Origin of the sequence: Streptomyces sp. NBC_01591 (genome assembly GCF_035918155.1) — a bacterium.
GTDB lineage: Bacteria > Actinomycetota > Actinomycetes > Streptomycetales > Streptomycetaceae > Streptomyces.
Genome location: NZ_CP109328.1, coordinates 57,672 through 115,342 on the forward strand (window position 1 = coordinate 57,672; position 57,671 = coordinate 115,342).

48 protein-coding genes and 13 pseudogenes (2 of these 61 cut by a window edge) are annotated in these 57,671 nt (G+C 67.9%); 37 read left to right on the top strand and 24 right to left on the bottom strand.

The annotated features are described in order from the left end of the window. From OG978_RS41080 to OG978_RS41095, 4 genes are all read right to left on the bottom strand, one after another. Positions 1-212, bottom strand: partial view of a hypothetical protein gene (locus OG978_RS41080; protein WP_326763272.1) — the 5' portion only. The gene continues 16 nt to the left of window position 1, outside the view; the window shows 212 of its 228 coding nt (coding positions 1-212); its start codon is at positions 210-212; its stop codon lies beyond the left edge, outside the window. 1,032 nt (positions 213-1,244) lie between these two features. After that, positions 1,245-1,433, bottom strand: a complete 189-nt coding sequence (locus tag OG978_RS41085; protein ID WP_326763273.1) for a hypothetical protein — start codon at positions 1,431-1,433, stop codon at positions 1,245-1,247. A 266-nt stretch (positions 1,434-1,699) separates the two neighbouring features. Continuing rightward, on the bottom strand, positions 1,700-2,308 hold the full coding sequence (wrbA, locus tag OG978_RS41090; RefSeq protein ID WP_326763274.1) for an NAD(P)H:quinone oxidoreductase: 609 nt from the start codon (positions 2,306-2,308) through the stop codon (positions 1,700-1,702). 149 nt (positions 2,309-2,457) lie between these two features. Beyond that, positions 2,458-2,760: a muconolactone Delta-isomerase family protein gene (locus tag OG978_RS41095; RefSeq protein WP_326763275.1), complete on the bottom strand. Its 303-nt coding sequence runs from the start codon at positions 2,758-2,760 to the stop codon at positions 2,458-2,460. Between the two features lie 202 nt (positions 2,761-2,962). On the opposite strand from OG978_RS41095, the gene OG978_RS41100 reads away from it, so the two are divergent. Both OG978_RS41100 and OG978_RS41105 read left to right on the top strand, forming a co-directional pair. After that, positions 2,963-3,676 carry an SDR family NAD(P)-dependent oxidoreductase gene (locus tag OG978_RS41100; RefSeq protein WP_326763276.1) on the top strand — a complete coding sequence of 238 codons (714 nt, stop codon included), beginning with the start codon at positions 2,963-2,965 and terminating at the stop codon, positions 3,674-3,676. Between the two features lie 217 nt (positions 3,677-3,893). After that, positions 3,894-4,925 (top strand): nitronate monooxygenase, encoded by a 1,032-nt coding sequence (locus tag OG978_RS41105; RefSeq protein WP_326763277.1) that lies wholly within the window; start codon positions 3,894-3,896, stop codon positions 4,923-4,925. Between the two features lie 105 nt (positions 4,926-5,030). Here OG978_RS41105 and OG978_RS41110 read toward each other — a convergent pair whose 3' ends face one another. After that, complete coding sequence (locus tag OG978_RS41110) at positions 5,031-5,651, bottom strand: TetR/AcrR family transcriptional regulator (protein ID WP_326763278.1); 621 nt, start codon at positions 5,649-5,651, stop codon at positions 5,031-5,033. A 153-nt stretch (positions 5,652-5,804) separates the two neighbouring features. Here OG978_RS41110 and OG978_RS41115 point away from each other — a divergent pair, with 153 nt between their 5' ends. Continuing rightward, entirely contained in the window at positions 5,805-6,158 is a 354-nt protein-coding gene (locus OG978_RS41115; RefSeq protein ID WP_326763279.1) for a nuclear transport factor 2 family protein, read from the top strand. Between the two features lie 335 nt (positions 6,159-6,493). Here the strand turns inward: OG978_RS41115 and OG978_RS41120 are convergent, their stop codons facing one another. Beyond that, complete coding sequence (locus OG978_RS41120; protein ID WP_442817630.1) at positions 6,494-7,213, bottom strand: IS6 family transposase; 720 nt, start codon at positions 7,211-7,213, stop codon at positions 6,494-6,496. 171 nt (positions 7,214-7,384) lie between these two features. On the opposite strand from OG978_RS41120, the gene OG978_RS41125 reads away from it, so the two are divergent. Further along, on the top strand, positions 7,385-7,516 hold the full coding sequence (locus OG978_RS41125) for a hypothetical protein (RefSeq protein WP_326763281.1): 132 nt from the start codon (positions 7,385-7,387) through the stop codon (positions 7,514-7,516). 87 nt (positions 7,517-7,603) lie between these two features. After that, the gene (locus OG978_RS41130) at positions 7,604-8,629 is read left to right on the top strand and encodes a serine hydrolase domain-containing protein (protein WP_326769879.1); all 1,026 of its coding nucleotides are present in this window, start codon (positions 7,604-7,606) and stop codon (positions 8,627-8,629) included. 131 nt (positions 8,630-8,760) lie between these two features. On the opposite strand, the gene OG978_RS41135 is transcribed toward OG978_RS41130, so the two are convergent. Both OG978_RS41135 and OG978_RS41140 read right to left on the bottom strand, forming a co-directional pair. Next, complete coding sequence (locus OG978_RS41135) at positions 8,761-9,810, bottom strand: IS110 family transposase (RefSeq protein ID WP_326763282.1); 1,050 nt, start codon at positions 9,808-9,810, stop codon at positions 8,761-8,763. Between the two features lie 266 nt (positions 9,811-10,076). Then, entirely contained in the window at positions 10,077-10,319 is a 243-nt protein-coding gene (locus tag OG978_RS41140) for a hypothetical protein (protein ID WP_326763283.1), read from the bottom strand. A 1,250-nt stretch (positions 10,320-11,569) separates the two neighbouring features. On the opposite strand from OG978_RS41140, the gene OG978_RS41145 reads away from it, so the two are divergent. Both OG978_RS41145 and OG978_RS41150 read left to right on the top strand, forming a co-directional pair. Next, the gene (locus OG978_RS41145; RefSeq protein ID WP_266726502.1) at positions 11,570-11,953 is read left to right on the top strand and encodes a hypothetical protein; all 384 of its coding nucleotides are present in this window, start codon (positions 11,570-11,572) and stop codon (positions 11,951-11,953) included. A gap of 20 nt (positions 11,954-11,973) precedes the next feature. After that, positions 11,974-12,978 carry an IS3 family transposase gene (locus OG978_RS41150; RefSeq protein ID WP_326763270.1) on the top strand — a complete coding sequence of 335 codons (1,005 nt, stop codon included), beginning with the start codon at positions 11,974-11,976 and terminating at the stop codon, positions 12,976-12,978. A 13-nt stretch (positions 12,979-12,991) separates the two neighbouring features. Here the strand turns inward: OG978_RS41150 and OG978_RS41155 are convergent, their stop codons facing one another. Next, on the bottom strand, positions 12,992-13,855 hold the full coding sequence (locus OG978_RS41155; RefSeq protein WP_326763284.1) for a hypothetical protein: 864 nt from the start codon (positions 13,853-13,855) through the stop codon (positions 12,992-12,994). Positions 13,856-13,970: 115 nt separating this feature from the next. On the opposite strand from OG978_RS41155, the gene OG978_RS41160 reads away from it, so the two are divergent. The 7 genes and pseudogenes from OG978_RS41160 to OG978_RS41190 all read left to right on the top strand — a co-directional run bounded on the left by OG978_RS41160 (position 13,971) and on the right by OG978_RS41190 (position 20,038). Beyond that, entirely contained in the window at positions 13,971-14,489 is a 519-nt protein-coding gene (locus OG978_RS41160; RefSeq protein WP_326763285.1) for a tyrosine-type recombinase/integrase, read from the top strand. A gap of 151 nt (positions 14,490-14,640) precedes the next feature. Further along, positions 14,641-15,676 (top strand): annotated as a pseudogene (locus OG978_RS41165) (tyrosine-type recombinase/integrase). Further along, entirely contained in the window at positions 15,676-16,017 is a 342-nt protein-coding gene (locus tag OG978_RS41170; protein ID WP_326763287.1) for a helix-turn-helix domain-containing protein, read from the top strand. Before OG978_RS41165 ends, OG978_RS41170 begins: the two are co-directional and overlap by 1 nt. Continuing rightward, a complete protein-coding gene (locus OG978_RS41175; RefSeq protein WP_326763288.1) occupies positions 16,014-18,470 on the top strand; it encodes a site-specific integrase in 2,457 nt (818 codons plus the stop codon). Before OG978_RS41170 ends, OG978_RS41175 begins: the two co-directional genes overlap by 4 nt. 6 nt (positions 18,471-18,476) lie before the next feature. Beyond that, entirely contained in the window at positions 18,477-18,902 is a 426-nt protein-coding gene (locus OG978_RS41180) for a hypothetical protein (protein ID WP_326763289.1), read from the top strand. A 12-nt stretch (positions 18,903-18,914) separates the two neighbouring features. Beyond that, complete coding sequence (locus tag OG978_RS41185) at positions 18,915-19,523, top strand: hypothetical protein (protein WP_326763290.1); 609 nt, start codon at positions 18,915-18,917, stop codon at positions 19,521-19,523. Continuing rightward, positions 19,520-20,038 carry a DUF6262 family protein gene (locus tag OG978_RS41190; RefSeq protein ID WP_326763291.1) on the top strand — a complete coding sequence of 173 codons (519 nt, stop codon included), beginning with the start codon at positions 19,520-19,522 and terminating at the stop codon, positions 20,036-20,038. The genes OG978_RS41185 and OG978_RS41190 overlap by 4 nt, the downstream gene beginning before the upstream one ends. Before the next feature lie 178 nt (positions 20,039-20,216). Here OG978_RS41190 and OG978_RS41195 read toward each other — a convergent pair. Then, positions 20,217-21,448: pseudogene (locus OG978_RS41195) on the bottom strand (IS701 family transposase). A 167-nt stretch (positions 21,449-21,615) separates the two neighbouring features. Between OG978_RS41195 and OG978_RS41200 the strand changes: the two are divergent. The 3 genes and pseudogenes from OG978_RS41200 (at position 21,616) to OG978_RS41210 (ending at position 24,667) form a co-directional block, all read left to right on the top strand. Continuing rightward, a pseudogene (locus OG978_RS41200) lies at positions 21,616-22,021 on the top strand (type II toxin-antitoxin system PemK/MazF family toxin). A 165-nt stretch (positions 22,022-22,186) separates the two neighbouring features. Continuing rightward, a pseudogene (locus OG978_RS41205) lies at positions 22,187-23,537 on the top strand (IS630 family transposase). A gap of 473 nt (positions 23,538-24,010) precedes the next feature. Further along, positions 24,011-24,667, top strand: a complete 657-nt coding sequence (locus OG978_RS41210; protein WP_326763292.1) for a class I SAM-dependent methyltransferase — start codon at positions 24,011-24,013, stop codon at positions 24,665-24,667. Between the two features lie 66 nt (positions 24,668-24,733). Here the strand turns inward: OG978_RS41210 and OG978_RS41215 are convergent. Continuing rightward, a pseudogene (locus tag OG978_RS41215) lies at positions 24,734-25,958 on the bottom strand (IS30 family transposase); the annotation flags it as partial. Positions 25,959-26,032: 74 nt separating this feature from the next. Beyond that, positions 26,033-26,497, bottom strand: coding sequence for a MarR family winged helix-turn-helix transcriptional regulator (locus OG978_RS41220; protein ID WP_326763293.1), 465 nt, complete (start codon positions 26,495-26,497; stop codon positions 26,033-26,035). A 57-nt stretch (positions 26,498-26,554) separates the two neighbouring features. Here OG978_RS41220 and OG978_RS41225 point away from each other — a divergent pair, with 57 nt between their 5' ends. The 5 genes from OG978_RS41225 (at position 26,555) to OG978_RS41245 (ending at position 33,505) form a co-directional block, all read left to right on the top strand. Then, on the top strand, positions 26,555-27,421 hold the full coding sequence (locus tag OG978_RS41225; RefSeq protein WP_326763294.1) for an SDR family NAD(P)-dependent oxidoreductase: 867 nt from the start codon (positions 26,555-26,557) through the stop codon (positions 27,419-27,421). 173 nt (positions 27,422-27,594) lie between these two features. Beyond that, positions 27,595-29,829 carry an MMPL family transporter gene (locus OG978_RS41230; protein ID WP_326763295.1) on the top strand — a complete coding sequence of 745 codons (2,235 nt, stop codon included), beginning with the start codon at positions 27,595-27,597 and terminating at the stop codon, positions 29,827-29,829. Positions 29,830-30,027: 198 nt separating this feature from the next. Further along, the gene (locus OG978_RS41235; RefSeq protein WP_326763296.1) at positions 30,028-31,347 is read left to right on the top strand and encodes a sensor histidine kinase; all 1,320 of its coding nucleotides are present in this window, start codon (positions 30,028-30,030) and stop codon (positions 31,345-31,347) included. After that, a complete protein-coding gene (locus tag OG978_RS41240) occupies positions 31,344-32,021 on the top strand; it encodes a response regulator transcription factor (protein ID WP_326763297.1) in 678 nt (225 codons plus the stop codon). Before OG978_RS41235 ends, OG978_RS41240 begins: the two co-directional genes overlap by 4 nt. Positions 32,022-32,227: 206 nt before the next feature. Then, complete coding sequence (locus tag OG978_RS41245) at positions 32,228-33,505, top strand: metallophosphoesterase (protein ID WP_326763298.1); 1,278 nt, start codon at positions 32,228-32,230, stop codon at positions 33,503-33,505. Positions 33,506-33,950: 445 nt separating this feature from the next. Here OG978_RS41245 and OG978_RS41250 read toward each other — a convergent pair whose 3' ends face one another. After that, complete coding sequence (locus OG978_RS41250; RefSeq protein WP_442817631.1) at positions 33,951-34,133, bottom strand: hypothetical protein; 183 nt, start codon at positions 34,131-34,133, stop codon at positions 33,951-33,953. A 36-nt stretch (positions 34,134-34,169) separates the two neighbouring features. Between OG978_RS41250 and OG978_RS41255 the strand changes: the two are divergent. From OG978_RS41255 to OG978_RS41270, 4 genes and pseudogenes are all read left to right on the top strand, one after another. Continuing rightward, positions 34,170-34,593 (top strand): annotated as a pseudogene (locus OG978_RS41255) (ISAzo13-like element transposase-related protein); the annotation flags it as partial. Between the two features lie 437 nt (positions 34,594-35,030). Continuing rightward, positions 35,031-35,845, top strand: a pseudogene (locus OG978_RS41260) (IS110 family transposase); the annotation flags it as partial. 428 nt (positions 35,846-36,273) lie between these two features. Further along, a complete protein-coding gene (locus OG978_RS41265) occupies positions 36,274-37,515 on the top strand; it encodes an IS110 family transposase (RefSeq protein WP_326769881.1) in 1,242 nt (413 codons plus the stop codon). 23 nt (positions 37,516-37,538) lie between these two features. Beyond that, positions 37,539-37,928, top strand: a pseudogene (locus OG978_RS41270) (transposase); the annotation flags it as partial. Positions 37,929-37,950: 22 nt separating this feature from the next. Here OG978_RS41270 and OG978_RS41275 read toward each other — a convergent pair. Next, positions 37,951-38,346 carry a hypothetical protein gene (locus OG978_RS41275; protein WP_326763299.1) on the bottom strand — a complete coding sequence of 132 codons (396 nt, stop codon included), beginning with the start codon at positions 38,344-38,346 and terminating at the stop codon, positions 37,951-37,953. Between the two features lie 624 nt (positions 38,347-38,970). Here OG978_RS41275 and OG978_RS41280 point away from each other — a divergent pair. Continuing rightward, positions 38,971-39,681, top strand: coding sequence for a hypothetical protein (locus tag OG978_RS41280; protein ID WP_326763300.1), 711 nt, complete (start codon positions 38,971-38,973; stop codon positions 39,679-39,681). Positions 39,682-40,017: 336 nt separating this feature from the next. On the opposite strand, the gene OG978_RS41285 is transcribed toward OG978_RS41280, so the two are convergent. Both OG978_RS41285 and OG978_RS41290 read right to left on the bottom strand, forming a co-directional pair. After that, positions 40,018-40,905 carry an alpha/beta fold hydrolase gene (locus tag OG978_RS41285; RefSeq protein ID WP_326763301.1) on the bottom strand — a complete coding sequence of 296 codons (888 nt, stop codon included), beginning with the start codon at positions 40,903-40,905 and terminating at the stop codon, positions 40,018-40,020. 2 nt (positions 40,906-40,907) lie between these two features. Beyond that, positions 40,908-41,357, bottom strand: coding sequence for a DUF6204 family protein (locus OG978_RS41290; RefSeq protein ID WP_326763302.1), 450 nt, complete (start codon positions 41,355-41,357; stop codon positions 40,908-40,910). Between OG978_RS41290 and OG978_RS41295 the strand changes: the two genes are divergently transcribed. The 6 genes and pseudogenes from OG978_RS41295 (at position 41,350) to OG978_RS41315 (ending at position 45,565) form a co-directional block, all read left to right on the top strand. Beyond that, positions 41,350-41,910, top strand: coding sequence for a GNAT family N-acetyltransferase (locus tag OG978_RS41295; RefSeq protein WP_266816616.1), 561 nt, complete (start codon positions 41,350-41,352; stop codon positions 41,908-41,910). The two genes, OG978_RS41290 and OG978_RS41295, sit on opposite strands and share 8 nt — an antisense overlap. A gap of 422 nt (positions 41,911-42,332) precedes the next feature. Further along, positions 42,333-43,397: a 2,3-butanediol dehydrogenase gene (locus OG978_RS41300; RefSeq protein ID WP_326763303.1), complete on the top strand. Its 1,065-nt coding sequence runs from the start codon at positions 42,333-42,335 to the stop codon at positions 43,395-43,397. A 1-nt stretch (position 43,398) separates the two neighbouring features. Beyond that, positions 43,399-43,953: a substrate-binding domain-containing protein gene (locus tag OG978_RS48580; protein WP_442817632.1), complete on the top strand. Its 555-nt coding sequence runs from the start codon at positions 43,399-43,401 to the stop codon at positions 43,951-43,953. Further along, a pseudogene (locus OG978_RS41305) lies at positions 43,893-44,750 on the top strand (IS256 family transposase); the annotation flags it as partial. The gene OG978_RS48580 and the pseudogene OG978_RS41305, both read left to right, overlap by 61 nt. A 138-nt stretch (positions 44,751-44,888) precedes the next feature. Continuing rightward, the gene (locus OG978_RS41310) at positions 44,889-45,320 is read left to right on the top strand and encodes an alpha/beta fold hydrolase (protein ID WP_326769882.1); all 432 of its coding nucleotides are present in this window, start codon (positions 44,889-44,891) and stop codon (positions 45,318-45,320) included. Beyond that, positions 45,317-45,565, top strand: coding sequence for an alpha/beta fold hydrolase (locus OG978_RS41315; protein ID WP_326763304.1), 249 nt, complete (start codon positions 45,317-45,319; stop codon positions 45,563-45,565). The genes OG978_RS41310 and OG978_RS41315 overlap by 4 nt, the downstream gene beginning before the upstream one ends. A 351-nt stretch (positions 45,566-45,916) precedes the next feature. Here OG978_RS41315 and OG978_RS41320 read toward each other — a convergent pair whose 3' ends face one another. Together OG978_RS41320 and OG978_RS41325 are read right to left on the bottom strand one after the other, a co-directional pair. Beyond that, positions 45,917-47,749: an alpha/beta fold hydrolase gene (locus OG978_RS41320; protein ID WP_326763305.1), complete on the bottom strand. Its 1,833-nt coding sequence runs from the start codon at positions 47,747-47,749 to the stop codon at positions 45,917-45,919. Beyond that, positions 47,746-48,339 carry a TetR/AcrR family transcriptional regulator gene (locus tag OG978_RS41325; RefSeq protein ID WP_326763306.1) on the bottom strand — a complete coding sequence of 198 codons (594 nt, stop codon included), beginning with the start codon at positions 48,337-48,339 and terminating at the stop codon, positions 47,746-47,748. Before OG978_RS41325 ends, OG978_RS41320 begins: the two co-directional genes overlap by 4 nt. 123 nt (positions 48,340-48,462) lie before the next feature. On the opposite strand from OG978_RS41325, the gene OG978_RS41330 reads away from it, so the two are divergent. Next, positions 48,463-48,789 carry a recombinase family protein gene (locus tag OG978_RS41330; protein ID WP_326763307.1) on the top strand — a complete coding sequence of 109 codons (327 nt, stop codon included), beginning with the start codon at positions 48,463-48,465 and terminating at the stop codon, positions 48,787-48,789. A gap of 30 nt (positions 48,790-48,819) precedes the next feature. Here OG978_RS41330 and OG978_RS41335 read toward each other — a convergent pair whose 3' ends face one another. Continuing rightward, positions 48,820-49,074 (bottom strand): hypothetical protein, encoded by a 255-nt coding sequence (locus OG978_RS41335; RefSeq protein WP_326763308.1) that lies wholly within the window; start codon positions 49,072-49,074, stop codon positions 48,820-48,822. Between the two features lie 11 nt (positions 49,075-49,085). Further along, positions 49,086-49,991: a PhzF family phenazine biosynthesis protein gene (locus tag OG978_RS41340; RefSeq protein ID WP_326763309.1), complete on the bottom strand. Its 906-nt coding sequence runs from the start codon at positions 49,989-49,991 to the stop codon at positions 49,086-49,088. A 62-nt stretch (positions 49,992-50,053) separates the two neighbouring features. Between OG978_RS41340 and yczR the strand changes: the two genes are divergently transcribed. Together yczR and OG978_RS41350 are read left to right on the top strand one after the other, a co-directional pair. Beyond that, complete coding sequence (gene yczR / locus OG978_RS41345) at positions 50,054-51,421, top strand: aminotransferase-like domain-containing protein (RefSeq protein WP_326763310.1); 1,368 nt, start codon at positions 50,054-50,056, stop codon at positions 51,419-51,421. Positions 51,422-51,573: 152 nt separating this feature from the next. Continuing rightward, positions 51,574-52,809: an IS110 family transposase gene (locus tag OG978_RS41350; RefSeq protein WP_326763311.1), complete on the top strand. Its 1,236-nt coding sequence runs from the start codon at positions 51,574-51,576 to the stop codon at positions 52,807-52,809. 576 nt (positions 52,810-53,385) lie between these two features. Here OG978_RS41350 and OG978_RS41355 read toward each other — a convergent pair. The 4 genes and pseudogenes from OG978_RS41355 to OG978_RS48590 form a co-directional block, all read right to left on the bottom strand. Continuing rightward, positions 53,386-53,610: pseudogene (locus OG978_RS41355) on the bottom strand (ISAzo13 family transposase); the annotation flags it as partial. Between the two features lie 97 nt (positions 53,611-53,707). Continuing rightward, positions 53,708-55,398: pseudogene (locus OG978_RS41360) on the bottom strand (ISAzo13 family transposase). Positions 55,399-56,010: 612 nt separating this feature from the next. Beyond that, positions 56,011-56,831: pseudogene (locus OG978_RS48585) on the bottom strand (ISAzo13 family transposase); the annotation flags it as partial. Continuing rightward, positions 56,777-57,106, bottom strand: a complete 330-nt coding sequence (locus OG978_RS48590) for a hypothetical protein (protein WP_442817875.1) — start codon at positions 57,104-57,106, stop codon at positions 56,777-56,779. The pseudogene OG978_RS48585 and the gene OG978_RS48590, both read right to left, overlap by 55 nt. Before the next feature lie 230 nt (positions 57,107-57,336). Between OG978_RS48590 and OG978_RS41370 the strand changes: the two are divergent. Beyond that, positions 57,337-57,671: pseudogene (locus OG978_RS41370) on the top strand (IS1380 family transposase); it runs 1,046 nt beyond the window's last position.

Consider the following 57,671-nt stretch of genomic DNA (forward strand, 5'->3'; position numbering starts at 1 on the left):
GAGGGCGCTGTCGTCGTGCGCATCGCCCTCAGCGAGCTGACGGCGACGTAGAGGGCGCCTGCGATGAACTCAAGAGCGCCGAACATCGGCAGGCCGGCCAGGGCGAGGGCTCCTGCCACGAGGATGACGACGAGGATGATGACCACCTCGCCGGGCGTCAGCGCGCCCGGGTAGGCGCTGGGCGAGGACGGCGGGAAGAGTGATGAACGCATGCGTGTCTCCAACTGGCGTCGCGTCAGAACCCTGAATAGGGCGCGGACTTGGGCTGCACCGTGAACAGCTGACGGGGACTTCCAGGTCCGGTCCGTCAACGTTCGGCGATCCTCTCACCAGTAACCCGACCATCACAATGCGTGGCCCTTCGGGCAAGGGCGTTGATTCATGAACGTCCAGAGCCCGGGTCCGCGATGCGGGCGAACGGGTGGACGAGCCGGCAGCCGGCTACCAGGAGGCTGCAGGTCAGGAGAATGAAACCAATTTTTTCATTCGTTTCCGTCCATCCGGCGTTGCCGAAGGCACGCACGCGATGACACCCTCCTAGCAACGCTGTCTCGGGTACTCGTACCCGAGGTCTCCCTGGCGTCGTGGCTGCACCATGGAACAGGGACCGGGCATCACCGCGTTCCAGCGCGGCGCCCCAGAGGGTGGCGCATCCTCACCGGATGCGGCCACCCTCCGCACCCTCATAAGCCAAAGCAGTCAACCGGTTCATGGAATCTGTCCCTGCACACATACGGCTTCACCCACGGCATAACGAACTCCCCCTCCCCCGACGGGCAGCACCCCCTTTCCGCAGCCGATCCACCAACCGGGCCAGGAAGTCCCCGTCCGAGCGGCAGCGGTGCCTGAGCGCGGGAAAGCCCCGGCTGGCCGGGGAAGACCGGCCGGGACCGTGAGGTGTGTGGGTGCGGAGGGTGGTCACCTCTCGGCGGAGGGCTCCATGGGGCTCCAGCCGAACGATCGACAGGGCTGCTCGGCGCGGGTGACGGCCCCGCTCACGGTCCACCGGGCCGTGCTGGCGCAGTGCACCGACCTCGCCGGTGACGGTTCTACCCCCGGCCGGGCGCAAGGCGCACCGGATGCCTGACCTCATGTGAGGTTCCGCTGGACGTGGTAGTGCCACCACACCAGGCCTCGCGAACTGCGGCGTTCGAAGGAGAGGCGATCTTATGGCTCAGGGCCTCGCACGCATCCAGGTGCGAGACCCTGAGCCGCGGCCCTCTACCATTCGGTCTGAATGGGGGTCACCAGCGGGAGTGGAAGTACAGGGCGTGGAAGGCGGCGCGCAGCGGGGCGGCTCCCGCGCCAGTGTCCGTCCAAGTGGAGCCGGCGTCATTGGAGTACGTCATCGCGTGCCTGCCCTTGGTCAGCACGCGCAGCTCGCTGTGGTCGATACCGGCTTCCTTGCGGTAGAGCACGATGTGACCGGCCACCCATCGCACCCTGGGCCATGAGCAGCGCGCCGATCCTGGTGCACCGGCCGTCGCCCACGGGTGGGCGTCGGGTCACCTGCTGCGGGCAGATTCTCGGGCTCGCGCACGGCGATGGGGCCACAGCACCGCTTTGCCGCCGTCGGGCGGCGAGCGACCGGAGTCGCTGTAGGCCCGGCCGGGTCCGCGCCCTGCGCCGGCGCGGTGACGCGTCGGCCGGCGCCGCCGGTGTGGCGGCGCCGGCCTGCCTGACGCGGCTGGTGGACGGGTCAGGCTGCCTTGAGCTGGGCCGCTATCCTCACGACGCGTTCGGCCTGGTGGCGGGCGGCGGCGCGGGTGGTGTCGTCCACCGGGTTCGTGCCCTGCCCGTCCACGTGCGAGGTGCCGTAAGGGTTGCCGTCGGCGAACTTGACCGGGTCCGTGAAGCCGGGGGCGACCACGATGCCGCCGAAGTGGTGGACGCTGGTGTAGAGCGCCTGGAGCGTCGTCTCCTGTCCGGCGTGGAGGGTCGCGGACGAGGTGAAGCCGCTGTAGACCTTGTCGGCCAGCTTCCCCTGTGCCCACAGCCCGCCGAGGGTGTCGATGAACTGCTTGAGCTGCGAGGAGAGGTTGCCGAACCGGGTGGCGGATCCGAACAGTACGGCGTCGGCCCACTCGATGTCCTCGGGTGTCGCCTCGGGGATGCCCGCGGTGGCGGCGTGGTTGGCTGCCCACGCCGGATTGGCCTCGATGGCCGCCCGCGGGGCCAGCTCGGCGGCCTTCACCAGGCGGACCTCGGCACCGGCCTTCACACCGGCATCGCGGAGCTCCTCGGCTATCTCGGCGATGGTGCCGGTGGAGGAGTAGTAGACGATCGAAAGCTTGACGGGAGTAGCCACGGCAGCGGCTCCGTTCCTTGTGGGGATTCTGGTGGGGTTGTCGCGAGACCGAACTAGACGACCGGTCCACTAATTCAAGGTAGACGACCGGTCCAGATGATTCAAGGCCGGGTGCCGCGGTTACGGCGGGAGCGACGAGGCCCGTGCGATCAGGCGGTGACGGCAGTCCTGCCCGGGTCGTTGGGGTGGGACTGCAGGACCGTCACCACCGAGGTCATCCACGGCCAGAGCGGCAGTGCGCCGAGCACCTTCTCGTACAGCTCACCCTCGTCGGCGGCCCGCCACAGACCGATGCTGCGCAGTTCGCCCACCGGGCGCCACAGCCTGACGAGGTGACCGGCCGCGGCCAGCTCCCCAGCCCTTACGGATTCCTCGGCGCGACGGCGGTCGACCTCCGCCGGGTCGGTGCCCTCGGGAACGGTGGTGGTGAGCTCGACCAGGAACTCCTTCATGGCACTTCTCCTTCTCTCTGCGGGGCCTACCGGCCCCTCGTGACGACGCACACGAGGCGGCGCAGCCGCCCTTCCGCGGGCGCACACCCTGCCGCCACGACGGTACGCACGCCTTTTGAAATATTTCGACCGGTCGTCTACTTTGACATAAGTGACCGGTCGGCTAGTCATCTCATCCTCATCTCCCTGGAAGAAGGTCATCATGAGCACGCAGGTTCAGAAGGTCGCGGTCGTCACGGGTGCGTCGCAGGGCATCGGAGCCGGGATTGTCACCGCCTACCGCAAGCTGGGCTATGGCGTCGTCGCCACCTCGCGCCGCATCCCCGCGTCGGACGACCCCGACGTCGTCACCGTCCAGGGCGACATCGCCGACCGCGCGACCGCAGAGCGCGTCATCGCCGCCGGCGTCGAGCAGTTCGGCCGTATCGACACGCTGGTCAACAACGCGGGGATCTTCGTCGCGAAGCCCTTCACCGACTACACCGAGGACGACTACGACGCGGTGCTCGGCGTGAACCTGGACGGTTTCTTCCGCATCACCCAGCTCGCGGTGGAGCGCATGCTCGAGCAGGGCGGCGGTCACGTCGTGCAGATCACGAGCACGCTCGCCGACCAGGCCAGCTCCAGTGTGACCTCCGTACTCGCCTCTCTGACCAAGGGCGGACTGCAGTCCGCCACCAAGGCGCTGGCCATCGAGTACGCCGGCCGCGGCATCCGCAGCAACGCCGTGGCGCTGGGCACCATCAAGACACCCATGCACCCCGAGGAGCATCACGCGGCACTCGCGGCACTGCATCCGGTCGGCCGTATGGGCGAGGTGAGCGACATCGTCGACGCGGTCGTCTACCTCGAGAACGCCCCGTTCGTCACAGGCGAGATCCTCCACGTCGACGGCGGCCAGAGCGCCGGGTACTGAGCGCGGGCACTCAACGCCTGGCTTCGCCCGCGCGGGCCCGAGGCGGGGCGCGCCACCGTGCCCGTGCCCTTGCCAGCCGCCCCGGAACCGGCTGCCGACGGCCCGGCGCCGACGACGAACCGGCCGGCACCGGCCCCCTCGGGGACCGGCCCGGGGCGGGCCACTGCCTCCTGCCGGACCAAGTCCGTCCCCATCTCACGAGGAGAGAAGACACTCCATGACCTCGCCACTCGACGGCCTCGCCGTGGACAACCCGGTTCTGGCCGCGCCGATGGCCGGCGGTCCCAGCACCCCCGCACTGGTCGTGGCGGCGGCCCGTGCGAACGGACTAGGGTTCCTCGCCGGCGGATACAAGACCGCCGACGCACTGGCCGAGCAGATCGCCGAGGTCCGACGCCACGACATCGCCTTCGGGGTCAACCTCTTCGCTCCCAACCCCCTGCCGGTCGATCCGGAGGCCTTCCGACGCTATGCCGCCGCGATCGCCCCCGAAGCCCGGGTCTACGAACTCGACATCCAGGCAGCGGAAATCGTCGAGGACAACGACCACTGGTCGGACAAGATCGACTTGTTGCTGTCCGCACCGGTACCGGTCGTCAGCTTCACCTTCGCCATCCCGGACACAGCCGTCATCGCCTCACTGCGCGCCGCCGGAACCCTGGTCGTCCAGACGGTCACGTCACCGGCGGAGGCCCGCCTGGCCGCGGACGCGGGCGCCGACGTACTGGCCGTACAGGCGTCGGCCGCCGGAGGGCACTCAGGCACACTCACCCCAGAACGTGTTCCGGCCTCCGTCCCACTGACCGATCTGCTGGGGCAGATACGGGAGGCGGTGTCGCTGCCGCTCGTCGCCGCGGGCGGGCTGGCCACCCCGGCCGGCGTGGCCGAGGCACTACGCGCCGGGGCCGAGGCGGTAATGGTCGGTACGGTCCTGCTGCGGGCGGACGAAGCCGGTACGTCGCTCCCCCACAAGGCGGCCCTGGCCGACCCGAAGCGCCGCCGGACCGTGGTGACCAGGGCGTTCACAGGCCGGCCCGCACGGGCTCTGGCCAACCGGTTCACCGACCACTACAGCGGCCTCGCCCCCTCTGGCTACCCCGCCCTGCACCATCTGACCAGGCCGATGCGCCAGGCCGCCGCCGCGGCCGGCGACCCCGAGCGGATCAATCTGTGGGCCGGGACCGGGTACCGCCAGGCCACCGCCGAGCCCGCCGCCCAGATCCTGCGGAGACTGGCCTCCCACGTCTGAACGCCCTCGGCGCCCGACGCACACCAAGGCACCGGCAGTCCGGGACCTCCGGGCCAACGGGACTCTGGCGCCCGACACTCCGACCCGCCGGCAGCGGACCGGGGCTCATGCCTCGGCCGCTGCCTCCTGCGGCGCCCGGGCGCCCAGCAGAGCCAGGCAGTTCGCCCAGAGAACGCTCAGCTGGGACGTGCTGTTGTAGAGCTTGGCGAACAGCACCTGTCCTTCGAGCTGCGCGACGACCGATCGCGCCGCCTCACGGGTGTCGGCGACAGTGACCTCGCCACGCTCACGCGCCTCGGCGACGACCGACTCCACCATGTCGACCTGGGCGTCGAAGATCTCCTGCAGGCGTCGGCGGATCGCTTCGGTCTGATTGCTCAGCTCCAACGTGAGGTTCCCGAACAAGCAGCCGGAGACGGTGCCACAGCTCTTCTGCCCCGCGCGCTGGATCGCCTCGGTCTCCTCGAAGAGCTGCCGCAGCCGCTGCAGAGGGTCGGCGTCGCCGCGCAGAACACGGGCCCACTCGCGACGCTGGTCGGCCCAGTGCTCGTCGAGCACAGTCAGCGCCAGAGCCTCCTTGGACTCGAAGAAGTAGTAGAAGCTCCCCTTGGGCACCCCGGCCGTCTTGCAGATCTCGGCCACGCCCAGCGCCGAGTAGCCACGCAGCTCGATGAGCGACTGCGCGGTGCTGATGATCTTTTCCCTGGCGTCACTGGTCCGTCCCATGGTTGCAAGTATACGACCGCTCGACTATTTTGTACTGGACCGGTCGGCTAGCAACTCCGCGGGACCACTCGGTCGCAATCCGCGACCGTCCGCAGCTGGAGCCGCTGCCCGCACACCCACGCGCAGATGAGAGCTAAAGCAATGACCCACCCGATGCATGACGTCCTTCGGCGCTGGAAGGCCGCTTTCGACGGCCACCAGCCCGACACCATGGCCGATCTGTTCACCCCGGACACCCTCTTCCAGGGCTTCGGACCCGCCGTCCTCACCGGCCGGGACGCGGTGCGGGGCTACTACACAGCCGTACCGGCCGACCGAAGGGCCGAGGCAACGATCCTGCACACATACACGATCGGCGAGCAGGTCGCCGGAGGCTTCGCGGACGTCACGTTCGGCGACGCGCACGACTGGGAGGCCCATGTACATCTGTCGCTGGTCCTCCGCCTCGACAACGCCGGCTGGCAGATCCGCCAGTACCACGTCTCCCGCGTCGACGCCGAGCACTAGGGCCTGCCTGGAGTCGTGATGACGTGGATCGAACATTCTGCGGCCACTCAACGATCACGCTTGACTGCTTTCCGTAAGCGCTCGCGAGAGCGGATCAGCGCCGAGATAGGGCACAACCTGTATGATTTCCGTGAGGACTGATTCGTCGGTTGCCGAACACATGTAGCAGAATGGCTGATTCTCGCCGCATATAACTCCCCGTCAATCACGATGTTTCAGCGCGCTGGTCAGTTCCCGATTGGCGGCCTGGGCCGCATCGGGCGTTGTCACGTTGTCGGGGGTATAGGCGTCTGGCGGTGCGTCAGGGCGTGGTCGAGGCGGCTGTCGGCTGTCGGTCAGGCCGTGGCGGGCAGGCCGGCGGTGCCGGTGATCTGGTCCCAGATCGTGAAGCGGACGGTCATCTCGAGGCGGTGGTCGGGTGCGGTGCGGTGGTAACGGCCGGGTCGGAAGTGGGGCGAGATACCGCTGAACGCGGCCAGGAATCTTTGGGCGCCACCGACGCTGCGGAAGCCCTTCATCGCGCGCTCGCGCTGCCTGGTGGGCTGGTGCGAGTTCTCCGCCCGGTTGTTCAGTCCTTTGTGGGAGCGGTGCTCGACCGAGGGCATCACCTCGCGGTGGGCGGCGCTGTAGGAGCGGAGCTTGTCGGTGACGACCACCCGCGGCACCGTGCCGGTCTCTTTGAGGAGTCTGCGGAAGAAACGCCTGGCCGCGGCCTTGTCGCGGCGGTTCTGGATCAGGATGTCGAGCAAGTTGCCGTCGACGTCGACGGCCCGCCACAGGTACTTCACCTCGCCGTTGACCTTGATGAAGACCTCGTCCAGGTGCCATTTATCGCCGGGCCGAGGACGGCGGCGCCGCAGGCTGTTCGCGTAGGCCTGGCCGAACTTCAGGCACCACCGGCGCACCGTCTCGTAGGACACCATGACGCCGCGCTCGAGCATCAGCTCCTCGACCTCGCGGAAGCTGAGCGGGAACCGGAAGTACAGCCACACGCAGTGGGAGATCACCTCGACCGGGTACCGGTGCCCCTTGTACGACGGCGGCGTACTGTCCACGGACAACCCCCTCCACCATGATCAACCCGAAGATCATCCCACCCGTCAGCCAACGTGACAGTGCCGTCCGTCGACCTGCGGCCCTTGAAGGCGGTCGCGGGCTCGGGGGGCAGCGGCTCCACCGCGGGGCCGGAGGGGATACCGACGACACGCGATCCGCGAGGTGACGGAATGTACGTCGCGGTCAACGGACCGGCGGCCGAGGCGGGTTGGGGCGACACTCTCCCCGCGGCGCGTGCGGTCAGGGTAAAGCGGTTGCTCGCAGGCGGACTGGTGACGATCATCATCACCGATGACTGGTGAACTTTCTTCTGTGAGGGGTCTGCGGTGACGATCGTGACGAGGGCTGACGGATTCGATCCGGCTTGCCTGGAGGAGGCCGTCTCCGCAGTGGCGCAGGAAAGGGGGTTCTCCGGCACGGTCCGGGTCACGCGTCACGGGGAGCCGGTATTCACCCGCGCGTTCGGGATGGCGTCACGGCGGTGGTCCATACCGAACACGTGCGACACGCGATTCCGGGTGGCGTCGGTGTCCAAGATGTTCACAGCGGTGGCCGTCCTGCAGCTCGTCGAGCGGAAGCAGGTCTGCCTCGACGACGCGCTGGTGGGCTTCGTGAAAGAGCACATGCCCCAGCTCGATCCGCGTGTCACGGTCCACCACGCCCTGACGATGACGGCGGGCATCGGCGACTGGTTCGAGGAGGGCAGCGACGACTGGGAGGCCGAATGGGCCGCCCTGACCTCCTCCCACCCGCTCTACCTGCTGCGGAGCAACAAGGACTACCTGTCGCTGTTCGCCGGTAAGCAGCCCCACTTCCCTCCCGGGGAGCGTCATCTGTACAACGGCGCCGGCTACATCCTGCTCGGCCTGCTCATCGAATCGGTGACCGGCCGCTCCTTCGAGGAGGTCATCGCCGACGATGTATTCGCCCGTGCCGGAATGAGCGCGGCAGGATTCCCGGCCCTGGACGACCTGGGGCCGGACATTGCCGAGGGATACCTCACCACCGCCGGCAGCCCCACCCCGTACCGGACCAATCACTACGCGACCACCCCCGGGGCCGCCGCCGACGGAGGGGCTACCTGTAGCGCCGCCGATCTGACGGCCTTCGCCCACGCACTGCGCCACGGGCGGCTGCTGAACGAGGAGACCACGCGCCTGGCTCTGACCCCGCAGGTCGACGAGCGTGAGGAGAAGGTCCGCGGCTACCAGTGGATGTACGGCTTCGGCCTCACCCACATCCTCGACGACGAAGGAACCATCGTCCGCTGGGGCCACACGGGCGAGGAGGACGGGGCCAGCGCCCGCCTCTATCACTACCCGCAGCAGGGCCTGGACGTCGCAGTCCTCGGCAACATCAGCTGGTGCGCCGGCGACATGGGGTGGGCCATCCACGACGCCCTGGTCGGCAACTGAGCAGCCGCGTGCCGCGTTCGCGACGCCGGGCGCTCAGCAGACCGGACAGGCATCGAAGGGTGGAACTGGACAGATCGAGCCCCAACAACAAGCTGAGATCTCTACCGAACCCGGGGTGCCTCTGTGTCTTGTCAAGTCCCTTGGATAGGGAGCGGCTTGGCTTTTCGCTCATCGGCGATCATGACGCGCCACACGTGGTCGGCCAGGCGGCGTTTCAGGCACCGCTTCGCTTCCTTCGGCGTCTTACCCTCGGAGAGTTTGCGCTGGTAGTAGGCGTGTCCGGGTGATTTCGGCATCCGTATCTGCACGACCGCGATGGTGTGGAGGACGGAGTTGAGCTGGCGGTCGCCGGAGCGGGAGAGCCGGTGGCGGGCTTTGTCCGCGCTGGCGATCTCCACCGGGGCGGCACCGGCATAGTTCGCGAATGCCGCCGAGGTGGAGAAGCGGTGAGCCCGTCCGGTGCGGCCGATCAGCCGAGCGGCCATGACCGGCCCGATGCCCGGGGTGTCCATCAGCGTGCTGCTCGATGCCTCTACCAGGCTCTGCATCCGGGCAGCGTTGTCCGTGAGCTGCTTGTCCAGTTTCCGGATCTCGGCGACCAGGTCCCAGGCGATGTCCTTCCGGACGGTCTCGATATCGCCGGCGGGGCGGACGGATCGCAGCAGTTTGGCGGCCAGGTCCGCGGACAGCTGTGGCGGGGCGCCGCCGGGCAGCAGGTCACGCAGCAGCGCGTGGAGCTGGTTGACCGTGCGCACCCGGGCCTGGGCCAGGTTCACACGCCGTTCGTCCAGGAGGGCCAGCGCCGTGGTGTGATCCTCGGGCGCGAGATCCCGCCCTTCTCCCTGCAGATAAGCAACGGTGGCTGCGGCCGCTGCGTCTATCTGGTCGTTCTTACGCCGTCCACCGCGGGAAAGTTCGCGCACCCGGCTGGTCGCCGCGGCAGGCACGTCGACGACGCTCTCACCGCGGGCGATGAGCCACTGGGCGAGATGCCGGCCCAGGCCGTTGGCGTTCTCCACAGCCCACTTCCGCTGTGGCCACCGCTTGGCCCAGGCCAGCAGCCGCCGGTAGTCCGCCAGACTGGCCTCGATCCGCATCGACCCGACCTGCTGGTTCGAGACCGGCTCGACGGCGGTGGCGGTGTGGGTGGACTTGTGTGGGTCGACACCGAGCAGTATCACGGGACCTGATTCCTCACAGTCGGACGACGGGGACAGCCACGGTCGACACGCCGACTTCCGGAACCAACCTGGCCGGGACACGCCTCTGCTGAGTCAGACCGCGGACGGACACCGGACCGGCGACATACCCCGGGAGAGCCAGCCCCGAAGAGCGGCAGACGGTTCACGAGTCACCCGGACTGGCGTCCTACGGCACGCTACGAGCGGCCAACCCGACCGCGTCCCGCTTTCCCCATATAAGTCGGCGGTTCAGACCTCCCCATTGCCTATTTCTTGGCAAACTCGATAACGGCTAACACCACTCCGACGACCCCTGCGATTTCAGCAGCTACGGTAAAAATAGAGCGCTTAGGGCCCTCGTCGATATTGTCCGGGTAGAGCCATACACCGACTGCCGCCAATAGACCGATGAAGATTGCTAGGGATCCGTCACCTTTATCCAAAGAATGCAAGACGAGAAATGTTGCGGTGCTAACTAAGAGGAATAACCCTACTTGCTTGTCAGTCACTGCTTCCCCCTCCGTCACAACCCCATGCGGCCGCCTTCTGGCTCCTGGCGAACAGCACAGACACCGGATCGTGCCACTCGGACGCTTGGTAGAGCTGAGCCGCCGTCACCTACCTGCATAGACTATTGGACAACGCCTTAGGGCTGTCCCGTATACGCCACCGCAGGCCAGCGCTCGGCACGTCGGGTGGCACGCATGCTGCTGGCCGCGCAACCGGAAGGAGCTCACGGAGAAACTCGAATTCGAGCATGAGCAGTGGTCGTATGCAAAGCACAGAGCCGACGGGTACACGCAGGACACCCTCTCCTTCAGCCTCACGTGATGCCGCGGCGCGCCGGGCCGTGGCCCGTTGCTATAAGAAGGGGCATGGGAATCTGGACCGACGCCTTCATCCCGCCCCCGGCACCAACTCTCGTGCGGTCGGAGGCGTTCGGCCGGCTCGCGGTCGAGCTGGCGCGAGAGCGTGTGGTCCGGACCCCGTGGGCGCTCCTCGCGGGGAACCTCTGCGTCAACGCGAGCCTCAACTGGGGCAGCGTCAGCGGCCAGGCCAACCGGGACCGGCCTCCCGTCGGTGCGGTGCTGCAGACCGAGGCGTACCCGTGGGACACAGAGGACCCGGACGACGCCCCCCGCCCCGGGGCCCCTCGCACGAGGAGGCCCGGCTGCTCGCCTCCGGCGAGAAGGTGCTCGACATCCTTCCGGCGCTGCGGGCCGCCCCGTACGGCGACGCGGACGTCGCCGTACTGGATCCTCAGCTCCCAGAGGAACTTCTTCGAGTTCCCCTTCGGCATCCGGCAGATCTCAATTCCAAGGGGGCGCCACGCCGTTCGTGCCCTTTCTGGCCCTGGGTCACGTCGAAAGGGCTCTGACTGATCCCCCGCCTCCGTGAGACTTCGGGCCCGGCCTTCCGCTCCGTCGAAGGACCGGGCCCGTGCCGTGTGCCGGCCCCGTACGACCGGTCTTGCCCGAAGTCCCCTTTTCCCCTGCCCCAGCAAAGACCGGCCCATGTCAGCCATCCCACTGCCGGCGCTTCCGCCTCAGTGAGGCAGCTCGGTGTCGAAGAGCTTGGTCACTGAGGTGACGAGCATCAAGGCGTACACGGTGTTGATACGCGAGTACTGGGCCTTGGAGACTCCGTGGGCACTGGGGTGTCTACCGAACGTGCGGGGGATCCCTCTCTGTCAGCCTTGGGTGAGACATCCCGTTCTGCGGGGTTAGCCTGAGAGGGCACGACAGGAGAACCGTCCCTTATGCCCAGTACAGAGCCCGTCGGGTCCGAGCCGGCGCCGAGGCCGAAGCGCCGCACTTTCACCTCGGAGTACAAGCTGCGAATCGTCGCCGAGTACGACGCCGCGCCCAGGAACGAGAAGGGTGCGGTCCTGCGCAGGGAACGGCTCTACCACTCGCATGTCAAGGAGTGGCGGGCCGCCCGGGATGCCGGGGCCCTGGAAAACCTGGTCGACCGCCGGACCAGCCCGGCCCGTGCGAAGAAGTCCGCCGCGGAGGTGGAGAACGAAAAGCTGCGGCAGCAGGTGGAGCGGTTGCAGAGGGACCTGGCACGGAACAAGGCCGCACTCGAGGTGATGGGAAAAGCTTCCGCGCTCTTGGAAATGATCTCCGAGAGCGCGGACTGAAGCCTGCCGCCGACCCTGTCGTGGACGAGGCGTTCACCAGCGTCGAGGTTCAGCTGGGCATCACGGCCGCCTGTCGGCTGACCGGCCGCTCCCGCGCCACGCATTACCGTCGGCTCCGGCCCCCACCACCACGCAGAACACGTGCCCCACAGATGCAGCCGTCGGCCCTGACGGCCGAAGAGCGTTCTGCGGTACTCGAGTTGATGAACGGCGACGAGTACGCCGAGCTGGCGCCCGCGCAGATCTGGGCCCGCGAGCTGGATGCCGGGCGCTATCACTGCTCCGTCTCGACGATGTACCGGATCCTGCGCGAGCAGGATCAGTCCGGTGAGCGCCGACGGCAGGCCACCCATCCCGCCAAGGCGGTGCCCGAGCTGGTCGCCACCGGGCCCTCGCAGGTGTTCACCTGGGACATCACCAAGGCGGCCGGGCCGGCCAAGGGCGTCTGGTATCACGCCTACGTGATCATCGACATCTTCAGCCGGTATATCGTCGGCCACACCGTCGAGCGAGCCGAATCAGCTGTGCGGGCCGAGGAGCTGATCCGCGAGACCATCGCCCGCAACGGCATCGTGCCCCAGACCGTGCACGCGGACCGCGGCACCTCGATGACGTCGAAGAAGGTCTCCCAACTACTGATCGATCTGGGCGTGACGCGGTCGCACTCGAGGCCGAAGGTCTCCAACGACAACCCTTACAGCGAGGCCCAGTTCAAGACCACGAAGTACATGTCGGATTATCCTGAACGGTTCGATTCGCTGGCCCACGCCCGCGAGTGGTTCGACGCGTTCATCGCGTATTACAACCATGAGCACCGGCACTCGGGTATCGGCTGGCACACACCAGCCTCCGTCCACTTCGGGACCGCCGAGGAAGTCCGCGACCAGCGCGCGGTCACCCTCGCCGAGGCATACGCCCGCCACCCCGAACGCTTCGGCCGCCGCCCCAGACCACCCGAGATACCCCAGACGGCCTGGATCAACGACCCGGCCAAACGCAGGGAACCCGCACCACAAACCTCATAGCGTCACGACCGTCTCACTGGACTTGAAATCTTCCGATCGTGCCTCCGTTCGCCGGGAAGTACTTGGCGTGCGCGTACCAGACAGGGGCGAACGTGCAGGCCGTCCTGAACTTGTAGGCGTCCAGCTTGAACTTGGCACCATTCTTCTTGAAGTCGTTCCTCGTGAGCTCGACTCTCAGTGCCTGGCTGAGGTGGCGCTGGAGGATGGAGTCAAGCAGGTTGGTCGCCAGGGCCTGGGCCGCGCTGGTGTGGCCGTCCCGCAACGCGTCCACGACGTCCAGGGCGAAGCTACGGACATCCTGAAGGTCGGGGTGCCTAACCTCTTCCAGGGCATCCTCGCAGCTGTTGACGATGCCATTCCAGCGCTGCCCGATGAGCCGTCTGCGGGCAGCGGCGTCGGGAGCCTCCAGGAGAACCTGAACCGTGCTTGGTCCGGGAACCCACATGAGCGGGATCCCCTCATCGACAAGGAGCGTCTCCATCTCGTCGAGCCTGGGCGCCAGCTCTCGCAGGTTCTCCGGGTAGATACTCCGGGCTGCTTCGGCCAGCGAGGAGAAGACCTGGTGCCAACGCGCGGTCTGGAAGGTCGCAGCTGTAAGCGGTGCGAGGGCCCGTGTGATCGCGTCGTTGAAACCAGTCAGGTCAACCATGTCGAAACGCATGGCCTCTACCGCGGCGGTGAGTTCCGAGGTTGGGATGGCCACACGTGGGACGGCAAGCCCGGCAACGAGCCTTGACAGATGACTCTGCTGCTCACGGTACGGATTGAGGATCGACTTGTAGAAGCCAGACAGGTCCGGCAGGACAATCCGGGAAAGGTCTATTCCTCCGAGCGTCTCGTCCTCCGGCTCCGGCTCCGGCTCACACTGCTTGTTCATGGCCGCATGCTCGCATATCGCAGACAGGGCAAGTCACCTATTTTCGGCAGCATCCAGAGCCCTGCCCTCGAACCACAGACACGGCGTTCCAGTCGTCGAAGGTGCCGGTCATGTAGTGGCCGACGAGCCGGGACCTGCTGTCGGGCTCACCGGCACCGGCATCTTCATCAGCCTCACCTACGGATCCCTCATCGCCTCGTCCGACGGCCACGGCTTCACCTACTGGCTGTTCATCACCATGCTCGTCGCCTGCAACATCGGTGCCTTCTGTGTGACTCTCTACGTCCTCGTCCGCGGCGCGGTCGGGCGCCGTCGAACCTGGGTGGATTCACTGCCCGAGTTCCTGGTCCCCACCGTGGTCACAGTCAAGGACCGCCAGGTCACCCAGATGCTGCCGTTCGACAAGGCTAAGATTTTTCCCTACGCCTACCGACACACCTACGCTCAGCGGCACGCTGACGCCGGCGTCGCTCCCGATGCTCTGCAGTCACTCATGGACCATCGTCAACTGACGACCACCCAGCAGTACTACCGGAACTCTCAGGAATTGCATCAGACGGGCGAGAAACCGCAGGTCGCGAGGTCAGGGCGGGGCCTGACAAGGACTCCATCCTCCTGCAACTTGGCGTCCTGAGCTGGGAGTTTGGCGATCAGATCCCGTCTGATGCAGGATTTGCCCTCTGAAGGGGAGGGTGAAAGTGGGTCTACAGCGACGTGCCGACCTGGCGGGGGCGGCTCAACTGGAGCTGGTCTCCGGGGTGGCCCAGCTGCGTCCACAGGACGCGATGGTCGAGGCGATGGTGCGGGGCTGGAGGGCCCAACAGGCCGCTCGTGGGCTCCGCGAGGACACGGTCACCGCCCGGGAACGACTCGTACGCCGGTTCCTGGAGTACACCAACGAATATCCGTGGGCCTGGGCTCCTGGCCATGTGGACGAGTGGTCACTGTGGCTGACCAGCGAGAAGCACCTCGCGCCGTCCACGATCCGCAGCTATCAGGGCAGTCTGCGCCTGTTCAGCGAGTTCTTGATCGACGGTCGTTACGGCTGGTCGGTGGCCTGCGAGGACGCCTTCGGCACTCACCCGGTGGCCATCTGCCACCGGGTGGAACACCATCGCCCACCTCAATGACTACGAGGGGCGCCCCGAGGCGAGGCCGTTCACCCGCGAGGAGATCCAGCGCTTCCTCGACTACGCCGACGACCAGGTCGAACGGGCGGTCCGGGCCAAGCGCAAGGGAGCCCTCGCCGCCTACCGCGACGCCACCCTCTTCAAGGTCATCTACGGGTGGGGTCTGCGCCGGACCGAGACATCGAAGCTGGATGTGGTGGACTTCGGGCGGAACGCGAAGGCTCCGCAGTTCGGCCGGTACGGCACACTCAACGTCCGCTACGGCAAAGCGAAGAAGGGTCAGCCACCGCGTCGTCGGAACGTGTTGTCGGTGATGGACTGGGCGGTGGATGCGGTCGCCGACTACGTGGAGAACGTACGGCCGCGGTTCGGCTGCGAGGACCACCCCGCGTTGTGGGTGACCGAGAGGGGCGGCCGGGTCAAGCCGGCGGAGATCAATGCCCGGTTCGTCGCCTACCGCGACGCACTGAAGCTCCCGAAGGCGCTGACGGTCCACTCCGCTCGCCATTCTTACGTCACCCACCTCACGGAGGACGGGGTTGACCGGCGGTTTCTGCAGCAGCAAGTCGGTCACGAGAATGACAGCTCTACCGCCATCTACACCCACGTCAGCGACGACTTCATGAACACGATGCTCCACAAGGCACTTGCTCCCGCGCTCGCCCCGATCCCCGCAGACAAGGACCGCTGATGGCCGCGAAGCTCGACTACCACTGGCACCTGCGCAAGGTCATGGCCGACCGTGGGCTCTTCTCCACCACCGACCTCATCCCGCTACTGGACAAACGGGGCATCACCCTGTCGTCCAGCCAGGTCTACCGGCTCGTCGTCGAGCGCCCCGAGCGGCTCAGCCTGAAGATCCTCATGGCCCTGCTCGACATCCTTAACTGCACCATGGACGACCTCATCGAGCCCGTCGCCGCAGCAGGTTCCGGACCAACTACCCGGACAAGGAAGGCCGTTGGTGCCGAGACAGGTGTCGGTGACCTGCGACCCAAGCGAGCCCGCATCCGCGGTCTCGAGCGGCCGTGACCACACCCGGGCTCCCCGATCGGGCCGTCTGCGACCCGATCGGGCTCATCGTGGACCTGGTCGCGGCCGTCGAACATCAGCTGGAGCCTGACCGGATCCGTGCCGTGGTCGCCAGCGTCGCGGGCGGCCGCTCGAAGTCACGCCGCCTCGCGGCACATCTCTCTGAGCATCCTCGCGTGCTGAACGACGGTCGCTCGCCGGCGCCCAGGGCCGTCGGCGACCTGCTCATCGCCCTGCGTGAGGCCGGGGCCCAGAGGGTCTCGCCGCCGTGTTGCGCCGAGTGCGGCAGGCAGATGCGAACTCTCCAGCGCCGCGGTCAGGACTGGTACTGCTGGAACTGCGGGCCGCAGCCCGAGCCATGTGCTGCCTGCGGAAACGCCCGCCGGGTCGCTTCACGCGACCGGGCCGGGCGGCCACGATGCGGCAAGTGCCCGGACACCGACGGACGTGACCCCATCGCAGTGATCGGCGCCCTGATCGCCGCGCTGGACCCGCAGGCCGGACGAGAGACGATCGCCGACGCGGTCCGCCGATCGGCGCCTCGTCCCTCCTACCAGCAGAAACTCGCCTGGACCCTGGAATCCAACCCCGCTCTGTTGACCGGGGAAGGCCACCTTGCACCCCACCGCGCGGTCCTCAAACTGATCGACCTGCTGCACGAGGCCGGCATCGCCGGGATCGTCCGGCCCTCCTGCCCCGGCTGCCACAGAGTCGTACGCATCGACAAGCCTCTGGACGGAAAGCGGGTCTGCCGCATGTGCATCTCCCACTCCCGCATCGAGGAGTGCTCGGGATGCGGAGCCCGCCGAGAGCCCGCCACCCGCGACGACCAAGGCCGGCCAGTGTGTCCGAACTGCCTGGTCAGTGCCCCGGCGAACCTGGAGACCTGCATCAACTGCGGCCGGCGAAAGGTCGTGAACACCCGCACACCGGACGGTCCGCTCTGCGCGAGCTGCCCCTCTTTGCCCACCGCGACTTGCAGCATCTGCGACGCGGAAAAGCCCTGCGGCACCTCCCGCACCACGGGTCGGCCATGGTGCCTGGACTGCCAGCATCGCTCAGCGCCGTGCTCGGCCTGCGGCGGCGTCGCGGCGGTCGTCTCCGGCACTCTCGACCAGCCCCTTTGCACGGACTGCACCGCGCTTGAGGTCTGGCACACCTGTCCCACCTGCAGCGATCCCGACTACCCGCACCCCGGCCAGTGCGCTCGCTGTCTCATCAACCGGCGCCTCAACGAGCTCCTGGGCCCTCCATCCGATGCCCTCCACCCCGCTCTCGAAGTCCTGCGGAACAACATCGCCACCGCCGAGCACCCCATCACCGCCAAGCGGTGGCTGAACAAGCCGTCCGTGTCTCCGGTTCTGGCCGACCTCGCGGCCAGCAGACGAGCCCTGACTCACGAGGCCCTCGACGAGCTGCCCGACAGCCCACCTCTCGCTCACCTCCGCCAAGTCCTCGTCGGCGTCGGTGCACTGTCCGAGCGGGACGAGTACATGGTCCGCCTCGAACGCTTCCTCACCGGCCTTCTTGCATCACAGCAAGACCCCGAACAGCGCAAAGTCCTGCACCGGTACGCGATATGGCACCTGGTCCGGCGACTACGTCGACGCAGCAACAGCCGACCCCTGACCCCGCAGCAGTTCATGTCCGCGCGTCAACGAACCCACGCGGCCGTCGCCTTCCTGACCTGGCTGAAAGCTCACGACCTCGCCTTGGAGACCTGCCAGCAGGCCGACCTCGACCAGTGGCTCACCGACGACTCCGCCACCTACCGCCACACGGCCGGACACTTCATCCGCTGGGCTCGCACCAACAAGCTCACCACCGTCCACGTCCCCGCCGTCCGCTGGCACGGCCCCACCCAGCCACTCGATGACGAGCATCGATGGAACGTCGCACGCCGACTCCTGCACGACGACACCCTCAAACCAGAAGACCGCCTCGCAGGACTCCTTCTCCTCCTTTACGCCCAAGGACCGTCAGCGATCAGCCGGTTGACCACCGAGGACGTCGAGGCCAGCGCCCAGGAAGTACGTCTCCACCTTGGCGATGCCCCCGTCCGGTTGCCCGAGCCCGTCGCCGCACTGGCCCGCCTGGTTGCCGCGAACCGCAAGGGTCACGCCACCATCGGGGCCTTGACTCCGTCTCCATGGCTCTTCCCTGGCGGCCAGCCCGGACGGCCGATCAGCACCACACAGCTGACCCAGCGGCTGAACCAGCTCGGGATCCGGCCCAATCAGGCCCGCAGCACCGCGCTCTTCCAGCTCGCCACCGAGATCCCGGCCGGGATCCTCGCCCGCACGCTCGGCATCCACACCGATGTCGCTGTCGCCTGGCAACGTCTCTCCGCGGGCGACTGGGCCACCTACGCAGCCGAGATCAGCCACAGAACAAGTCGCCACGACCACGAAATCGCGTCCGGCGACCGGTGCCGCGACTCACGACACGAATGAGATCCAATGCGAACCTATCGCTACAAAGTGCAGAAGAGTGGCTTCGGACTGTTTCTCGGGATCGCAGCCGAAGCCATCCGGCTGACGGTCCCGCCAACTGCCGGCGCCCCCGTCAGCGACCGGGTCTGGCTAGACGCTTCCGAGGTCAACAACGCCTACTACGGCAGTCGGCTGACACTCACCGAGAGTGAAGTCGCCACGCTGCGAGTCGGCCTGGGCAAGGTCTCTGGCGACATCGAACTCGTCGAAAGCAGCCCTTACATACTGATCGCAGTCCGAGCACTGGAGATCTTCGAGGTCGATTACGCAGAGGTGGCCCTCGCGCCGGCGATCGCCAGGTGGGCCGAAGCGGAGTTCTCTCTGGCACCCCGCCGCTGCCACGCCACTCGCGACAGCGCTACCGGCGAGTTCACGTTGGACTGTGATGAGTGACCTACATGGCCAATGGTGTCATCGGGTGCGATCACGCCCAAGGCATTCGGACAGTTCCAATACCCGACGTCACCATTAGTCGGCGAGAAGCGCAAGCGTGAGGCGGTGGAACGGGTCACCTCAATGCAGTTCGACCGGAACGGCAACCGTGTCTGGCGCAAGGCACAGGCCCTGCTCGACTCCGAGCATGCCCGCCGGGCCATCGGGGAGGTCCAGGTCCCTTATGGGCTCTGCACCGAACCCACCAACGTCCAGGCCGGTGGCCACGACTGCCCCGTCCGATTCCGCTGCGTCGGCTGCGACCACTACCGCACCGACGTCTCCTACCTTCCCGACCTGGAGGCATACCTCGCCGATCTCCTCCGCGGCCGCGAACGCCTCGCCGCATTCGCAGCCGATTCCTGGGCAAAGGACGAGGCCATGCCTTCCGACGAGGAGATCACGCGGGTCCGCCGCCTGATCAAACGCGTTCGGGAGGACCTGGGCGACCTCACCGAGGAGGACCAGATTCAGATCAAGGAAGCCGTCACTGTGGTCCGCCGCACCCGTCGCGTCGTCTCACTCGGCCTGCCCCGCGTTGGACCACCCGAGGGCCTCCGTCCCGAAAGGCCCGCAGGATGACCAATCCCATGATCGATGGAAAACGCGCAGACTCGGCCCGCCGCCGCGAACGCGTCCTCAAAGCCATCGACACCGCCGCCAAGAACGGCGGAGACATCACCGTTTCCGGTCTCGCCAGAGCCGCCCGAGTCGATCGCACCTTCCTCTATCGCCACCGCGACCTACTCGAACGCGTCCATGCCGCCGCCAACACCCCTGTCAATGAGGGGCGAATCGCCGCGGTCAGCCGGGCTTCGCTCCAGGCTGACCTCACAAACGCGCTCGACCGTAACAAGCGCCTTGCGGCACGAGTCCGACATCTAGAGAGCCGGTTGTCCTCCCAACTCGGAGAGGCCATCTGGGCCGAATCCGGCCTCGGCACCCCGGTCGACATCGACCGGCTCCAACACCGCATCGCCCTCCTCGAACAAGAGCTCGCCACCAAGCAGGGCGAACTTGAAGAACGAACAGAAGAGTTGGATGCCTCGCGGGCGGCCAACCGGGAGTTGACCCGATCCCTAAATTACCGGCCTTGATCACGACCGGCCACTGTCTGAACTGAGCCAGTCAGACCATCCGCCCCGGTTCTCGGCGTCCTGCGTCTGTCGAGAACCGGGGCACGTTACCCGATCGGTAGCCTCCGATGCCGCAGCCGGCGCCTCCATCTCCAGGTCGGGGGCATATGGCTAATACTCCAGCCGTAGATCGTGATCTTCATGCCTGAGTGGCTTGTCGACGGTAGTGGCTGGCCTGGGATCGGGCCTGGTGGCGGCGCCGCCAGTCGGACCAACCGAGCCGGTGGGCGGCATCGTGGACGGGTCGGACAACGAGTGTGATGAACAGGCGCTGGATCTCGTTGCAGGTGAGCGGAATGAGGGCATCGGGTGCGGGGCGGGTGTGCTCGTCTGCGCGTACGACGGCGAGGAAGGCGTGCGCGAGCATGGCGAGGGTGACCCAGCGGGACCAGGAGGCATAGCGGCGGACCTGGTGCTCGTCGAGCGCGGCCAGGCCCTTGCCCGACTGGAAGAACTCCTCCACCCGCCATCTTGATCCAGCGACTCTGACCAGCACGGTCAGCGGCACGGGTGCGCGCGAGTAGCAGCGGTAGTAGGCGAGTTCGCCGGTGCTGCGGTTACGGCGGATCAGCAGCTGACGACTCCCGGGTCGGGGGTCGGCGAGGTCGATGACTGCCCAGTCGTAGAAACGGTGGCCCTTGGCCCCGGCCCCTGTGGAGAGCTTCTGCCAGGCCCGCTTGGGCACCTTCTTGGCCAGGGTGTCCGCGCGGAACTTCCCGGCGCCGGTGGTGACTTCGTGCGAGCAGGCCACCGCGAGGACGTAGCCGGTGCCGCGTTCCTCCAGTGCGGTTCGCAGCCTGGGGTTGCCGCCGTAGACCTCGTCGCCGGCGACCCATGCGGCCTGGTGGCCGGCGTCCAGGAACCGGGCAACCATACGAGTGGCCAGTTCCGGCTTGGTGGCGAAGGCGGTGTCCTGGTCGAGTCCGGCATCCCGGCAGCGGTCAGGGTCGGAGGTCCATGAACGCGGGACGTACAGTTCCCGGTCCACTGCCGCGTGCCCGCGCCGGCCGGCGTAGACCAGGTAGACGGCGACCTGGCATTTTCGATCCTGCCCGCGGTGCCGGTGTACTGGCGCTGAACGCCGACCGTGCCGGTGCCCTTCTTCACGTCCCCGGTCTCGTCGACCACCAGTACCGCCTGGTCGTCGTGCAGGTGGTCCACCACGTAGTCACACACATCGTCGCGGACCCGGTCGGCGTCCCACTTGGCCCGCCCCAGCAGATGCTGCATGCCGTCCGGGGTCCTCTCCCCGGCCCATTCGGCGATGGTCCAGCAGTTCTTGCGCGGCAGGTCCGACAGCAGTCCGAGCACCAACTTCCGGACCCGGAACCGAGGTTCGACCCGTGTGAACCGTCCCGCTATCCGGCTCATCAGGCCCTCGAACGCCTCCTGCCAGCGGGCAGGGTCTACGCTGTGACCTGCGGCCACCGCGTGATCGTTTGTCTTCACACACCGATGATCAACGGGTGGCCGCACCCGTCTCCACAGCGCGTCGGGGTCGCGCAGCGCCCGCCCGCCGTCCTGTGTCAGGAGGACATGTGCAACGTGGCGAAGTCTGGTGGGTGGAGTTCGACGAGCGGCGGCCGGTCGTGCTGCTGTCGGGAGACGACGCGTCCGGGATCCGGGTGATGCAGGTCGTCGCTCGGGCGGGTGTCGACATCACCGATCTGGGCGTCGAAGTGGCAGTAGGCGCCGTGGAAGGACTGCCCTTTGAAGGCGTGCTTCGGTTCGCGTTCCCGCGTCCGGGGCTTTACCCCTTGCACGTGGCTGACCACCGTGTCCCGGGACGACCTGATCGAGCGGGCGGGCGCCCTGTCCTCCGCGAAACTCAGCGAGATTGAGAACGCCCTCCGTCTCGGTGAGCAGGCGAAGGAGTGGACCCCGGCGACGACCGCGAAGCTCAGCGAGATAAGGAACGCCCTCCGTCTCGGTGGACTCGGGTAGGCGGAGAAGGAAACGAACGCCCGCGACGGCGTGGTCGGTCTCATCCAGATGATCGACGCTGCCGGCTGCCTCCTCGGCGCCCCTCACGATCGAGATCACGAACTACGGCTGGAGTACTAGTGTGATGCGCCAGAAAAGGCGGTCTTAAGTCTGTAGGCTGTTTTTATGTCGCATCGAGGCCCTCGTGCTGTCGAAGTCGTGCTGTCCGCTGAGGAGCGTGCGGAGTTGCTGCGCTGGGCGGGTGGCGGGGTGCCGGCCCGTGTGGCCGAGCGGGCGCGGATCATCCTGGCCTGTGCGGACGGGGCGTCAAATACCGCTGTGGCGGCGGACTGTGGGGTGTCCGTGGAGACGGTGCGCAAGTGGCGTTCGCGGTTCGTGGCCCGGCGGCTGGCGGGCTTGGTGGATGAGCCGCGGCCGGGCCGGCGCAAGCCGGACCTGGTGCTCAGCGAAGCCGAGCGTGCGGAGCTGACGCGCTGGGCGCGGCGGGCGAAGACCGCGCAGTTCCTGGCACTGCGCGCGAAGATCGTGCTGCGGTGTGCGGAGGGCGGGACGAACAAGGAGGTCGCGGCCGAACTCGGCATCGCCCACGCGACGGTGAACCGCTGGCGCTCCAGGTTCATCACCCTGCGTCTGGACGGACTGACGGACGAGCCCCGCCCCGGCAGGCCGCCCTCGGTCCTGCTCGACCAGGTCGAGGACGTACTCGTGGCGACTCTGGAGTCCGTCCCGGGCAAGGACACGCACTGGTCGCGTGCCTCGATGGCGAAGCACAGCGGGCTGTCGAAATCGACCGTCGGGCGGATCTGGAAGAAGTTCGACCTCAAGCCCCACCTGCAGGACTCCTTCAGACTGTCCACCGACCCGCAGTTCGTCGCCAAGGTCGTCGACGTCGTCGGCCTCTACCACCAGCCGCCGGAGAAGGCGGTGGTTCTCTGCGTCGATGAAAAGAGCCAGATCCAGGCACTGGACCGCTCGCAGCCGGTACTGCCGATGATGCCGGGCATGCCCGAACGCCGCACCCACGACTACTACCGGCACGGGATCACCAGCCTGTTCGCCGCCTTCAACATCGCCGACGGCACCGTCATATCGGAACTGCACCGCCGCCACCGCGCCATCGAGTTCAAGAAGTTCCTGATCCGGATCGACAAGGCCGTGCCCAGCGGACTCGACGTCCATCTGGTCTGTGACAAATTACGCCACCCACAACACCGCCGAGATCAAGACGTGGCTGGGAAAACACCCCCGCTTCCACGTCCACTTCACCCCGACCGGCTCTTCCTGGATGAACCAGGTCGAGCGGTGGTTCGGCCTGCTGACCGACAAACTCATCCGCCGCGGCGTCCACACTTCCGTGACAGCCCTGGAGAAGGACATCACCGCCTGGATCGACACCTGGAACGAGAACCCGAAGCCGTTCACCTGGACCAAGACCGCCGACGAGATCCTCAAGTCCCTCGCCGACTACCTCACCAAAATCAGCCCACCCAGCACCGAAAACCAGCGGCAGACTTAAGATCACCTTTTCTGGCGCATCACACTAGCACTCCTGCTGTAGATCGCGATCTTCATGCTTGAGTGGGTTGTCGCTGGTAGTGGCTGGTCTGTGACAGGGCCTGGTGGCGGCGTCGCCAACGAGACCCCGTGGGGGCGGGCCGGCGGGTGAGGGTGGCTGGCCTGCCCCGCCGGGGTTTCGGGCTCGCCGCAGGCGGGACCAGGACGTGACGTACGAGCACGACGAGGGGACGAAGGCAGAATCCGCAGCCTGTTCCGTCGGCGGCCCTGACTCCGGCAGGGCGATGGCGTCGGATTCCAAGGATCGTCGCAACACGTGATCGCCGTTGTGTGATGGCGAGCAGTCTAGACAGCCGCTCCGCCGGGCTACCCGGCCGAGCGGCTGTCGGTCGTTCCAGGCCGGGCGCCCCGGCCAGCTCACATTTATCTCGGTTGTGGTTTCGCAGGCGGCCGAGGGGCTGATGGACTCACGCCATGACGACTTTGCTGCCCCGCGTCCTTCGAGCACTTGAGCAGTTCCATGCCGCCCATCCCTGGGACCACAACGCCCATTACCACCGGTGGATCCTGCGCCAGCTGGCCAGCCGTTTCAACAGGGCTTTGGACGTCGGATCAGGGAGCGGTGACCTCGCCAGACTCCTGGCCTCACGGGCCGGAGCGGTGCACGGTATCGACGTCGATCCCACGATCGTCGATCGCGCGCGGGAACTCACAAAACCCGCCGCCCCGGTGACCTTCACTGTCGGAGACGCCTTGAAGGATGTGCCGCCTGGTCCCTACAACGTCATCACATGTGTCGCCACCATCCACCACATGCCGTTCAGCGACGCCCTCACCTGCTTCCGTCAGGAGCTGGCGCCTGGCGGAACGCTGGTCGTCGTCGGCGTGTATCGCCCGCAGTCTCGGAGCGATTACCTGATCGACGCCGTGGCCATTCCGGCGAACGTGGCCATGGCCTGGATCAAGAACAAGGGCCGCAAGGCGCCGCGACCAGCCTCAATGACCGCCCCGACCCGACCGGCAACTACGACCTTTGCAGACATCGTTCGCGACGCCCACCAGGCGCTACCCGGTGCACGGCTGCACCGACGACTGTTTTGGCGCTACACGCTGGTCTGGCACCGCCACTAGGAGGTCGGCCTCGGCTTGGCCTGGGGCCAAAGGCGCCGCGCGGAGGGCCCCCTGTGCCGTCAGGAGTCCCGTACTCAGCAGACTTTGCAGGCGCTCGGCTGGAGTTTCCCAGCCGAGCGTTTTGCGTGGGCGGCTGTTGAGTTCGGCAGCCACCGCGTCCAGGTGCTCGCGGGTGTGCCGGGACAGGTCGGTTCCCTTGGCAAAGTACTGCCGGAGAAGGCCGTTCGTATTCTCGTTCGAGCCGCGCTGCCAGGGACTGCCCGGGTTGCAGAAGTAGACCGGCATGTTCGCGGCGGCGGAGAAGAGCTCATGACCTGCCATCTCGTTGCCCTGGTCCCAGGTCAGTGACCGTCGCAGATGGGGCGGAAGCTGGCTGATGGTGGCGGTGAGCGCCTGGTGGAAGTGCTCTGCCCGATGCCCGTTGGGCAGGTGCACCAGCATGGTGAAGCGGGTCGTGCGCTCGACGAGTGTGCCGATGGCGGAGCGGTGGTCGGCGCCGACGATGCAGTCGCCTTCCCAGTGGCCGGGTATGGCGCGATCAGCCGCTTCAGCGGGCCGGTCGCTAATCATCACCATGGGGGCGGTGAACCGGGGCTGCCGCTTGTTTGCCTGGCGGTGGGGGCGCCGGCGGGCCCGCCCGCTCCGCAGGGCCTTGGTGAGTTCGCGGTGGAGTTCTCCACGGCCTTGGATGTAGAGGGCCTGGTAGATCGTCTCGTGCGTCACGCGCATCTCCGGGTGGACGGGCAAGTCCCGGCGGAGCTGGTGGGCTATCTGCTCCGGGCTCCAGCGCCGTTCCAGACGCTCTTGAATGTAGTCACGCAGCCGCGGACACCGGCCGATCTTCCCGGCCTTGGGGCGAGGTCGGCGGGCATCGGCACGGGCCTGGGCGACGTCAGGCCGGTAGGTCCACTCGGTGCCGCGCCGAGCGCGCCGTTGCGGCGTATTTCTCGGCGATGATCGACGGGCTGCGGCCCAGCTCGGCGGCAATCGTGCGGATGGACACCTTCTCCCGCAGCCGGTCAGCGATGTGGATGCGCTCATCTGCACCGAGGTAGCGGCCGGACGAAACGGGGACGGCCGCCCGCTGTGAACGAACGGGCGGCTCGACCCTGCCGCTATTGAGCAGGCGGCCGTTACGCCACCCACGAGCGGTCCGCACATGGACACCTACACGCTTGGCCGCATCTGCACTGCTGTAGCCCTGTTGCACGAGCCGGAAGTATTCCTCCCGCTCAGCATGGAGCCTCTTGCGCCCCTGCGGCCTGCGGTCCTTCCGAGCTTCGAACCCCATCGCATCCCCTGAGCTGGGGTGTTGCGACGACGGCTAGAACGGAGGCCACTGGGGCGGGGGCTCTTTCGTGCCTGTCAGCCGGTCTTGCCGCCAGTGAGGGCGATGTCCAGGTGCGCGAGCAGTGTGTCGAGTGTGGCCAGCTGTTGTGGTTCGAGGCGGCCGAAGCGCTGGCGAAGCACGTGCGTGCCTGCTTCTTCCGCGGCCCTTAGTGCCGTGCGGCCGATGTCGGTGATGGAGACGGTCTTGCGGCGGCGGTCCTCGGGGTCGCCGGTTCGGGCGACCATGCCGAGGCGCTCCAGGCCCTCCACGATCTGGGTGACGGAGCGCGGTGCTTGGCCGAGGGAGGCGGCCAGCTGTGCTTGGTGGAGCGCGCCGCTGCTGACCAGTGCCTGAAGGACCTTGGTGCGGGACAGGGACAGGCCTGCGGTCGCCAGCATGTGCTGGTCGACCTGTTCGCGCAGGCTGTACGCGAGGGTGAGGAAGGACAGTCCCACCTGCTCCGGGGCGCTGCCTGCCGTTGTTGATTCGTGCTGCTCCATGGTTCGGGTATCCTCGCACAACATAATCATGAGGTACCTCACGAAAGGGGTTGTGGGATGGATCGTCCCGTCGCTGTGATCACGGGAGCCACCTCCGGGCTGGGCCGCATCGCTGCCTTCGAGCTGGCCCGCCGGGGCTACCACATCGGCACCGTGGCCCGCTCCCGCAGCAAGGCACAAGCCCTCGTCGCCGACCTGAGGGCGGTGACCGCCGAGCCCGTCGATGTCTTCCATGCCGACCTCGGCGTGCTCTCCGACGCCCGCCGCGCGGGCGAGGAGATCGCCGCGCGCTATCCGCGCCTGGACGTCCTGGTGAACAACGCCGGCCTGCACGCCTTCGCGCAGCGCATCACCACCGAGGGCCTCGCGGAGATGACGGCGGTGAACTACCTCGGCCCGTTCGTCCTGACCGAGGCGCTGACGGCGAAGCTCGGCGCCTCGGCGCCGGTCCGGATCGTCAACGTCGCCTCCGAAGCAGCCCAGCAGGCGAAAACGATCGCCCCGGCCGAGGATCTGCGGCGCACCGAGCCCTACACCCGGCGGGAGTCGATGTCCCTGTACGGGCGCACCAAGTTGATGACCATCATGTGGACGCAGGAACTCGCCCGCCGCCTGGATGCGGACAAGGTGACCGTGAACTGCTGCGACCCCGGCTTCAACGCCACCGGCCTGGGCCGGGACCTGCCCGGCTCCGCCGTCCTGCAGCGGGTGCTGAACACCCTGAGGATCGGCGATCCCCGCAAGGGCGCTGGCATCATCGTGCGACTCGCCACCGACCCGGCGCTCGCGGGCACCACCGGGGGCTACTTCTCCGTCCGTGACGCCCGTCCCTTGCAGTGCCCCGAGCCCGGCCGGGAGCCGCGCGTGCAGCGGGAGCTGTGGGACGCGACGGTGGCGCTTCTTGCCGCCCGCCCGGCTGGCTGAGACCCGGGACGTCCGCCTCGAGGAGGACACCGCCCGGTACGGGGGTACCGTCCCGGCCGCAGATTCGTCCTCGCGTAGCTCATTTCAGCCGCACGCGACTTCTACGTTCATGGGCGGAGCCTGTCGGGCTCGCCCTCACACATCCGTTTTCCCTCTTGGTGGGAGTAACTTTCGTGGCCACCTTTCTCTACCGGCTCGGCCGGCTCGCCTTCCGGCGGCGCAGGCTGGTGCTGCTGGCGTGGATCGCGGTGCTCGTCGCCGCGGTCATCGGCGTCAGCAGCGTGTCGGGCAGTACGACGGACGACTTCACGCTTCCCGGAACCCAGTCGCAGCAGGCCATCGACCTGCTGGAGAAGGAGTTCCCGCAGGCTTCGGCCGGCGGCGCCACGGCCCGTGTGGTCATCGAGGCTCCGGACGGGCAGAAGCTGACGTCCGCCGCGCACAAGCAGGAGGTGGAGTCCCTGGTCGCCGACCTGCGCAAGGCACCGCAGGTGGCGAACGTCGCCGACCCCTTCACCGCCGGCCTGGTCAGCTCCTCGGGCAGCATCGCCTACGCCCAGGTGACCTACGCCGTCCCGCAGGCCGACATCACTCCCGCCGCGTCGGACGCCCTGCACGAGGTGGCGGACAAGGGCGAGAAGGCAAGCCTGAAGATCAGCCTCGGCGGCAACGCGGTGCTGGAGGAGGAGCAGAGCAACGCGGCCGAACTGATCGGCCTGCTGGTCGCCGCATTCGTCCTGGTCATCACCTTCGGTTCACTGGTCGCGGCCGGACTGCCCCTGGTGTCTGCGATCGTCGGCGTCGGCATCGCCCTGTGTGCCATCACCGTCGCCTCGTCGTTCGTCGACATGGCCTCCAACGCGCAGACCCTGGCGCTCATGCTGGGTCTGGCGGTGGCCATCGACTACGCCCTGTTCATCGTCTCCCGCTACCGCACAGAGCTGCGTGAGGGGCACACGCCCGAGGAAGCCGCCGGGCGTGCCCTGGGCACCGCGGGCTCGGCGGTGGTCTTCGCCGGTCTGACCGTCGTCATCGCGCTCGCCGGTCTGAGTGTCATCGGCATCGCGATGCTCACCACCATGGGCCTGGCCGCGGCCTTCGCCATCACCGTCGCCGTGCTGGTCGCGCTCACCCTCCTGCCGGCCACGCTGGGCTTCACCGGTACCCGCGTGGCCCACGGCCGCCTCACCACACGCCGCGTGCGTGCCGAGCAGCACGGCCGACGCGTCACGATGGGCGTTCGCTGGGGTCGCTTCGTCACCCGCCACCCCTGGAAGATGCTGCTGGCGTCGGTTATCGGCCTGGGTGTGCTGGCCATTCCGGCACTGTCGCTGCGGCTGACCCTGCCCGACGACAGCATGGCCGCTCCCGGCAGCACCCAGCGCGTGGCCTACGACACGCTCAGCAAGGGTTTCGGGCCGGGCTTCAGCGGCCCGCTGACCATCGTCGTCGACGCTCGCGACAGCGACGACGCCAAGACCGCGGCCATGGACACCTCCGCCATGCTGGAGGGTCTCGACGACGTCGCCACCGTACGGCCCCCGGTCTTCAACGAGGCCGGTGACGTCGCCCTGATCACTGCGGTGCCGAGCAGTCCGCCCACCAGCCAGGAGACCGTCGACCTGGTCGGCGACATCCGCGAGGGCAGCGACGCGGTGGAGAAGGACAGCGGCACGCAGGTGATGGTGACAGGCACGACCGCGCTCAACATCGATGTCTCCGCCAAGCTCGGCGAGGCGATGGTGCCCTACCTGGCCATCGTCGTCGGCCTCGCGCTGGTCCTGCTGCTCCTCGTGTTCCGCTCGGTCCTGATCCCGATCAAGGCCGCGGCCGGCTTCCTGCTCAGCGTCGTCGCCACCCTCGGCGTGCTGGTCGCCGTGTTCCAGTGGGGCTGGCTCAAGGACGTCTTCGGCGTCGACGAGACCGCACCCATCGTCAGCCTGCTGCCTATCCTGCTGATCGGCGTGGTCTTCGGCCTGGCCATGGACTACGAGGTGTTCCTCGTCTCCGGGATGCGCGAGGCCTATGTCCACGGCGCCGGCCCCACCGAAGCGATCGTCACCGGGTTCCGCCACGGCGCCCGCGTGGTCACCGCCGCCGCCATCATCATGATCTCGGTGTTCGCCGGGTTCCTCCTCGACGACATCGCCCTGGTGAAATCCATCGGCATGGGCCTTGCCACCGCGGTCCTCTTCGACGCCTTCGTCATCCGCATGACCCTCGTCCCCGCGGTGATGACCCTGCTCGGCGCACGGGCCTGGGCACTTCCCCGCTGGCTCGACCGCCTCCTGCCCAACGTCGACGTGGAGGGCGAGAAGCTCCGCCGGGTACTGGCCGAACGCGACCGCCAGACCCGCTTCCCCGCGCAGAACGACCAGGAGCCGACGGCGCCCGCGCCCATCGGATAGGCACAGCCCCGGCACACCCCGACCCCGCCTGCCGGCCCCCACCCCCCCGAGGGGCGGCAGACGGCCCCCCGGGGCCCGGACAGCACACCGTGCACCGCACATCGGCTGTCCGGGCCCCTTTTGCCCCCGCCCGCCGGTTCACGCTCCCCATGGAGCGGCGGGCGGCCCTCCCGGACAGCGAAAAGGCCCCCACCTGCCATGAGCGAGCCGACCACCCGAGAACCTGTACACGGCACCTCGCCCCATGCTTCCCGGCTTCCGCGGTCACTGACCAGCGACCCCGACCACCGCGTCACGGTGTCGATCATCAGCGGGCTGGCCGCCTGGCGGATACTCGACCGCGACCACCCCCGTCTGCGGCTGTGGGCCGTGCCCGTCTTCTGCGCCGTCCTCGCACTGCCCGCTCTGCTCAACCCGGCCAACCGCGCCCACCTGCCAAGCGAGATCGTCCTCACCCTCGCCTACACGGTTCCGCTGCTGTGGCGGGAACGACGGCCCGGCCTGGTGTTCGCGATCACCACAGCCGCCTCCGTCCTCGCGCTGCCGCTGAACGTCCTCAACGGCGCCGACGCGGCCCGGATCGTCGCGCTCTACAACGTCGGCCGCTACGGTAGCCACCGCCAGCTGGTCCTCGCCTGCACGGTCACCGCCGCCCAGCTCGTTCTCTGGATCGCGGCATTCTGGGGAAGCGGCCATCTGCAACACGCCAAGCGCCCAGAAATCGTCACACTGCTGGCCATGCTCGCCGTGACCGCCTGCGCCGCACTGGCCCTCACCGGACGCCTGGCGAAAGCCTACATTGTGGCCCTGGAGACCGAGCGGGACCAACAGACCCGCCTGGCCGCAGCCGCGGAGCGCACCCGCGTCTCCCACGAGATGCACGACATCCTCGGCCACACCCTCGCCGTGATCATCGGGCTGGCCGACGGAGCTGCCGCTCTGGCCAGGTCCCGCTCGGAGAAATCCGCCGACACCCTCGACCTCATCGGTGACAGCGGCCGCGAGGCCCTCGCGGAACTACGCCGCCTGCTCATCGTGGTCGACAACCCCGCGACACCACGGGACACCACCCCGCTCGCCCCGCAGCCGACCCTTCAGGACCTGCCCACGCTGCTCCACCGCGTCCGCGCCGCCGGCCCCACCGCCGACCTGCACACCAACGGGGACCTGACACCGCTCAGTCCCGGCCTTCAGCTCACCGTCTACCGCATCGTGCAGGAAGCCCTCACCAACACCCTCAAACATGCCGCGGCCGACACCACCGTGTCCGTCGACCTGTACAGAGATGAGGAATCGGTGCACGTCACGGTGGAGGACACGGGCCCGACCCGTGCGGCGGACAGCGAACGGCACGCCAGGCACAGCGGGCAAGGACTGGTCGGCATGCGCCACCGCGCCGCCCTCTACCAGGGGCGCATCAGCGCAGGCCCGACCCTCGCTGGCGGCTGGCGCGTCCACACCGTCCTGAGCACATCCCGCACCCTGCCCAGCGCCGCCCAGGAGAAGCACCGCATATGACCACCGTCCTCATCGTCGACGACCAGACCCTGCAACGACTGGGCTTTCGCATGCTCCTCGAAGCACAGCCGGACATCTCGGTCGTCGGCGAAGCCTCCCAGGGCCAGGAGGCCGTCCGCCTGACCGCGGAACTGCGTCCCGACGTCGTCCTGATGGACGTCCGGATGCCCGGCGTCAACGGCATCGAGGCCACCCGCCGCATCGTCGAGTCCGGCGGCCGTTCGCGGGTTTTGGTCCTGACCACCTTCGACCTCGACGAGTACGCCTACGAGGCCCTGCGGGCCGGCGCGGCCGGCTTCTTCCTCAAGGACGCACGCCCCGAGGAACTCGTCGTCGGCATCCGGGCCGTGGCGGCCGGCGACAGCGTCATCTCCCCGAGCCTGACACGCAGACTCATCGACGCCTTCACTACCTCTCACCCACAACGGACGTCCGGCGCTCTTGTGCTCAGCCCCGGACAGCGACGACAACTGGCCGCCCTGACCGAACGCGAACGCGAAGTTCTCGCCGCCGTTGCCACGGGATGGTCCAACACCGAGATAGCCGCCCACCTCCACCTGGCCGAGTCGACGGTCAAATCCCACGTCAGCCGCATCCTGGCAAAGATCGACGTCCGCGACCGCGTACAGGCCGTCATCTTCGCCTACGACGTGGGCCTGGCCCGCCCGCAGTGAATCCGCGCGAGCAGACAGATGGACCCCAGATGCCGCCGTCCGACGCGGCCGTCCCTCCGGCCGGGCGCCCCGCCCCCCGGACCAGCCGACCCTGACCGTTCGACAACTCTCCCGGAGCACCCCGCCGCCATGCACCGACACCTCGGCCCCAGCACCCACGACGGGCGATCCGTCTCCAGTCCGTTCCCACCGGCTGAGGCAGCGGCGTGAGCACCCTCGCGCAGGAAGCCACCGTCGCCGCCGTGAGCATCGTCGCCTCGGCCGCCGCACACCGCTACCTCTACCTGAGGCTCGTCAAGGACGTCACATCGTCCGCCCGGCTGCGCAGCGCGGGCGGGGCCACGGCGGTCGCCCTCACGGTCCTGGTCCCCACCGGTGTCCTCGCCGCTCAGTACGCGAACCCCACACGCATCGCATGGCTGGCCTGGCCGGCCTTCGTGTGGGTCGCCCTGGCCGCCTACCTGCTGATGACGCTCGTCGCCCTGGAGATCCCTGCACGCCTCACGGCGCGTGCACTGCGGCGTCGAACCGGAACCGGCCCCGCGATTCCCGCGCAGGCCCCTCGGGCGCCGGTCGTGCAGCAGAGCCAGTCCGTCGCGGCTCCGATCATGGGCGCCCCGAATCCCCGACCGGCCCAGGACCCACCGCGGATGGTGGACCGCCGTCTCGTGCTGGCCCGCTCGGTCGCGCTGCTCGCCACCAGTACCGCCATGGCCACCACCGGCTACGGCTTTCACCGCGGCCTGGGAGCACCCGATGTGAAAGTCGTGCCCGTGGCCCTGCGCCGACTGCACCCCTCCCTCGACGGCATGCGCATCACCATGGCCAGCGACCTCCACCTAGGGCCATTCTTCGGCCGCGCCCACACCGCACGCATGGTCCGGATGATCAACAACACGTCGCCCGACATCGTCGCCATCGTGGGCGATCTCTCCGACGGCACCGCCGGCGACCTGGCCGCTCACGCCGCGCCGCTCACCCGGCTGTCCTCGACCCACGGCACCTTCTTCGTCACGGGCAACCACGACTACCGCCACGATGTCGACGCCTGGATCGCCACACTCGCCGACTTCCGCGTTACCACCCTGCGCAACACCCGAACACTCATCAAACATCGGGGCGGAGCCATCGACCTCGCAGGCGTCACCGACATCACAGGCGAGCAGAACCGCGACACACCCGACTACGACAGGGCCCTCGGCGACCGCGACGCCTCCCACCCCGTCGTCCTGCTCGCCCACCAACCTGTGCAGGTGCACGAAGCCGCCCGACACAAAGTCGATCTCCAACTGTCCGGGCACACACACGGCGGAGCCTTCTTCCCCGGCAACCTGCTCGTGCCACTGACCCAACCCCTCACAGCGGGACTGGCTACCATCGACCACACACAGCTCTACGTCTCCCGCGGAGTCGGAGCATCCCTGCCACCCATCAGAGTCGGAGCACCACCCGACATCACAGTCATCGAACTGCGCAGGCAATAACGCACGCGTGGCGTCGGCGATCAGGACCAGCACAGCCCAGCTGTTCCGGCCCGGCTTCGGTAACCGTGCCGCTCACCCCGCCGGGGCGCCGTGGCTTCTGAGTACACGGGCTACCCTGCGGGTGGTTCCGGAGCATCTGCGGCGATCAGCTGGCTGTTCTCGACCATCAGCCGCTGGTTGACGTTGCGGAGTGCCTGCATGGCGGCCTCTACCTGGCGGCCGCCCTGACCAGCTAGTCAGCCACTCCCGCGCAGCGGGGGAACCTCAGCGTAACGAGCTGGTGCGTGATAGCGGGTGATGTGTTCTTGCTGGTGGGTGGCATGATCCGGATGTGGCGATCATGCTCAGTCGGACGGTTCTCGCGCATCAGGTGTTCACAGGGCGTTGTCACGTTGGTGGGTTGTTGATCGGTTGAGGGCGTGTGGGGGTTGGGCGGGGGCCTGGGTCACGCTGCGGTGGGCGGGGCGGTGGCGCCGGTGATCTGGTCCCAGATCACGAAGCGGGTGGTCATCTCGGTGCGGTGGTCGGGGGCGGTCCTCCGGTGCCGGCGTGGCCGGAAGTGGGGTGAGATGCCGCTGAACGCGGACAGGAACCGCTGGGCCCCGCCCAGGGGATTGTAAAGAATCAACGCGTTGCTTTGGGGGCTCTGGCGCGTTGGTCTGGTATGCGCATACCGAGTGAGGTTCGTGATCAACTCGCCCTGAGGTTCGGGGTGTTGTTTCCGCATCTGGATGAGCGGCAGCAGCGGCTGGCGCTGGCCACCGAGGCCCGGCTGCTGGGCCACGGCGGGGTCCGGGCCGTCGCGCGCACTGCGGGCGTGAGCGAAACGACGGTGCGAAAGGGGGTCTTCGAGCTGGAGGGCGGCGAGGATCCGCTGCCCGGGTGGAGGGTTCGCCGCTGTGGTGACGGGGCACAAGAGTGCCGAGGAGCTGGACCCGCGGCTCGTTCCGGCTCTGCTGGCGCTGGTCGAGCCGGACGAGCGGGGTGATCCCATGTCGCCGCTGCGCTGGACGACCAAGTCGCTGCGGCACCTGGCCGAGGAGCTCGCCGGGCAGGGGCATCCCGTCTCGGCGCCCACGGTGGGCCGGCCACCTCCACGGCGCCGGAACGTACCGCGGCGGCGGAGGCGCTGACGCTGTTCGCCGACTGGGAGCCAGGCACCTACGACCGCCTGGACTGAACCGGCACCCACCGCGGCGCCTCGCCCCGGCACGGGGTCAGGTGGGGTTCAGTGGAGTGATGCCGGTACCCGCGTACGGTTCGGGCTCCAGCGACAGGACCGTGATCGGCTCCCCCCCATTTACCTTTTTGGTGGCTCCGCAACGGGGCTCCCGGCCTCCGGGCTCGGCATGACTTCCCCCCTTGTTAACCATGATCCGGGGGGTGGTGTCACCGAGCCCGGAGGCACTGACTGACCGCTGATTAGGGGCATGACCACCGACTCTTCGCAGGTCGGGAGGCTCTTCGTAATGTGGATGTGGCGATCGGTGCCGTGGACGAGGCCGGGCAGAAGCACGACCGGAGGATGCACGTGATCGACACCGGCGACATCGACGTCTATCTCGGCCTGGACGTCGGCAAAGGCGAACACCACGCCACCGCCGTCACCCCGGCAGGGAAGAAGGCGTTCGACAAGCGCCTGCCCAACACCGAGCCCAAGCTCCGCGAGCTGTTCGCGAAACTCCAGGCCAAGCACGGAACGGTGCTGGTCGTGGGCAGCCGGCCTCGATCGGAGCCCTGCCGCTGGCGGTGGCCCGGGACATGGGCTGCCCCGTCGCCTACCTGCCCGGTCTGACGATGCGGCGGATCGCCGACCTCTATCCCGGCGAGGCCAAGACAGACGCGAGGGACGCGTTCATCATCGCCGACGCCGCCCGCGCGATGCCTCACACTCTGCGCTCGGTCGACCTCGAAGACGAGACGATCGCCGAGCTGGAGATGATCGTCGGCTTCGACGACGACCTGACCGGTGAGGCCACCCGGGTCGCGAACCGGCTCCACGGCCTGCTCACCCAGATCCACCCGTCCCTGGAACGGGTTCTGGGCCCACGGTTGCAACACCCGGCTGTCCTGGCCCTGCTGGAGCGGTTCGGGTCACCGGCCCAGATCCGCAAGGCAGGCCGTCGGCGGCTGGTCACGCTGCTGCGGCCGAAGGCGCCGCGGATGGCCGAGCGGCTGGTCGAGGACATATTCACCGCGCTGGACGAGCAGACCGTGGTGGTTCCCGGCACCGAAGCGGCCGCGCTGATCGTCCCGAGCCTGGCCGGCTCGCTCGCCGCCGTCCTTGACCAGCGCAAGCTCCTGGCCGGGCGCATCGAGGAACTGCTGGAGGCCCACCCTAATGGGCAGTGATGCGGGGCACCGCCAGGCCCACCCCGGCCCGTCGACGCCTTGAAAGAGACTGCGGGCCCCGCATCACCCTCGTGACGGTGGTCGGTGCCGGAGAAGCCGCGCACACCCCCAGGGACTTGGATCCCTTGGTCAAGAGTCGGCCTCCGGTGCCGTCCAGCGTCACGAGTCCGTACCCCACCGCATCCAGTCCGATGATCGGATCGTTGAAGTTTGTGGTCCGAGCCGCCCACAGGGGTCACCTCTCACCACGCCTGGAGCCGCCGAGCTCTGGAGCAGACCGAGGGCCCTGTGAGTCGCTGGGGTCACGAACGGCTAATCGGATGCAGGGCCATCGAGCCCTTCCATTAGGGAGACGCGTGCCCCCGCACGGCTGCGACCAGCAGGACACCCCAGACCGAGAGGACGAACACGCCACGATGACCGTCACCTGCGGAATCGACTGGGCCAGCGACCACCACGATGTCGCTCTGATCGACCACGAGGGCACCTTGTTATCCAGGGCCCGAATCAACGACGACCTCGAGGGCCTGCACCAGCTCCTCAGTCTCCTCACCGCTCACGGCGACAGCGCGAACACCCTGATTCCTGTCGCGATCAAGACCTCCCGCGGCCTCCTTGTGGCCTGCCTGCGAGCCACCGGCCGGCCCGTCTACGCGATCAACCCGATGGCCGCCGCACGCTACCGCGACCGGCATACGGTCACCCGCAAGAAGTCCGACCACCTCGACGCCATGGTGCTCGCGAACATCTTGCGCACGGACAAGGCCGCCCACCGGCCGCTGCCCGACGACAGCGAACTCGCCCGCGCTATAGCCGTCCTGGCCCGCGCTCAGCAGGACGCGGTCTGGGACCGCACCCAAGCGGGCAACAAACTCCGCTCCCACCTGCGCGAATGCTTCCCCGGCTTCCTCGCGACCTTCCAGCACAACCGCGAAGGAATCAGCAGCAACGTCGCCCGCGTCCTCCTGGCCGCGGCCCCCACACCCGAACAGGCGGCCAGGCTCACCCGCGTCCAGCTGCGCTCGCTCCTGAAAAGGGCCGGCCGCCAACGCGGCATCGAGGCGGAAGCCGAACGGCTCCGAGACGCACTGCGCATCCCGCAGATGCGCCAGCCTCCGCAGGTCGAGCAGGCCATGGGCCGCCAGGCCATCGCCCTGCTCAGACAACTTGATGCCGCCTGCACCAGTGTCGACGACCTCGCCGAAGCGACGGTGGAGTCTTTTGACACGCACCCGGACGCCGAGGTCATCACCAGCTTTCCAGGGCTCGGGGCTCTCACCGGCGCCCGGGTGCTCGCCGAGATCGGTGACGACCGATCCCGCTTCACCGACGCTAGAGGGCTCAAGGCCTTCGCCGGAGCCGCACCGGTCACCCGGGCGTCCGGCAGGAGCCTCGCGGTCATGGCCCGACGGGTCAAGAACCAGCGTCTGGCCTCGGTCGGCTATGTCTGGGCCTTCGCCAGCCTGACCGCTTCACCCGGAGCCCGGGCCCACTACGACCGGCGGCGAGCCGATGGAGACCGTCACACCGCCGCTCAGCGCAACCTCTTCAACCGCATGCTCGGCTGCCTCCACCACTGCCTTACCAAGCGAACCCGCTATGACGAGCTCGCCGCGTTCCCCGCACCGTCAACCCCACAACTCACCATCGCCGCTTGACAGATCAACTGCATCGGATGTCTCTTTCCCCGGTCCTGACCTCGATGCCCGGAGTCGGGATCAGGACCGGAGCCAGGATCCTCATCGAGGTCGGCGACGGCAGCAGCTTCCCCTCCGCCGCCCACCTCGCCGCCTACGCAGGACTCGCCCCGGCAACCCGCAACTCGGGCTCCTCGATCCGAGGCGAACAACCGTCCCGGAGAGGGAACAAACAGCTCAAACGGGCCTTCTTCCTCTCCGCGTTCGCAGCCCTGGGCGACCCGACCTCCCGGGCCTACTACGACAAGAAGATCGCCCAGGGCAAGCACCACACTCAGGCCCTCCTCTGCCTCGCGAGACGACGAGCCGATGTCCTCTTCGCGATGCTCCGCGACAGCACCTTCTACGAGCCCCAACCCACCCGATCAGCTTGACCGAACACCATGCTGCGAGAGCTCACGAGACGGGCTGATCTGCGACGTCTCGGTACTCGTCCACGAGCCGGAAGAAGGCGTCAAGCGGAGGTTCACCAGGAAGGTTCTCCACAATCGCAGCGTCCCATCCAGTTGCCATCGACCAACCACGGGTCCTGCTGAGCCAAGAGGCAAACCCTCCACTTCCACGATGAAACGCGAACTCCTCATCGGCATCGTGGACCTGAAGAGCGAGGTGGTAGCCGAACATCATCACCGCCAGTTCCTGCAACGAGCTGTTACGCACCCATGCGTTCGGCCGCTGCCGAACGGCTTCCAGCAGGTCATAGACGTCCCGCCACTCTTCAGCAGCGCGTGCCTTCGACTCTCCGCCTGGCACCCCCACCGAATCCCCCTCTCCAGCCGGCATCACCAGCAAGCTAACCCGCCGCCTTGACGAACTACATAGGGGCACCCCCCCGCCTTCACCGCATCCGGACCACGGTGAGGGTGCCGTGCCGGCCGGACCCGGCCAGCACATCCACGACCAGGTCCGTCTCCACCCGCTTATCCGTCTCCACCCGCTTATACGGCTCGCCGCCTGCCGTCCTCTCCCCCACCACGACCGCGCCACTCAAGGCCTCACCGACACGAGTCGCAAGGACAGGTTCCAGGCGCGCGGACATTCGGGCCGGCCCGCCCTCGTCCCGGTCGTGGCCTGCGCCGTCTGCCACAACCGCATTCATTCGGAACAGCCAGCCAGAACATTCACCGTAGTCACTGGAGAGCCGGATGACCGGGAAACCGTCATGTCCGGTTCGGCGGGAGGCCGCGCGGAACAGGACTCGCCCACGGCGAGCACCTCACCGCGCGGCCGACCCAACCTCCTGGCTGACCGGATACCACCGCCTCAACCACCGCTACGAGCGCAAACCAGGCAACTACCTGTCCTGTCTCGGACTTGCCGCCGCCCTCTGCTGCTACAAACGGCTCCTCAAACTGACCATGCAGGAAACGGTCTCAGCAGCGATCACCACCTGGCTGTGAGACTGCCTGCGCTCGCGTGACCATCGTCGCCCCGTTCACGCGTCTCACGCCCTCGTTCGGATTTGTCTATCGTGGTGTCATGCGAGCATCGGATGGTTCGGTCGAGTGGCTTGAGGACTTCATCACTGCGTGGCACGGAGCACGTCAACCGAGCTACGGCCTGACCGAGACGGAACTACCCGACTTCCTCCCAGTACCGCTCCGATGCCTGTATCGCCATGCCGGACGCTGGCCCGGCCCGAATCCGGAGGAGCACTTGCCGGACTCGCCCGGGATCTTCCAACAACAAGATGTGCTCGTACGCGCCGAGGCCCTGAGCCTTCACGACGGAACGGTCGAGTTCCTCAGCGAGAACCAGGACAGCTGGACATGTCGTGTTACAGCCGCCGGTCCAGCGGCACCCGTCGTGCTGAGCAACGCCCACTGGATGTGGGACGACGACTCGGAAGGCGAGTACATGCCGCTGACACCATCTCTCGAACAGTTCCTCACGAGCTTCGTGCTCCAAGAAACGGTCTTCGGATGCCGCAACCTCGCCACCACCAGCGAGCCGGCGACCCCGACCAGTCGATCCCGCTCTGGCTGGACGGCTGGTACGTCTTCGAAGAACCCAGCCACAGCTTCTGGAACGTTGACTCCGCGCTCGTCGCCGACATCAGTGGAACTCGCTGGGTTGGCTGGAACGGTCCAGACGCGCCCTCAGCCGAGCTCGGCAAGCTGCAAATGATCCGAAGCTAGTGTTCTGCACCCATCGACGCCCTCTCACAAGATCCTGACCATACGCGGGCCAACACCGCTTCCCAGGCCTTAGAACCCTTCGTTTCCGCTGGTCAACGACGTATCGAGTCTGTACCACCAGCAGACGAAGAACCTTCTCGTGTCGTACTCACCCCGATCGCCACCCGGTTCCTGGCGTTGCCGTAGAGGAGGCGGATGCGGGCCGGGTGAGGACCAGGGACCGAGCAGCGGAAGGCGTCGCCCTACGTCGGCAGTCGTTGGGCACTACAGACCGAGCGCACTATCTCCGGTCTCGCGGCGTGCTGCTTCGCTGAGCATGTCTTGCTCATGTGCGTGTCGTGTGAGCACCCACGGCGTCGATGATTGCGGGCCAGAGTTCTCGTGGTCGGTCGTGGCCCATGTCGGCGAGCAGGATCAGTTCCGCGCCGGGCACGAGTTCGGCTGTTCGCTTCCCTCCTCTCGGGTCGATGAGGGTGTCGTCGAGGCCGTGGATCACGAGGGTCGGGACGGTGAGGGAGGTAAGTGCTTCGGCGCGCGATCCTCCGAGGATCATCGCTCCGAGCTGACGGCCTGTGCCCGCTGGGTAGTACGCGCGGTCGTAGCTACGGGCGGCGAGTTCTCGGATGCCGTCGATATCGGTGTAACGCCGGGACGCCCAGATGGCTTCTTTCTCGGATGCGTTGATGTATCCGGCACGGTCTGCGGGCTTGGGGCTGAACAGCGCCTGCTGGGCTGCGGGACTGGGTTGTCCGTATTCGGACTCGCCGGTGGAGGACATCATCGAGGTCAGGGTGAGGCACCGCTCAGGGTGGGTGATCGCCATGGTCTGAGCGATCATCCCGCCCATCGACGAGCCGAAAATGTGGGCGCGAGTGATCCCCATGGCGGTGAGCAGGCCCAGGCCGTCGTCGGCCATGTCCTGCAGCGTGTAGGGGATCATCGCTTGAGCAGCGGGGATTTCGCCGGCGCTCACTGTCTCGATGAACCGCGTCATGTCGACCGGATGGGCGTCGAACTTGGTGGACAGGCCGCTGTCGCGGTTGTCGTAGCGGATCACGTAGCGCCCTCGCGCGGCGAGCATGTGACAGAAATCCTCGTGCCAGGAGATCATCTGGGCTCCGAAGCCCATGACCAGCAGGACGGGCGGATCGGCAGCCTCGCCGAAGGTGTCGTAGGCGATGGAAGCCCCGGAAGGGACGTCGGCGATGGGCATGGTCAGTCCTCGTGAACGTGGTGTTGGTCGCGGCGCCCTTGCGGATGGGGGCGTTTGATCTTTACGTCGTCCAAGCAGGTCGTGGTGGTTCTCAGGTGCTTGAACGGGATCTTCTCGGATGTCAGATAGTCGATTGCCATGACTTCGGCCTCCACTGCGGCGAGGTCGTCGGCCTCGACAGCGGTGTCCGCGTCGGCTTCGATGCGACAGCGGAATGTGAATCTGGTCAGGGTCGGTGTGTACGTGAAGGTTCCGTCCTCGGTGAAGGCCGCGAACTGCAGGTCATGTTCGTGCTGCTTGTCGAGCAGGCGTGTGCGGAGCAGCTGTTCGAGCTCATCGAACCGGCCTGTCACCTGAGCTCTAGCGGCATGAGCAACCATCCCTTCGCCGGCCTGCTGCGAATATCCGGTGGCGGGCTCTACTGCCGGTGGTGAAGATCGCGGCATGAACATCTTTCTGGAGACCGATCGGCTCGTGCTGCGCGCGTTCACCGAGGCCGACGTCGACCATCTGTTCGCGCTGGACAACGATCCCGACGTCATGCGCTTCATCAACGGCGGCCGGCCAACGAGCCGCGAGATGATCCAGGCACAGACCTTGCCCAGGCTCCTCCACGAGTACCCGTGCTTCGGGACCCGCGGCTACTGGGCCGCGCAGGAGAAGGACACCGGGGCCTTCCTGGGCTGGTTCGAATTCCGCCCCCTGGACGAACACAGCCCCGCTTTGGTGGAGCTCGGCTACCGGCTGAACAAGGCCGCCTGGGGCAGCGGCTACGCCACCGAGGGATCACGGGCCCTGATCCGCAAGGGATTCATGGAACTCGGGGTGGGTCGGGTGACCGCGAACACCATGACGGTCAACGCGGGATCCCGACGTGTGATGGAGAAGGCGGGCCTGTCCTTTCTCCGCAACTTCACCGGCGACTGGCCGGAGGCGATCGAAGGCTCCGAGCACGGAGAAGTCGAGTACGAACTCACCCGAACCAAGTGGGAGCAACGTTCATAGAAGTCAGCCGCTCAGCTGGAAGTCCAGCGGTTCCGCTCCGAACAGGCAGCCTTGCCCTCAGGCGATCCACAACTCTTGACAATTACTCGGCCGCCCGTCTCGTCCGGGAGACTCATGGCTTCCTGGTCGAGTTCCAAGTCGCCGACGAACGGATGGGCAGGTGGCCGACTTGCAGCCGGATGACCGTGCCTGAGATGACCGGGAGGTCGCCGGCGGGGTGGTCGGCCAGGCCGAGCATCGGCTCAGCAGCGGGTGCAGCCGGTGCGCTTCTCGGGGGCCGCCATGGCCGCCGCGCGTGCCCGACCGTATCGAACCGTATTGTGCATTGATAATGTAAATGCGCCGCGCGAGGCACACACCTCACTCCACGGCAGACCCGACACGAGGTGTGAGCAGAAAATAGACGAAGGAGCCGGCTCAAAGTGAAGGCTGCACGCTACTTCGACCGCGGTGACATCCGCATCGAGGACATCCCGGAGCCCACTGTCCGACCGGGCACGGTGGGCATCGACGTCGCATACTGCGGGATTTGCGGCACCGACCTACACGAGTACCTCGACGGACCGATCTTCGTCCCGCCGGCCGGCCACCCGCACCCGGTCTCGGGTGAGTCCGCCCCCGTGACGCTTGGCCACGAGATGTCCGGCGTCGTGTACGCGGTGGGTGATGGCGTCGAAGGCCTGAAGCCGGGCGACCGCGTCGTCGTCGAGCCCTACATCCTGCGCCCCGACGTCGACACCAGCGAAAATAACCCGACTTATCACATCTCGCCCGATATGAACTTCATCGGGCTGGGCGGGCGCGGCGGCGGGCTCGCGGAGAAAGTCGTCGTCGAGCGCCGGTGGGTCCACCCGGTCGGAGACGTCCCGCTGGACCAGGCGGCCCTCATCGAGCCGCTGTCGGTTGGGTACCACGCGTTCCAGCGCTCGGGCGCGAAGGCGGGCGACTTCGCCCTCGTCGGCGGCGCCGGCCCCATCGGGCTGCTCACCTGCGCGGTGCTCAAGGCGATGGGCGTCGAGGTCGCGGTCACCGAACTCAGCCCGCTGCGCCGGCAGAAGGCGCTGGACACCAAGGTCGCCGACCACGTCATCGATCCCGCCGCCAGCGACGTTGCCGAGGAGGTCCGGCGTCTCACCGGCGGCAAGGGCGCGGACGTCGCATTCGAGGCCACGTCCGTCAACGTCGTCCTCGACACACTGCTGGACGCCGTTAAGCCGGGCGGCGTCATCACCGTCATCTCAATCTGGGGCAAGCCCGCGTCGCTCGACATGCAGAAGCTCGTCCTCAAGGAGGTCGACCTGCGCGGCACGATCGCCTACGTCAACTCCCACCCGCAAACCATCAAGCTCGTGCAGGAGGGGCGCATCGACCTGGCGCCGTTCATCACCAAGACCATCGGCCTGGACGACCTCGTCACCGAAGGCTTCGAGACCCTAATCCACCACAATGAGACGGCCGTCAAGATCCTCGTAGACCCCCACTCCTGACATGCCGACGGACCCGGCCGCGGGTTACCGGGGCTCGTCTCTCCTTCCTCATCCTCATTTGGTTGCAAAATGGTCCCCGATGGACCGTCCCGGCACCGACGCACTCATCTGTGGCCCCGATGGCACCGCCCAAATCGCCCAGCACGCCCTTCAGATGATGGGCCGCGCCATCGGCCAGGACATTCTCCTCGCGGCCTGCGTAGACTCCCCTGGGCTGCCCCTGTGTTCCCCGCCCATCACTACAATCAACCTGCGCCCCCAGCCTTGCGGGCTACCCCGCGATCGTTCCGCAGCAGCCAGCCACCCGGGCCAGATCCTGAAGACCGACGGAGACCGCCTGGCGGGAGATCCGTTGCCGCTTCGCGGGTGTCCCCGACATCTCCGGCACCGTCCCTCCCGCCGCCGGTGCCGGGACCCCACCAAGTGCACCGCCCTGCGCACCGGGCACCGCTTCAAGCGGGACGGACGCCTGACCATGTCCTCCGGCGACTTCGTGCCCGCCAGCAGTTCCTCGGCTCCTCCGCCGGGCTCTCTCCGGCGACGGTCACCCGGCTGACCCAGCAGTGGCAGGCCGATCACGCCGCGTTCATGGACCGTGATCTGTCCGAGGTCGACTATGTGTACATGTGGGCCGACGGCATCCACCTCAACGTCCGCCTGAAGGAGGCCAAAGCCTGCGTCCTGGTGCTCATCGGGGTCCGCGCCGACGGTTCCAAGCAGCTGGTCGCGCTCAAGGATGGTTACCGCGAGTCCGGTGAGTCGTGGGCCGACCTGATGCGGGACTGCGCCCGCTGGGGCATGCGCGCCCCGGTGCTAGCGGTCGGGGACGGTGCCCTGGGCTTCTGGAAGGCGCTGGCCGAGGTGTTTCCCCACCACCGCGAGCAGAGGTGCTGGGTTCACAAAACCGCAAACGTGCTCGACTCCCTACCGAAGTCCGCGCAGCCGGGCGCGAAGAAGGCCATCCAGGACATCTACAGCGCGGAGGACATGCAGCACGCTGAGGCGGCGATCAAAACGTTCGTGCAGCTCTACGGGGCGAAGTTCCCCAAGGCCGTCATGAAGATCACCGACGACCAGGCCGAGCTGCTGACGTTTTACGCGTTCCCGGCCGAGCACTGGATGCATCTGCGGACCACGAATCCGATCGAGTCCACGTTCGCCACGGTCCGGCTGCGGACCAAGGTCACCCGCGGGACCGGCTCCCGCACCGCCGCCCTGGCGATGGTCTTCAAGCTGGTCGAGTCCGCCCGGCAGCGGTGGCGGGCGGTGAATGCGCCCTACCTCGTCGCCCTCGTCCGGGCAGGCGCCCGCTTCGAACGCGGCCGGCTCGTCGAACGGCCGACGCCAGCCGATTACCTGGGGGCCGACGTGGCATGGTCTGAACACGTAGTGGTGCGAGACGGCGTCCGGCTTACCTGCCGGGACTGGGGCGGGCCGGGACAGCCCATCGTGCTGCTGCACGGCTTGGCCGGTCACACGGGTGAATGGGACGTGCTGGCACAACGCTTGAGCTCCGGGTATCGGGTCGTCGCGGTCGACCAGCGCGGGCACGGCGCCAGCGAGCGTCACCCGCGGGACGTCTCCCGCGCCGCCTACGTCGCCGACGTCATCGCCGTTGTCGATCAGCTGGCGCTGCCGCGGCCCGTCCTGGTCGGCCAATCGCTGGGCGGGCACACCGCCATGCTCACCGCCGCCGCACATACCGGGCTCGTCCGCGCGCTCGTGCTCGTCGAGGCCGGCCCTGCGGGGCAAACCCGAACGGCCCCGCGGACATCGGCGGATGGCTCGACTCATGGCCGACACCGTTCCCCTCACGCGAAGCGGCAGCCGCGTTCCTCGGCGGCGGACCAGTCGGCGCAGGCTGGGCGGCCGGGCTGGAGGAACGCGAGGGCGGATGGTGGCCTCGCTTCGACCGGGACGTGATGGTCCGCTCGCTGGCGGAGAACGCCCAGCGTTCCTTCCATCACGAGTGGGGTCAGGTCGCATGCCCCACCCTGGTCGTCCTGGCCCAAACCAGCTTCATCCCCGCGCAGGAAGCCGACGAAATGCTCCGGCAGCGACCCGCCACCATGGCCATGAGCATCCCCGGCACCCGCCACGACCTGCACCTGGAACAGCCTGAAGCCCTGCACACCGTGATCTCGGACTTCTTCAAGGGCCTCGCCTGAGAAACTCAGCCCGGTCATAGCGTCACCAAAGTCAGACTCCGCAGAAAGCCACCGATCCGCAGGCCTTGACGATCACTCCGACATGGACAAGCGCCTCGACCTGGGGATCATAGTGCCCCGCCCCCAAGCCCCGGCGGAGGCCGTCGCCCATTTGACCGTGGAGACACGATGAAGGACTTCGCCGACCTCATCGCCACCCTTGGACGACTAACGTGGCGGGCGCTCGACCTGATGCGTGTCTGCGCCGCTCGCGACCGCGCCGCGATCGTGGAGCATTTCGCGCACCTAGGAGGCGGACCAGTTGGCGTACCCGCCGTGCTCGTCGCACTGCCTCGACTGCCAAGCACCTCGTCACCGCGGTCGTGCGCGTGCCGCCCTGACGCCGGGTTCACTGTGCGAGCCCAGGAAGGCGGTCTGCGAACCGATGGCCTGAGCGACGACTTCTGAGTGCGTCAGCTGAGGATGGTGCCCCGCGCCGGCAACCACTGTCACGGTGGCGTGCGGGAGGGTGTCCAGCAGCGACTGTCCCTCAGCGGTGAGCGGATCGTTGGATCCCAGGACGATGTGGACACGCCCTGGGTAGTGCTGCAGCTTGGCCTGGAGGTCGGCACGCCACTGCGGGTTCGCCGTGGCGGCCAGAAGCCCGGCGGCGGTGGCCCCAACGGTGCCGCGGCGAAGATCCGCGACAGCCGACCGGAGCGCGGCCGCGTGGCCCGTGGCGCCGGTCAGCCGCTCGGCCAGCGCCTCGGGGGGTGTCCGCCTCAGGTACCAGCGGGTCAGGGCCGGCCGCCTGGCGGTGCGGGGCGGGTGCCCCTGCAGGAAGAACGGTGACACCAGCGTGAGTTGATCCACCGCATCGGGATGGGCGGTCGCGGCGTCGACGGCGGCCGCGGCGCCGATGGAGTGACCCACCAGGTGACGGGCACCGGTCTCGGTGACCAGCGCGGTCAGCCAGGACTGCCAGTCCTCGCGGCGTCCGGCGCTCATACCCAACCCCGGCAGGTCGACGGCGCGCGCGTGCCCGACCGCCGTAACGACCGGCGCCCAGGTGTCGGCGTTGACCGGCAGACCGGGCAGCACCACCGTGGGTGCGCCTGCCTTGCCGAGCTCGAAAGTCCGTATCCCGCCCAGCTTGGTGAATCGTCTGTCACCTGCGGGGGCGTCGCCGAAGCGGTGGGCTGCAAGGTGGTCGGCCCAGCGGCGGATCGTCGTGGCGGTGTCCGGCATGGCCAGCCCGTGCCGGGCGGCGAAGGCACGGGCCGAATCGGTCGGGTAGCGGTCGGTCGACAAAAACGTCACGGTCTCCGGATCAGCCTTGGTGAGCCACTGGGGCAGCCGCTTGAGCAGGGACACCGGGACCCGTGTCCTGGGTGCCTTGACCCCGTAGTGCTCCGCTATGAGCGTGAGCAGGTCGGGCAGTGCGGGCGTGCCGTCGTCCAGCGTCCAGTACGCAGTGCGGTGGGTGGCCTCGTCCATCGGAAGCAGCGTCATGAAACGGGCGAGGTAATCGACCGCGACCACGGGGACGAACGTGTGCCCGTTGCCCGGGAGCACGGGAAGCGAGCCGTGCCAGAGGTCTTTCACATTGGAGGCGAGTCCGAGGTACTGGTCGGACTCCCCGGTGGCGCTGTCGCCGATTACGCTGGCCGGGTTGACGATGGACCAGGGGACACCCAACTGCCCTGCCAGATCCTGGAAGACGGCGTCCGCCTCGGCCCTGGACGCCTCGTAGGCGCCCAGGGCCCGGTAGGTCTCCTGTCGATACTCCTCGCTCCACGGGGCGGCGTCCTGCCCGCCCACGCGGTATCCGGAGACCTGAACCAGGCGGCGCAGGTTCGGCAGCCGCGCCCCGAACGCGACGACCGCGCGGACGCTGCCAACGTTGGCGCGACGCGCCTCATCCACCGACATGCCGAACCGGTAGGCGCCGGCGCAGTTGTAGATCTCGGTGATGTCGTCGCACTCGCCGTCCATCAGTGACGCCTTGGCGAAGTCGACCCGGAGGTCGATCGGGACCTGGTCATACCCGCGCCCGGCCAGCCACCGAGTCAGCCGCTGGTAGGACTCATGGCTCCGGCTGGCCGCGCTGACTCGAACGCCGGCCTGGCCGAGCGCGAGTACCAAGTGGCGCCCGATGAAGCCGCTCGCACCCAGCACCAGTGCATGCCGGTCCTCCGGGCTCATGCCGAAGCCTCCGCGCTCTGTTCCAGCAGCACGGCGATCGCCTGGGCGGCGCAGTGCAGCGGCTCGGTGGACCGCTGGGCACGCGAGACGATCACCGCTCCTTCCACCATGCTGACCACGGCTGTCGCCAGGGCTCGGGCGACGGGACGAGGGTGGCCGTGCGCACTGAGCAGGTCACTTACCGGCGCGATCCATGACTCGAAGGCACGGGCGCAGGCGTCTCGCAGACGTTCGCTCTGCGCACCCATCTCCAGTGTCACCACCGAGACCGGGCATCCCAGCTGGAAGCCGCTGTCGTTGAGTATCCCGGCCAGTTCGTCGATCACACGGCGTACCACCTCACCCGGCGTGGCCGACCCTCGCGCCGAGTCGGCGACGAGAGAGCCAAATCGCGCGGCCGCCAGCTCGACGGCCTTCTCTCCGAGGGCCTCCTTCCCCTGGGGGAAGTGGAAGTAGAGCGACCCTTTCGGGGCACCCGCGTGCTCCACCACCGTGTTGAGTCCCGTGCCGCTATAGCCGTGCCGCTGGATCAGTTCCAGCATCGATTCCGCCAGCCGCGAGCTGGTCCTGGCTCCCTTGGTTCCATCCATGACTCAAGAATAGACCGGTCTATAGATTTTGTGAAGCGTCTCAAGCTTGTCGCAGCGATGTCCACGTCGGAGTCAAAAGCGGGAGTGGCGGGTGCTTCATGAGTGGACCGAGCTGCCCGGCCGGTGAGCGCCGGCGCTGAACCGGCCGGGCACGTCCGTCTCGGCTACGCACGGGCCTCGACTGCCCGGCAGTCCCTCGACGCACAGCTTGACTCCCTCGCCGAGACCGGGGTGACGCGGGTCTTCTCGGAGAAGATCTCCACCCGCGCCACCCGGCGCCCCGAGCTGGAGGCCGCCGTGAAGCTCGCCGGGGAGATCCGCTCCTCCGGCGTCGCCGTGACCCTCGTCGTCCACGAGCACAAGCGGCACGGCCGCGGCATCGAACTCGCCATGCTCGCCGAGGAACTGAAGGCGAGCGACATCGGCCTGGAGTTCCTCCCGGAGAACTGAAGGGCTCCCACGACCCCTCCAGCATCGAGTTCACCGCGCTCCCGGCCATGTCCGGGATGGAGCAAACACCAGCCCCACCGATGCGCCGGCATCCCGCATGACGTGCAGGTGGGCGGTCTTGACATGGGAGTCCCCGCCGTCGGCGACGGGCAGTACCGCCGACGGCGCCCGGGCGCCGTCGGCGGTACTGAACGCGTTGAAGGCGTCGGCGACCGGCTCCGCGAGGTCGGTGAGGTCCACGACCGCGCGAATACGGTCGGCCGTGTGAAGGGGAAAGCTGGGCATGGCAATGGTCCTCACTCGGGCAGGGCGTCCAGGGTTCCCCGGGCCACCATGCTCACGTCACCGCCGACCCGGATGTTGTGCAGCGCGTCGGGGCGTCCCTGCGGCAGGACGGTGAGCCGGCTCGGACGGCCGGTGAAACGCCCCTGCCCCAGGGTGAACTCCTCCTCGACGGGCACAACGCCGTGCAGAGCCAGGTACGCGCCGACGCAGCCCGCCGCACTGCCGGTCGCGATGTCCTCCAGAACGCCGTCGTTGTTCCAGTGGCGACCTTCCAGTGCCTCGATGTCGAGCACGTACGCGAACTGCGCGCCGTACCGCCCGACGAGCTCCGCGAAGTCGCTGCGGACGATCCTCGCCTCGGCCAGACCCGCCACCACCGGCACGATGAGATAGCGCAAGCCGGTGGAGACGACACACAGGGGAAGGTCGGCGAGTGCCCGGGTGGGCAGATTCAGCGCCGCGGCGATCTCCGTCCTGTCCTCCGCCGGTACAGTCGCAAGGAATTCCGGCGCTCCCTGGTCGAGTTCCGCGTGGTACCCGGTGGCGGTGCGCCGGGTCGTCACCTCGACGGTCCCGCCGACCAGGCGCAACGTCCAGCGCCGCAGGCCCCGGCCGCCGTCACGCTCGTGAAGGACGGCGGCCGCGCCCAGGACCGGATGTCCGGCGAAGTCGAGTTCCTCGAAGAGGTCGAACACCCGGGCGGTGACGTCCTGGCTCTCATCCTCACCGCGCAGGAAGATCGTCTCGAAGTGCCGGAGTTCCTGGGTGATCGCGAGCATCTGTGCGGCGGAGAGGCCGGGGACGTCGGGAAAGACGGCAAGGGAGTTGCCGGTGAACGCCTTGCTGGCAAACACATCGACATGGCGGTAGTGCAGGGGCGTGTGGTCTTCAGGACTGATGCGGTAGTGGCTGGTCACGGCTCGACGCTAGGGCGAGACCATCCATCCGGTCATGGTCCAATCCCAATAAAGTGGCCTACGTGAATGGCACGGTGTGGCACGTCCCGGCGTCACGGTTCTTCCAGTTGCTCGGCAACTGGCTCGCCGGCGACGGACCGCTCGCACGACGGTTGGCCGATGCCGTGGAGAAGGCCATCCGCGACGGTCGGCTTCCTCTCGGGGCGCGGCTTCCCGCCGAACGCCTGCTCGCCGGCGAGTTCGGTCTCGCTCGGGGCACCGTGACGATGGGCTACCAGATCCTGCGCGCCGAGCAACTGATCGTTACCCGGACCGGCTCCGGCAGCACCGTCTCCCTGCCCCGGCTGCACGAGCGCCTCTCGCCCTGGGCCAGCGACCGGGGCGAAGCAGGCAAGAACGGGGCACCGCTGGACCTCACCATCGCGGAACCCGCGGCACCCTTCGGCGAACTGCTCCAGGCCGTGAGGGAAGCGACCGACACGCTGTCCGCCACACTGTTGCGCGCCCCCTCTGAAGGCGCCGGTCCGTCGGCGCTGCGCACAGCCATCGCCGACGCCTACGAGGCCCAAGGGCTCGCGACCGACAGCGGGCACCTCCTGCTGACCAGCGGCGCCGATGTCGCGCTGAGCCTGCTCAGCGCGGCATACCTGCGGCCGAACAGCAGAGTCGTCCTGGACTCCCCCACCTATCCGGGCGCGCTCGCCCTGTTCCGGGGCGCGGGTGCCCGGCTGGTCTCCCAGCCCCTCACCCCCACCGGCTGGGACGTCCCCGCCATGGACCGTACTCTCGCGACTGCCCGGCCGTCCCTGACTTACCTGATCGCGGATTTCCACAACCCGACGGGCCTGTTGATGGGCAAGGAGGAGCGCGCCGAACTGCGCCGGCGGTTGCACGCCCACGACACCTTGGTCGTCTTCGACGAGACCATGCGGGACTTGGACCTGCGCGAGGGAGCCGCGCCGCCGCCGCGTATCACGTCATGCGCCGGTGACCGGCACGTCGTGTACGTGGGTTCCTTGAGCAAGTCCTTGTGGCCGGGCCTGCGCGTAGGTTGGATCCGGGCCCATCCCGACGTCACCCGGCGGCTGGCGGCGCTCCCGCTCGCGGCCGCGCTCGCCCCCTCGCCGTTCGACCAGCTCGTCGCCGCCCGGCTCCTGGAGCGCCAGCGGACGGTCCTCGGCCGCCGACGCGCCCAACTCAGGTCCCAGAGAAACTACTTGGTCGCGCGACTCGCAGGTCTTCCGTGGTGTTGTTTCCCGGTCCCGCAGGGCGGTCGGTCCCTGTGGCTCATGCTCCTCGACGCCGCCCCGTTACCTTTTCTGTGGCCCCGAAATGGGGCGCCTGGCCCCCGGGTCCGGTATGGCTGTGTGCCCCCTGTCGAAGTCGATGACCTGGGGGGTGTTGCCGCCGGGCTTCGGGGCACCGCTTGACCGCTGATGAGGGGCCTGACGACTGCCTGGTCCGGTGCAACGCCGGACCTCTTCACGGGCGGGATGTCTGCGTAACGTGGTTGCTCGGCGTGTGGTGCCGCAGGGACGGCCGGGACGGATGCGAAAGGCACGACCGAAGAGGGGCATCGCGCATGGCCGACACCGTCATCGATATCTCCGGCATAGGTCTGTTCCTCGGCCTGGACCTGGGCAAGGAGTTCCACCACGCCCGCGGCCTGACCGGGCAGGGCAAGACCGTCCACGACAAGAAGCTGCCCAACACCGAGGCCCGCCTGCGGGAGTTGTTCGACAAGCTCAGGGCCAAGTTCGGCACCGTCCTGGTGATCGTGGACCAGGTCGCCAACATCGGCGCGCTGCCACTGACCGTGGCCCGCGCGACCGGCTGCCGGGTCGCTTACCTGCCGGGACTCTCGATGCGCCGGGCCGCCGACCTCTACCCGGGCGAAGCCAAGACCGACGCCCGCGACGCCTTCGTCATCGCCGACACCGCCCGGACCATGCCGCACACCCTGCGCGCGGTGGACCGCGACGACGAGAAGCTGGCCGAGCTGACCATGCTCACCGGCTACGACAACGACCTGGCCGGCGAGGTCAACCGCACCTCCAACCGGCTGCGCGGCCTGCTCTCCCAGATCCATCCCACCCTGGAGCGGGTGGTCGGCCCCCGGCTGGGCTACCCCTACATCCTGGCCCTCCTTGAACGGCACGGCTCCCCGGCCAGGCTGAAGAAACTGGGCCACGCCCGCTGCGAGGCCCTGCTCAAGGCGCACGGCTCGCGCAAGGCCCACCACCTCACCGCGGAGATCTTCGACGCGCTTGCCGAGCAGACCGTCATCGTGCCCGGCACCGAGGCCAGCGCGCTGATCGTGCCCGGACTTGCCGCCCAGCTCGCCGCCGCCCACACCCAGCGCCGCCAGGCCGAGCAGGAGATCGCCGCCCTGCTGGAGGCCCTCCCTCTTTTCCACCTCCTGACCTCCATGCCCGGCATGGGCGTCAGGACCACCGCCGCCGTGATCGTCGCCATCGGCGACGGCACCACCTTCCCCACCGCAGGACACCTCGCCTCCTACGCCGGACTCGCCCCCGCCACCAAGTCCTCGGGCACCTCCATCCGTGGCGAGCACGCACCCCACCGCGGCAACCGACTCCTCAAACGCGCCCTCTTCCAGGCCGCGTTCGCCGCGATCGGCTGCAAATCCGACCGCTCCTCCCGCACCTACTACGACCGTCAACGCGCACGCGGCAAGACCCACACCCAAGCGATCCTCCGCCTGGCCCGCCAACGTGTGAACGTCATCCACGCAATGATCCGCACCGGGGCCCTCTACGAACCACGAACCCCCGGCGACATCGGCCTCGCGGCCTGACAGCACCACCGCCCCTCCCTTCCTGACCCCATCACGCGCGCACCGGCACGGCCACCCCCGCCGTGCCGGCCACCGGGCTGCCCATCAGGCACCCGATCCGCCGGGAACGTCCCGCTTCGCGGGACGTTCCCAAAACCAGCACCAACTCCCACGAACCGACCCTGACAGGGTTGACGAAACAGATAGGGGCACCCCCCCGCCGGTTGGCCGACCTGGCGGCCACGCGCAACCTCGCCCTCACTCCGGGCTTCCACTTCTCTCCCGACGGCGCTCTGGATCGCTATCTGCGGCTTCCCTTCACCCTTCCGCCCGAGGCACTCGGCACCGCGGTCGCTACTACACCGACGGCACCCTGGAGGCGGAGCGCCTCGTGGAGCTGGAGGCATTGGGGATGGTCTGGGCCGAGCGGGACGCGGCCTGGGCGGACGGGGTGGCCGCGGCCCGGCTCTACACCGCCGCCCACGGCCACTTCCTCCCGTCGACCAGTGCGGTGTGGGCCGACTACCCGATCGGGGTCTGGGCCAAGAACGCCCGCACAGCGGCCCGCCGGGCCGCCGAGAACGACGAGCTGCGCGCGGCCGGGCGGTTGCCACCACCGGGCCGGCGAACCCACCCCAACGGCGCCTCTCCGGAGTCCAGTTCCCGCACCCCGAGCGACACAGTGGCCTCCCGGACGCCGACGGCACGGGCGACCGCCCGGATCCCGCCGTGACCGAGCGACCGGGCCTCCGCCCCTATCAACAGACGACGCTGCCGCTCGTCGAGATGCGGCAGAATCGCCCCGAACTTGGCTGACAACACGGCTGTTGCTCTTCCAACCCACCCATGCCAGACCAACGAACCACCGAGCGGAAAGCCACGGGTAAAAGATCTGCACGCCCTAAGGGCTCGTAAAGAATCAACACGTTGGTTTGGTCTCTGTCGTGAGGGTCGCGCCGTGTGCGGTGGCGTGGACGAGGAGTCCTGCCAGGGTGCTGAGGTGTGCTGCTGGGGGCTGGGGTGTGTGCGCGTGCTGGTCCATCAGTCGTCGGATCTCGCTGGTGGTGTGGCGGATGGTGTCCTTGCTGACGGCGAAGAGGTGGGCCAGCACGGTAGGCGGCAGAGCGAGGTTTTGTTGCAGCACGGTGGCCAGGACCCGGTCGGCCAGGTCGAGTTTGGCTTTGCGGCCGCCGCCCGGGGCCCGGCGCCGGGTGCCGCCGTCGCGTCGGGTGGCCGGGTCCTGTTTCTGCAGCGCCTGCCAGCCAGGGGTCAGGGTCTCGGTCAGCTCGGCCAGTGCGGTGCAGGTCATGCCGGTCAGCGCGGGATGTGACAGGGCACCGCGGTCGAAGACCGCCGCCGGCCGGGCGTCGGCCTGGTGGGGTCTGCCGGGCTGGCGGGGTGGGGGTGCACGGTGTAGTTCCATTCGCCGTGGAAGGCATGTCCGGTGACCGGCGCCGCGTTCAGCTCGGTGTCGCTGACCTTCACACCGGTGGGATAGGTGCCGGTGTCGAGTTCGGCGTGGACGGTGAGACCGGTGCGGGTGGTGGTCGCGGCGATGGACTGCACGACGACCTCGTGGCTGTTCAGCGCTCTGCCGCGCCAGTTCATGGTGATCGCGGAGAACAGCCGATGCTCCACCTTGTTCCACTTCGATGTGCCCGGCGGCATGTGGCAGACCGTGACGGCCAGGCCGGTCCGGGCGGCGAACGCGGCCAACTCGGTCTTGAAGGCCCGGGTGCGGTAGCCGTTGGAGCCGCGCGGCATCGGCAGTGATCAACAGACGTCTGGCCTGCGGGTAGTCGAGGCGTCCTTGCCCGTTCCACCAACGGCGGATCGATTCGACCGCGAAGGCTGCGGTGTCGTGATCCGTACCGACATTCACCCAGCCGGTGTCCGCCGCCAGATCGTAGATGCCATAAGGCAGGGCCTTGCCCAGTGCATCGCTGGGGAAGTCATGGACGTCAACCCGCACGGGTTCACCGGCCGGCCGCCATTGACGTCCCGCATTCTTGAAATCCCCGACGACTTCCTTCTTTTTCGTGTCCACACTGACCACCGGCTCGCCCTCCGCCTGATGGTCCTTGACCTGGTCGTTGATGTACCGGAACTGCGCGTCCCGGTCGGGGTGCTGAGCGCCCTCAAGGGTCTTGGCATTGGCCTGCAGACTGAAACCGTTCTCCCGCAGCAGCCTGCCCACGGTCGGCGCCGACGCGGTATGGCCCTGCCGCGTCAGCTCCCCGGCCAGAGACCGCAGCGACTTGGTCGTCCACCGCAGCGGCGACATCGGATCCCCCGCTCATCCGGCTCGACCAGCGCCAGCAACGCCGGAACGAGCAGCCGGTCAAGCTTCTCGGCGCTCTTGCGACCGCCGCCGTCCCGGCGGACCCGGCCATCGGGCAGTGGGTCCTCACCGCCCTCCAACTCGAAGACACCCTTCCGCACCGTCGTCTCGCTCACCCCTGCGGCACGCGCGACGGCCCGGACCCCACCGTGCCCCAGCAGCCGGGCCTCGGCGGCCAGCGCCAGCCGCTGCTGCCGCTCATTCAGATGAGGGAACAACACTCCGAATCTCAGGGCAAGTTGGTCACGAACCTCACTCGGTATGCGCATACCACACCAACGACAGGGAGACCGTGAAGCAACGTGTTGATTCTTTACGAGCCCTAAGGGCTCGTAAAGAATCAACACGTTGGTTTGGTCTCTGTCGTGAGGGTCGCGCCGTGTGCGGTGGCGTGGACGAGGAGTCCTGCCAGGGTGCTGAGGTGTGCTGCTGGGGGCTGGGGTGTGTGCGTGCTGGTCCATCAGTCGTCGGATCTCGCTGGTGGTGTGGCGGATGGTGTCCTTGCTGACGGCGAAGAGGTGGGCCAGCACGGTAGGCGGCAGAGCGAGGTTTTGTTGCAGCACGGTGGCCAGGACCCGGTCGGCCAGGTCGAGTTTGGCTTTGCGGCCGCCGCCCGGGGCCCGGCGCCGGGTGCCGCCGTCGCGTCGGGTGGCCGGGTCCTGTTTCTGCAGCGCCTGCCAGCCAGGGGTCAGGGTCTCGGTCAGCTCGGCCAGTGCGGTGCAGGTCATGCCGGTCAGCGCGGGATGTGACAGGGCACCGCGGTCGAAGACCGCCGCCGGCCCGGGCGTCGGCCTGGTGGGGTCTGCCGGGCTGGCGGGGTGGGGGTGCACGGTGTAGTTCCATTCGCCGTGGAAGGCATGTCCGGTGACCGGCGCCGCGTTCAGCTCGGTGTCGCTGACCTTCACACCGGTGGGATAGGTGCCGGTGTCGAGTTCGGCGTGGACGGTGAGACCGGTGCGGGTGGTGGTCGCGGCGATGGACTGCACGACGACCTCGTGGCTGTTCAGCGCTCTGCCGCGCCAGTTCATGGTGATCGCGGAGAACAGCCGATGCTCCACCTTGTTCCACTTCGATGTGCCCGGCGGCATGTGGCAGACCGTGACGGCCAGGCCGGTCCGGGCGGCGAACGCGGCCAACTCGGTCTTGAAGGCCCGGGTGCGGTAGCCGTTGGAGCCGCCGGCATCGGCAGTGATCAACAGACGTCTGGCCTGCGGGTAGTCGAGGCGTCCTTGCCCGTTCCACCAACGGCGGATCGATTCGACCGCGAAGGCTGCGGTGTCGTGATCCGTACCGACATTCACCCAGCCGGTGTCCGCCGCCAGATCGTAGATGCCATAAGGCAGGGCCTTGCCCAGTGCATCGCTGGGGAAGTCATGGACGTCAACCCGCACGGGTTCACCGGCCGGCCGCCATTGACGTCCCGCATTCTTGAAATCCCCGACGACTTCCTTCTTTTCGTGTCCACACTGACCACCGGCTCGCCCTCCGCCTGATGGTCCTTGACCTGGTCGTTGATGTACCGGAACTGCGCGTCCCGGTCGGGGTGCTGAGCGCCCTCAAGGGTCTTGGCATTGGCCTGCAGACTGAAACCGTTCTCCCGCAGCAGCCTGCCCACGGTCGGCGCCGACGCGGTATGGCCCTGCCGCGTCAGCTCCCCGGCCAGAGACCGCAGCGACTTGGTCGTCCACCGCAGCGGCGACATCGGATCCCCCGCTCATCCGGCTCGACCAGCGCCAGCAACGCCGGAACGAGCAGCCGGTCAAGCTTCTCGGCGCTCTTGCGACCGCCGCCGTCCCGGCGGACCCGGCCATCGGGCAGTGGGTCCTCACCGCCCTCCAACTCGAAGACACCCTTCCGCACCGTCGTCTCGCTCACCCCTGCGGCACGCGCGACGGCCCGGACCCCACCGTGCCCCAGCAGCCGGGCCTCGGCGGCCAGCGCCAGCCGCTGCTGCCGCTCATTCAGATGAGGGAACAACACTCCGAATCTCAGGGCAAGTTGGTCACGAACCTCACTCGGTATGCGCACACCACACCAACGACAGGGAGACCGTGAAGCAACGTGTTGATTCTTTACGAGCCCTAACCTCGCGCTTTCATGAGCGTGCTCGTCCATGCCTTGATCAAATAAGCAGAGAGTGCTTCTGACCTGCAACGATGGGACTTGTCTAGGGTCCTGTTGGCTGCACGGAAAGAAGCACTCTCCAGGTGAGTAAGCGTATCGGGTTGTACCCACGTGTCCGCGTCGAGGGCGGCGGCAGAGGGGCGGTCTCGCAGGCCGGGGCGGTGCTGCTGGTCGAGACGGTCCGCACGTTGGGCCTGGACGATGCGATATCGGCGGCGCTGGCGCCCTGGCGCAAGCCGCGGACGATGCATGATCCGGGCAAGGTCCTGCTGGATATCGCACTCGCGACGGCTCTGGGCGGGGACTGCCTCGCTGATGTCGCCATGCTGCGGGCCGAGGCCGACGTGTTCGGTCCAGTGGCATCGGACCCCACGGTCTCCCGGCTCATCGACGCGCTCGCCGCGGCCGGGCCGAAGGC

Excerpts from the sequence above, each read along its gene's own strand:
- OG978_RS41095 (WP_326763275.1), bottom strand. The coding sequence starts at position 2,760 with ATGAAGGAGTTCCTGGTCGAGCTCACCACCACCGTTCCCGAGGGCACC.
- OG978_RS41100 (WP_326763276.1), top strand. The coding sequence starts at position 2,963 with ATGAGCACGCAGGTTCAGAAGGTCGCGGTCGTCACGGGTGCGTCGCAG.
- OG978_RS41105 (WP_326763277.1), top strand. The coding sequence starts at position 3,894 with ATGACCTCGCCACTCGACGGCCTCGCCGTGGACAACCCGGTTCTGGCC.
- OG978_RS41110 (WP_326763278.1), bottom strand. The coding sequence starts at position 5,651 with ATGGGACGGACCAGTGACGCCAGGGAAAAGATCATCAGCACCGCGCAG.
- OG978_RS41115 (WP_326763279.1), top strand. The coding sequence starts at position 5,805 with ATGCATGACGTCCTTCGGCGCTGGAAGGCCGCTTTCGACGGCCACCAG.
- OG978_RS41125 (WP_326763281.1), top strand. The coding sequence starts at position 7,385 with ATGTACGTCGCGGTCAACGGACCGGCGGCCGAGGCGGGTTGGGGCGAC.
- OG978_RS41145 (WP_266726502.1), top strand. The coding sequence starts at position 11,570 with ATGCCCAGTACAGAGCCCGTCGGGTCCGAGCCGGCGCCGAGGCCGAAG.
- OG978_RS41155 (WP_326763284.1), bottom strand. The coding sequence starts at position 13,855 with ATGAACAAGCAGTGTGAGCCGGAGCCGGAGCCGGAGGACGAGACGCTC.
- OG978_RS41170 (WP_326763287.1), top strand. The coding sequence starts at position 15,676 with ATGGCCGCGAAGCTCGACTACCACTGGCACCTGCGCAAGGTCATGGCC.
- OG978_RS41180 (WP_326763289.1), top strand. The coding sequence starts at position 18,477 with ATGCGAACCTATCGCTACAAAGTGCAGAAGAGTGGCTTCGGACTGTTT.
- OG978_RS41185 (WP_326763290.1), top strand. The coding sequence starts at position 18,915 with ATGGTGTCATCGGGTGCGATCACGCCCAAGGCATTCGGACAGTTCCAA.
- OG978_RS41190 (WP_326763291.1), top strand. The coding sequence starts at position 19,520 with ATGACCAATCCCATGATCGATGGAAAACGCGCAGACTCGGCCCGCCGC.
- OG978_RS41210 (WP_326763292.1), top strand. The coding sequence starts at position 24,011 with ATGACGACTTTGCTGCCCCGCGTCCTTCGAGCACTTGAGCAGTTCCAT.
- OG978_RS41220 (WP_326763293.1), bottom strand. The coding sequence starts at position 26,497 with ATGGAGCAGCACGAATCAACAACGGCAGGCAGCGCCCCGGAGCAGGTG.
- OG978_RS41225 (WP_326763294.1), top strand. The coding sequence starts at position 26,555 with ATGGATCGTCCCGTCGCTGTGATCACGGGAGCCACCTCCGGGCTGGGC.
- OG978_RS41235 (WP_326763296.1), top strand. The coding sequence starts at position 30,028 with ATGAGCGAGCCGACCACCCGAGAACCTGTACACGGCACCTCGCCCCAT.
- OG978_RS41240 (WP_326763297.1), top strand. The coding sequence starts at position 31,344 with ATGACCACCGTCCTCATCGTCGACGACCAGACCCTGCAACGACTGGGC.
- OG978_RS41265 (WP_326769881.1), top strand. The coding sequence starts at position 36,274 with ATGACCGTCACCTGCGGAATCGACTGGGCCAGCGACCACCACGATGTC.
- OG978_RS41285 (WP_326763301.1), bottom strand. The coding sequence starts at position 40,905 with ATGCCCATCGCCGACGTCCCTTCCGGGGCTTCCATCGCCTACGACACC.
- OG978_RS41295 (WP_266816616.1), top strand. The coding sequence starts at position 41,350 with ATGAACATCTTTCTGGAGACCGATCGGCTCGTGCTGCGCGCGTTCACC.
- OG978_RS41290 (WP_326763302.1), bottom strand. The coding sequence starts at position 41,357 with ATGTTCATGCCGCGATCTTCACCACCGGCAGTAGAGCCCGCCACCGGA.
- OG978_RS48580 (WP_442817632.1), top strand. The coding sequence starts at position 43,399 with ATGCCGACGGACCCGGCCGCGGGTTACCGGGGCTCGTCTCTCCTTCCT.
- OG978_RS41320 (WP_326763305.1), bottom strand. The coding sequence starts at position 47,749 with ATGAGCCCGGAGGACCGGCATGCACTGGTGCTGGGTGCGAGCGGCTTC.
- OG978_RS41325 (WP_326763306.1), bottom strand. The coding sequence starts at position 48,339 with ATGGATGGAACCAAGGGAGCCAGGACCAGCTCGCGGCTGGCGGAATCG.
- OG978_RS41335 (WP_326763308.1), bottom strand. The coding sequence starts at position 49,074 with ATGCCCAGCTTTCCCCTTCACACGGCCGACCGTATTCGCGCGGTCGTG.
- OG978_RS41350 (WP_326763311.1), top strand. The coding sequence starts at position 51,574 with ATGGCCGACACCGTCATCGATATCTCCGGCATAGGTCTGTTCCTCGGC.